Below are 55364 nucleotides of genomic sequence, written 5' to 3'. Positions count from 1 at the left end.
TCGACAATGGTACGCCGTGATAATTATGGCCATAAATTGTGCCAACCAAGCCAAAGGGAATGATTGCCATAACAACCATTGGTCTGGTCCAGCTCGCGAAGACCCAGGCAAGCACGAGATAGATGCCAGCCAGACAAAGTATGAGACCATTGCGCGCATCTTGCAGGAAACTGTCTTCTTGCTCTGACAGGCCAGCCAAACGCCATTCGACCTGATGTATGCTGGCAATCTCGGGCAATATTTCCTCTTGCAGCCGTTGCTCTATCTCGGCTGCGCGGGCTGGATCATCTTCGGATATATCGCCAGTGACCGAGACCACGCGAATGCCGTTTTCACGCCTTACAGTCGAAAAACCGCTGCGCCTGTCAACACTGACCAGATCTGCCAAGGGCACATATATTCCATCCGGAGACCGCATCATTGATCGTTCCAGAAAATCAGCGGTCAACTCACCTTCGGGTAGTTCGACACGAATAACTGCAGTTCTGGGGCCAGAAGGATAGGTCGCGGCCTCGACACCATTCAACCGATTGCGCAGTACACGCCCCAAAGTATCTATGGAAAACCCAAGAGATTGCCCCTGCGGAGTGAGCTCTAATATGACTTCTTCTTTGTCAAAGGGCAGGCTATCTTCGACCGCTGACACCTCTGGGTAAGGCAGCAATGCGTCCTTTAGGGCCTCTGAGGCTTCTTTTAGCGTTTCCGCATTCGATCCAAAAAATTGAACATCCAGTGCATCCCCACCTGGGCCTGAGCGCCAGCCGCGAAAGCTGACCGTCTCGGCCAGTGGGTGTTTTGCCACAAGGTCTTGCAGCTCGCCCACAAAGGCAAAGCTGGAATAGGGGCGCAGGTCGGCATCAATCAGTTCAATGGCAATGCCGCCAAGTTGATCAGGCGTGCGGCTATCAGCCCCGGCCACTCCACGTCCGCTGTTGCCGCCAACTTCGGCCATGACAAAGGCAAGCGGATTTACTCCGTCATATCTTGCCGCGTAATCCGCGCCTAAGGCTTCGGTGGCGCGTTGTAATTCTTGCATCATTTCTAGGCTGTCGGCCCGAGTCGCATCTGCGGACATAATAAAGTTACCGGTGACGGAACCTTGCTCGGGTGCGTTAAAGAAGCGCCATTTTACATCGCCTGTGATGAATAGGCTGGCCTGGGATGCCAAAAGCAAAACTGTGCCCGCCAACACCGGATACCGCGCCCAAACCACCAGCGCCATAATGCGGCGAAAAATTACGTCGCGAAACCAGCGGAAGCCACGGTTCACAACCCGGCTGGGCCAATCATACCAATGGTTTTTTGCGGTATGGGCCAAAGCGTGGCGCATGTGATTGGGCAGTATTAAGAAACATTCAACCAATGAGGCGATCAAAACCACGATGACCGTGAATGGTATGTCAATGATCAAGTCGCGAAACCGGCCGCTGATCGCCGTTAGACCAAAAAAGGCAATGACTGTAGTAAGGGTTGCTGAAAACACTGGCAGGGCCATGCGTTTTGCAGCGGTTTCAGCCGCGACCACTGGCGTTTCACCAAGGCGGCGCGCCCGCATATCGGCGTGTTCACCGACGACAATTGCATCATCAACCACGATACCCAATGTGATGATCAGCCCAAACAGTGAAATCATATTCAACGTCAGGCCCGCAGCATACATCAAAGCAATGGCTGCACACATCGCCACTGGAATACCGGCGGCCACCCAAAACGCAATGCGTGCATTCAAAAACAAGAATAGCAGCGCCAGCACAAGGCTTAGCCCCATCAACCCGTTGTCCAACAACAGATCAAGACGCCCACTGATCGCTTCGGCGCGGGTGCGGATCAGATTGATGCGCACCCCTTCGGGCAACGTTGCCTGCAAGTCTTGCGCAACGTCTTCGACGGTCTTTTGAATGCCAATTGCATCCCCTTTGGCCGAACGATCAATACGCACAGAAATTGCGGCGTTTTCACCAACATAATAGCTGCGATTTCTATTGGCGCTTTCAACGACAACCGTGGCGACATCGCCGACCGTCAACGCGGACCCATCTGGGTTTGACCGCAGTATAATACCGGCAACCTGATCTGCACTGCGCTTTGCAACCCCTGTGCGCACGCGGGTATTGGCACCGGCCACGTCACCCGCCGGATCTGCGGCCACTTCCTGGCCAATCGCAGCTGCAATTTGCGCCATGGTCACGTCATGTGTAATCAAATTGACCGAGGGCACTTCGACGATAGTACTGGGAGAGGCCACTCCGCGAAGCGTGGCACGGGTGACACCTTCGGCAAACAGGCGCACGACAAATTCATCGGCAAACCGCCCCAATTGTTCTGGGGCCAAAGGCCCCGTCAGAACCACATCTGTCACCCGATCTCGCCAAGCGCCACGTCTGACACGCGGATCATCAGCATCTTCGGGCAGCGTGGTCACCGCATCAATCGCGGTTTGCACTTCGTCAGTAGCGCGCGCCATATCCCAACCTGGCTCAAAGTCCATGGTGATCCGCGCCGATCCTTCAGACGAACTGGCTTCCGTCGACGCGACCCCTTCGACTGCCAAAAGAACCGGTTCAAGCACTTGGACAATCGCTGCGTCAACATCCTCGGCCCCTGCCCCATCCCAACCGACTGAGACGCTGACATTATCAACAATAACATCCGGAAAGAATTGTGCCCGCATTTGCGGTGCCGCTGACAATCCAGCCACGACAAGCACAACCAACAAAAGGTTTGCGGCTGTTCCATGCCGAGTAAAGTAGGATAAAAGTCCTTGCGTAGATGCCCCCATGCGCCGCGCCATTGCTTATCCCCCCATCCGCTGTTCAAGTCGCTGAACAACCCCAGCTGGAACCTTGGGCTGCGACAACTGGTTCAAAATGGTTTCTTTGCGCTCGGCGGGCATGCGTTGATTGTTTTGGACAAACGCCATAAGTTTGGCACGACGTTCTTCGGACAATTCCAACAGATCAGGCGTTGGTTCCGCAGGTTCGGTGGCGGTCAGATTGGTCTTATCCTTATCAGCCCCATCCAGAACAGGCTTCACGCGAATGCCCGCCCCCAACAATGGCGTCAATTGCGTCACAGCCAGCCGCCCGTTCAAGTCGCCTGCGCGCAACAAAACCTGATCTCCTTGGCGCCGCAATAAATCTACTGAAATGGCCTCTAGTCGATCCTGGTCACCAACCACCAGAACCCGCCCTTGGGGATCTAGTGCAGCAGAGGGCAAGCGCACCACGCCACGCAGCGGTTGTTCACGCACAGCAACGCTGACGAAATCGCCAGGCTTCAGGCCAGGCGCTTTCGTCAGCGTCGCAAAGACCAGCCGGCCGGTTTGGCCTTCGCCAACGGCGGCGCTATCGCGGCTGATCACACCGTCTGCAAGCAATGCTACACCAGTGGCGTTCAAGGCAACTTTCACCTCTGCCGGGCGCAGATTGCCTTGGGCGGTTAACAGTCGCGCGTATTGCGCCGTCGACACCCGAAATGCCACTTCTAGCGCGCTTGGATCAATCAATTGCGCCAGACGCTCGTTGGCGGAAACCAATCCGCCCTGAACCGCCGATACCTCAGCCAACGTGCCATCAAATTCGGCAATTATCTGAAGATCGTCCAAGTCACGCTTGGCTTCGGCCAATGCGATATTTGCACGGGCAACACGGGTATCCGCTTGGCCTATGCTGGCCTCGGCCTGGGCAAGCGACTGCCTGCGTGACAAGACCTGCTGCTGCGCCGTGGAAAGGTTCAATTCGGCGGTCTCGACCGATGCCGCGGTTCCAACACCCCGTTCAGCCAGATCTTTCTGCCGAACCAATGCGCGCTCTCTAAGGCCCACTTGGTCGTCAGCCGAGGTTTTTTCATCCTGAGCCAACACCAAAGCCTGCTCTGTTTCGCGTTTTTCATCCAATGCCGACTGCAACTCAGTTTCGGCACGGGCCAGCGCATCTTCCGCGTCAGAAGTGTCAATCTGCGCCAAAAGATCCCCCGCGCGGACTTGCCCGCCTTCGCGGAAATCGTCGCTGATATAGCGGAGTACACCTCCGGTCGAGCTGCGCAGATCAAGGGTGCGCTGGCTTTGGACTTCTCCAAACACCGCTATTTCGGGCGTGATTTCGGTCGGCGTCGCGGCCACAACATTGACCGTAAAAATTCTTTCGCGCTTTTGGGGAATACGTGGCTCTTTGTTGACACGTTCCTCCACAGCGCCTGAAACCAAGCCCATGGCAACCACCAATAACCCCGCAGTCACGGCAATCAAAAATAATCCAATCATGCTTTGCCTTAAAAAGCGCATACAATTTCCTCTGAGAGACCCGAAGCCTTGCCACTAACCTGTGCCGAATACGCGCAATTTCCAAGGGCGTGACACATTAAACGTATGGCATTCGCCATTCCGTCGCAAAAAATTGATCTTTTTTGGTCTATTAGTTTTTGGTGCGCTTTAGATGCTCGTCAAGGCGCGGCATTATTTCCACAAAGTTGCAGGGCATGTGTCGGTAGTCCAACTGATATCTTAAAATGTCATCCCAGGCGTCTTTGCAGGCCCCAGTGCTGCCGGGCAGAGCAAATAGATAAGTTCCCTGTGCAACTCCGCCAGTGGCGCGGCTCTGCACAGCAGAGGTGCCAATCTTTTGCATTGAAATGACCGTAAAAGCCGTCGCAAAGGCCTCGATCTCTTTTTCATAGACATCTCGGTGGGCTTCCACGGTGACGTCTCTGCCCGTCAGGCCAGTCCCACCGGTCGAGATAATGACATCGATGTTTTCATCTGCACACCATGTGCGCAATTGGCTGGAAATCTGGTCGCGCTCGTCCTGCAAAATCGTACGCGCTGCCAGAATATGCCCTGCCTTTTCAAGCCGCGCTACCAATGTGTCGCCACTTTTGTCTTGATCCAGACCACGGGTATCGCTGACCGTCAAAATAGCTATTTTCACTGCGATGAAGGGTCGGGATTCGTCTATCTTTGCCATTCTAAGATCTTTCTAATATTGCAAGTCGCGCAGCCAGCGAAGCAAAAATAGCTGCGGTTATATATCCAAGACCTTTGGCGTATTTTGGAGATCCAAGCAAAGCCTGGCCGATGCTACTGGCAAAGATACCGACGAGGCCATTGATCACAAATCCTCCTAACGCGATGATTCCGCCAAACATCCAAAATTGCAGCAAAACACTGCCACGCGTTGGGTCAACAAATTGCGGAACAAACGCCAGCACAAATAAGATCACTTTGGGGTTACTGAGGTTAACAATAAACCCCTGAACAAACGCTCGTTTGGCCGATAAGGCCTTTGTTTTATTGGCAACCACACTGCTCCGCAGAGCCGCATAGGCAAGCCACATCAAATAACCGACGCCAATCCAGCGGATCAGATCAAAGACCCACGGCAAGGTGGCTACCAGCGCCCCCAAACCAAGACCGCCAAGCGTCATATGTACCAGTGCCCCGGCTGATATACCCGCACTTGCGGCTACCGCTGGCTTGACGCCAGAGCGCAAGCCCTGCCCAAGGCAAAACATCATATCCGCACCCGGTGTCAAATTCAGCGCCAAAGCTGCAGGCACAAATGCGAGTAACAAATAAAGGTCCATTGCTTTTTCCTAGGTGATCGCTGCAAGGCGGGCCTTGATCTTGAGCAAATCCGACCAGGCTTCGCGCTTGGCGACTGGTGTGCGCAGTAAAGTCTCGGGATGCAGCATCGGCAACGTCGGCTTTCCGTAGGCTTCTGTCCAAACGCCCCTCAGACGGTTAATGCCCCGTTTTTCAAGCACGCTGTGGCAGGCACTATTGCCCATTAAAATAAGGATATCGGGATTAACCAATGCAACATGGCGCTGCACAAAGGGGCGCATCATGGCGATTTCATGGGCCGACGCATCACGACTTTGTGGTGGTCGCCAAGGTAAAATATTTGTCAGGTACACAGCTTTGTCAGGCTCTTGCGCATTGCGATCCAGACCAATGGCCGCCAACATGCGATCCAATAACCGACCGGCTTGGCCCACAAAGGGTGTGCCGCTGCGATCTTCTTCGCGATCTGGTGCCTCGCCAATAATCATCACCCGCCCGCAATCTTGCCCGTCCGCAAAAACCAAAGAGCGAGCGCCGCGCTTTAAACTGCAATGATCAAAATGCGCCGTTGCTGTTTTAAGGCTTTGTAAGTCGTTGGCCGCCGCAGCGGCCGTTTTTGCAATGGCAACGGGATCGATCTGTGGCTCTGGCACAGGCGCAGCAGTCGCTGGTTTGGTTGGTGCAGGTTTTTGCACAGCCTCATAGCGATTGACCGGCGAATCCAGAATGGCCTCGGTCGCGCCGAGTTCAATTTGCCATTCCAGCATGGCGCGTGCCGTTTGATAGTCGAGTGCCGATTCCATAGCAGCACCCTACCCTGTGGACCGCGTCGGGAAAACCAAACAAATCGCCTGATCTGATTTGCGCGTGCTGATGCCTCCGGCGGGGGTATTTTCGTCAAGCACAAGGCCAGAGGCGGCTTGCAGCAGGCTCAGCGGCTTTCTATAAGCAGCAAAGATCAGACAAGGAGCTTCGCAATGGCGTTTCGTCAAAAGCATCTTCTGGGTATCGAACATCTTCGACCCGAGGAAATAACATCAATCCTTGATCTGGCAGATCAATATGTCGATCTGAACCGACGCGATATGAAGCATTCAGAAGCGCTTTTGGGCCTGACACAAATCAATATGTTTTTTGAAAACTCCACCCGCACCCAGGCGAGTTTTGAGATTGCCGGCAAACGATTGGGCGCAGACGTTATGAATATGGCGATGCAGGCCAGCTCGATCAAAAAGGGCGAAACCCTGATTGACACGGCCCTGACGCTTAACGCGATGCATCCCGATCTTTTGGTGGTGCGTCACCCTCATTCCGGTGCCGTGGATCTTTTGGCTCAAAAGGTCAATTGCGCTGTGCTCAATGCCGGCGATGGCAAGCACGAGCACCCCACACAAGCATTGCTGGACGCCCTGACAATCCGCCGCGCCAAAGGCAGGTTGCATCGTCTGAATATCGCAATATGTGGTGACATCGCCCATAGCCGTGTGGCACGCTCTAACCTGATCTTGCTTGGAAAAATGGAAAACCGCGTGCGACTTGTGGGGCCTCCAACCCTGATGCCCAGCCAGATCAGCGAATTTGGTGTTGAGGTCTATGAAGACATGGCCGAGGGTCTGAAGGATGTGGATGTTGTGATGATGCTGCGCCTGCAACGCGAGCGCATGGATGGCGGATTTATTCCGTCAGAGCGCGAGTATTACCACCGATACGGGTTGGATGCGCAAAAGTTGAGCCATGCCAAGAACGACGCGATTGTCATGCACCCGGGGCCGATGAACCGGGGTGTGGAAATTGATGGCGATATTGCGGATGACATCAACCGATCAGTGATCCAGGAACAGGTCGAAATGGGTGTCGCGGTGCGTATGGCAGCCATGGACCTTTTGGCGCGCAACCAACGTGAATTGCGCAAAAACGCGCCTATAGAGGTTTGATATGGAAGATCCTAAAGACCCGAAAATGAGTGGCCGTGTGGCAACCATCGCGCTTTTGGTGATGTTTGCGATTGTCGGGCTGATGATTTGGGTCGGTGGATAACTCAGCATGGCGCAAGCAGACGATAGCATTGACCATCCCGAGGTTGATCTTTCGCCTGACGAACGCCTTGTTGCGACCTACCAGCCAAAACTTGGATTGTTCCTTCAGCGCACACTTTGGGTCGCGTTTTTGACCGCCATCGCTTTTTTGGGCATTCCTCAACTTGGGTTTGGGCTATTGCTGGCGCTGGTTGGAGGTCTGATTGCCGCTTTGTTTTATGCCTTTGTATTCGGCGATTTCGAAGAATGGCGGCAACGCCGGCGCGACCGTTGGATTTTGACAAATCAGCGCCTTTGGTTTCAAAACCCTGATGAAGACAGCGGGCAGGCATGGATCAACCTTACTGATGTTGTGCGGTGTCGCCGATGGATGTGGTGGGCACTGCGGCTAACCACGAAAGATGGGCGCGTGACCGTTCTGCGCTATGTTGGGCCCGTCAGGACCATTCAAGCGAAGCTTAAGTTGGCGGTTGCCGAGGCAAAAGGGGATCTAAATGTCTGACGATGTATTCCATGTCTCTGAATTGGAAACCGGGCGTATACGCCTGTTCACGGTCGAGATCACAGAGGCGGAACTTGACCGTATCCAAAACCCCCAGAGAGATATGCCCCCCACCGCGGCGGCGATAGCAACACTGGTTGGGTTGGACTGGATCGACGCAGGCTATGCAGAGATATTCAACATTGCCGATTTAGAAGGGCTCGGGCTTGCAAATTATCTGGTTCAGGGGGCCGGGGTTTCTGAAGCGACGATCTCTGAGCACCGCGCCCTGTTAGATCAGGTCCAGGACATCGTCTTGATTTTATATTCCCGAGCATTCGAACAACAGGAGGTGCATTTGACGCTGCACCCAGCGGTGCAACTCATAGAGATGTTTGAAGAAGAGACCCATAATGTGACTTTTGAACCTTTGCCTAACAAGTCCGCCACCGAGCCTGCAAATCTGGCTACGCCGCCAAGCAATGCGCATTTTTCCGTTGTCAAAGCTGTGCTGCTACTACCGGGCTTACTTATCGTGCTGGCGCTGTTGATTTGGGTGTTGTTTTTGTGAAGCAGAACATAGAATTGGTTGACCTTATGGCGTCAAAATTGCATGTCCCTTGCACGATGGTAGATCAGGCCATGGCCAAAAAAGGACCCGCAGCGCAATGAGTCTTCTTTTCACCAATGCCCGCCTGATTGATCCGGAAACCAAAACAGAATCTATGGGCAGCCTGATCGTCGAGAACGGCGTTATCATCGCCCAAGGCAGCGAGATTACCACCCATAAGGCTGATAAAGTTGTGGATTGTCAGGGCAAATGCCTTGCGCCAGGCATTGTCGATTTGGGTGTGAAAGTCTGCGAGCCGGGCGAGCGCCACAAAGAAAGCTATAAATCCGCGGGACGCGCGGCGGCGGCTGGCGGCGTCACAACAATTGTCACACGGCCGGACACCACCCCAACCATCGACAGCCCGGAAACGTTGGAATTTGCGACACGGCGGGCCAACGAAGCGGCCCCAGTAAACGTTGTGCCGATGGCAGCCCTTACAAAAGATCGCGCTGGCCGCGAGATGACTGAATTTGGCTTTTTGCTGGATGCTGGGGCCGTCGCCTTTACCGATTGTGATCACGTTGTCACGGACACCAAAGTCTATGCGCGCGCCTTGATCTATGCGCGCAGTTTGGGGGCCTTGGTTATTGCACATCCTCAGGAACCCGTATTGAGCAAGGGCGCGGCTACAACATCAGGCAAATTTGCCAGCCTGCGGGGGTTGCCTGCGGTTTCTCCCATGGCGGAACGCATGGGACTTGATCGTGATATCGCAATGGTCGAAATGACCGGTGTAAAATACCATGCCGACCAAATCACAACTACGCGCGCGTTGCCCGCGTTGGAGCGCGCAAAAGCGAACGGATTTGACGTCACCGCAGGCACCTCAATCCACCATTTGACGTTGAACGAATTGGACGTGGCAGATTACCGAACCTTCTTTAAGGTTAAACCCCCATTGCGCAGCGAAACCGATCGTCTGGCGATGGTCGAGGCCGTAAAGTCCGGCTTGATCGACATCATCAGCTCTATGCACACGCCCCAGGATGAAGAAAGCAAACGTCTGCCATTTGAGGAGGCTGCATCGGGTGCAGTGGCGCTTGAGACCTTGCTGCCTGCGGCGCTGCGTCTTTATCACGCCGAGCAACTGACATTAGCGGAATTGTTTCGCGCCATGGCGCTCAACCCAGCCACAAGACTTGGCTTGCCCAGCGGTCGCCTTTGCGAAGGTGCGCCTGCAGATCTTGTGCTGTTTGATCCAGACGCGCCCTTTGTGTTGGACCGTTTTAAACTGCACTCAAAATCTAAGAATACGCCGTTTGACGGCCAGCGTATGCAGGGTAAGGTGCTGGCAACTTATGTGGCCGGAGAGGCCGTCTACCGGAGAAACTGATGCCTGCACTGGAAACCGGGATTTTCGCGCTCATGATTTGGGGCCTGATTGGGTATTTATTTGGTTCTATTCCCTTTGGCATTGTCATCACCCGGGTATTTGGACTTGGCAATCTGCGCGAAATTGGCTCTGGCAATATTGGCACGACAAATGTGCTGCGCACCGGGTCAAAACCCGCCGCTGCTGCAACGCTATTGTTGGATGGTGGCAAAGGCGCAATTGCCGTTCTAATCGCCCGACTTCTGGCGGGCGAAGATGCCGCACAGGTGGCTGGCTTGCTGGCGTTTTTGGGTCACTGCTTTCCTATCTGGTTGAAATTCAAAGGCGGCAAGGGTGTTGCGACCTTCTTGGGGCTGATGCTCGCGCTGGCCTGGCCTGTTGGGATTGCGTGCTGCTTGACCTGGCTGCTCACAGCCTTGATCGGGCGCATCTCTTCGCTTTCGGCACTCGTTTCGGCCGCCTCCACGACTTTTTGGGTTGTACTGCTTGGGTTTGGTCAAGTTTTCCTGCTTGGCATCGCGGTGACACTTTTGGTGTTCTGGCGCCACAAAGAGAACGTTGCGCGGTTGCGAACAGGCACTGAACCCAAGATCGGGCAAAAATAGCGGCCTTTTCGCTATAGGCAGTCACAGCGCAAGTTAGATTAACCTTCGTCAAGTCACAGGCGTTCTGCGCTGCTGCACACTCAAATCTTGTTGTTTTGAATGTGAACAGCTGCGTCGCGATATTGCTTTTAGAGGGTCGCAATTACGGCCCTTCGCAAATTTGGTCTAACGGAAGTTTTTGCCGGTAGACCCAAACAAACTAAAAGGTAAAATCATGACTAAACTTAAATCCCTGTTTGGGGGCGCTTTGCTTGCCTCGACTTTCGTTGGCACAGCTTTTGCTGCTGGCGTAGAGCTTAACGCTTCCTCCACCGGACTTGCGCTTCAAGGCTATGACCCTGTCGCATATTTTACAGAAAACAAGGCAAGCCCAGGAAACTGGCAGATTACGTCGACCTATAACGAAGCCACCTATCGCTTTGCATCAGAAGAACATAAGGCAACATTTGAAGCCAACCCAGAGGCATATCTGCCCCAATATGGAGGTTATTGTGCCTTTGGAGCGGCGATGGGCTTCAAGTTTGACGGAGACCCAACGCTTTGGCGCGTTGTAGACGGGGAATTGTTCCTGAATATCTCGCAAGATATTCAGGAGCGCTGGAACACGGACATCCCCGGCTTTATCGAGAAAGCGGATAACAACTGGGGTGACATCGAGAATGTTTCGCCCGACGAGTTGTTAAACTAAAAAGGAAGGCGCAGAAATGCGCCGCCCAATTTGAAACTTATTCAGCTCAATAGCTGTAGTCGCCATAAATTCGCGTCAAATCACCGTTCCAGTCCCCGTGATAGTGCTCAAGCAACTCATCAGCGGGTGTTTTTCCGGTTTCGAGGCTCTCTTTCAAAGCGTTCAAAAAGTGGGTCTCATCCGGCACCAAACCGCCAGCACCTGGCATCGCTCGGCTCTTCAAACCCGCCTCAGAGATTGCAACAACTTGACCTGCAAGCTCGTGCATGTCGATCTTGCCAACCTGCCCCTGCAAACCTTTTTCAGACGCTGCAACGCGCAGGGCTTCACGGGTGTCAGCATCCCAGTCTTTCACAAGATCCCAGGCCGCATCCAAAGACGATTGGTCATACATCAATCCAACCCAAAAGGCCGGCAAAGCGCAAAGGCGGCGCCATGGGCCTCCGTCTGCGCCGCGCATTTCCATGAATTTCTTGATGCGCGCTTCGGGGAAAGCGGTGGTCAAATGGTCCGCCCAATCGCTTAGTGTTGGCGTTTCCCCTGGTAGCGCCGGAAGTTTTCCAACCAGGAAATCGCGGAAACTTTGTCCCAATGCATCAATGTACTTGCCGTCGCGATAGACAAAATACATGGGCACGTCCAAGGCGTATTCGGCCCAACGTTCAAACCCGAATCCGTCTTCGAAAACAAAAGGCAACATGCCTGTGCGGGCATTGTCCAAATCCCGCCATACGCGCGAGCGCCAAGATTTGTGACCATTTGGCTTGCCATCAAAGAACGGAGAGTTTGCAAACAAAGCTGTCGCCACTGGCTGCAAGGCCAAAGCAACGCGCAGTTTTTGCACCATGTCTGCTTCCGATCCGAAATCCAGGTTCACTTGAACTGTGCAGGTCCGGTACATCATGGATTTACCCATGGTGCCGACGCGATCCATGTAATCGGTCATCAGCTTGTAACGCCCTTTAGGCATTACGGGCATTTCTTCGTGGCTCCAGATCGGGGCGGCCCCCAAACCAATAAATTTCACGCCTATTTTGTCAGCGATGTCTTTCACATCTTTGAGATGGGCGTTTACCTCATCACAGGTCTCATGGATCGACACCAGCGGAGCACCAGAAAGCTCTAGCTGCCCACCCGGTTCCAACGAAACATTTGCACCATCTTTTTCCAGACCAATTAGCTTTCCAGCTTCTTGAACGGGGGCCCAACCGTGGCCATCACGCAGGCCTTCCAACACAGCTTGGATCGAGCGCTCGCCAGCATAGGGCAATGGTTTTAGTGAATCTTTACAAAAGCCGAATTTTTCATGCTCGGTTCCGATGCGCCAGTCTTCGCGGGGCTTGCAGCCATCCGCCAAGTATTCGGCCAGTTGTTCGTGACGTTCAATCGGTCCGCCGCCGGACTGAGGGATGGACATTCGCTTTGCTCCGATCCTATTGGGCTATCGCTTGATTTGCTTTGGTGTAACGAATTGGGGGCAGTGTCAATGCAAGGTGAGCGCCTCTTTGGCCCATATCACGACAGGTTGAGCACTGCGTCCATTTAGGCTGCTGACCAAATGATCTGTGCGTATGCCCGGTAAACTGGCAAAGGCATCAAACAGAGCCTCTGCGCCTTCGGCATTCACAGGGATGGCAATATCAGCTTGCCCGATTTGATGTAAAACCCAGACCGGAGGCACCGAAACCTGATCCAATGTCAGCAACGTCAAGTCACTCATGGAAACGATACCGCCTGAAATCGGTCCATAGTAACTCACCTCGCCTTCATCAACGGTCACAATGCCAGGGCCGCCACGCTCTGACATAAAGCGTCCGCGCTGCAAACCTGTGTACATTAAAATACCACCACCGATCGCAACCGCGACCCCAATCCAGCGCAATATGCCCGACCCAGACACCCAGTAAAGACCAAGCAAAAGCACGACCAGCCCGATCAGGACCTCTCGCCATTTCAGAAAAAATATTCGCGCCTCTGGGCGGATAAAGCTCATTTGATCTCTCCAATGACCCGGCGCGCTTTCAGCAAAGCAACCTGATAAAACCTAATGTGTTGAAAGCCTATTTTTTCATAAGCCTTCGCCGCGGCCGCGCTGGCGGCAAAAAGAATTGCCCGCTTAACGCCTTCGTTTCTTAGTTCATTGAGATGGGAAAGGATCAGGCGTCCCGCAAGCCCGCGATTGCGATTTTTATGCGGCACAAATACTCCGCCGATCCGCGCCTTGCGTATCATTGCCAATCGCCCAGCGCTTGCTGCCACAATGTCATTGCAGCGACCGATGCTGTATCGGCCCGCAAAATGCGCGGACCAAGCGAGACAACATGTGTTTGCGCATGCGCATGCAGCCGCGTTCGCTCAGCGTCAGAAAACCCTCCTTCTGGACCAATCAGGATCGCCCATTTTTCGCCAGCAACGGTGCCCAATCGTTTGGCAGAGCCAACCTCGGCTTCGTCGCAAAACATCAACTGGCGATCCTTTGGCCAATCCGCCAACAATCGATCAAGTTTTTGCAGGTCCGTCACCTCTGGCACATAAGTTCCGCCGCATTGTTCTGCTGCTTCAACAGCATGGGCTTGCAAACGATCTTGGCGAATGCGTTCCGAATTGGTGAAGTGAGTGGTTACCGGCAGAATGCGCGCTGCGCCCATTTCGGCGGCTTTTTCAACAATGAAATCTGTGCGCGCCTTTTTTATGGGGGCAAAGATCAACCAAAGATCCGGTGGCATTTGCAACGGTTTGGTTTGTTTAACACATGCAAGGATGCCTGCACGTTTTCCGGCCTTAACGACCTCGGCCCGCCACTCTCCTTCTGTTCCGTTAAAAACAAGGATCTGGTCGCCGAGTGCCAAACGCATCACCCCAAAAAGATAATGTGCTTGGTCACGATCCAATGGAATGGATTGCCCTGCCCCCAAGGGGTGCTCTACATACAGTCTGACTTTAGCTTCTTTCATAAGGTTCTACATATGGCCGACACGCCTCTAACGCCAGAGCCCCATGGACAGGTTTCCGACGCGGTCCGCGGCAATTGGGTCGACACTTGGGCCCCAGCCCCGTCGCGTCCCTACCTGCGGCTGTCCCGGGCAGATCGCCCCATCGGAACTTGGTTGCTTTTTTTGCCCTGCATGATGGGATTGATGTTGTCGATGCTAAACGACAATATCGTCACTTGGCATGACGCATGGACCGTGGCCGGCTGTGCGGCAGGTGCCTTTTTGATGCGCGGTGCCGGGTGCACTTGGAATGACATCACCGACCGGGACTATGATGCCCAAGTGGCGCGCACGCAGTCCCGGCCCATTCCCTCTGGTCAGGTAAGTGTCAAAGCAGCCGTTTTCTGGATGGGGCTGCAAGCATTGTTGAGTCTGTTCATATTGCTGAGTTTCTACCCAAACGCCGTTTTCCTGGGAGTCGTGGCACTGGTCCCCGTGTTGATCTACCCTTTTGCAAAGCGTTTTACGTGGTGGCCACAATTTTTCTTGGGCATTGCGTTTAACTGGGGGGCATTGCTTGCTTGGACCGCTCACAGCAATCAACTGCAGTGGCCAGCTGTGGTGCTGTACCTGTCTGGCATCACATGGACCTTATTTTACGATACCATCTATGCCCATCAAGACACAGAAGATGACGCGCTAATTGGCGTGAAATCAACAGCACGCTTGTTTGCCGAAAACACGCATCGTTGGCTGATGTGGTTTTTGATACTGACCGTATCCCTGATGGGCGTTGCCGTGGTTGGTGCCACGATTGACCGCAGCCCTCTGTCTTTGGTGATAGCTTTGGGCGGCCCATGGGCAATGGGCTGGCATCTTTTTTGGCAATTGCGCAGCCTTAACACCGAGGATCAAGATGTTTTGCTGCGACTTTTCCGTTCAAACCGCCAAGCGGGCCTGATTCCTTTGCTGTTTTTCGCCTGTGCGCTGTTCGTTTGATTGATCCAAGCGGCCGCATTGCGTATCAGACACCCTAATCAGACCTAAAAAGACGAACAAAATGCGCTTGCCTTTGACCTTGACTGTTTCTGCAACCTTTGGCCTCGCCGCCATTTTCAGCCTTGCTGCAGCCAGCTTAACAGCCACCGTGATCGAAGACAGCTCGCAATCAGCTGTACAGGCGGCACTCGACAAACAGGGGCTGACCTGGTCCGAAACCCACGCTGAAGGTCTCAACGTCTTTATTGCAGGCACGGCCCCATCGGAAGCCCAGCGCTTTATTGCCATGTCAACGGCGGCGGGCGTGGTTGATGCGGCGCGGGTCATCGACAATATGAATGTTACGGCCACAGCTGATTTGGCCCCACCGAAGTTTTCAATCGAAATCCTGCGCAACGAAAGTGGAATCAGCCTGATTGGCTTGATCCCAGAGGCAAGTGACCGCCGCGCGGTCCTAACCAAGCTGCGTCGCATTGCTGGCAGCCAGGAACAACTGGCGGATTTCATGGAAACCGCCGCTTATGTCACGCCCAAGAACTGGCCGCAGGCGATGAATTTCGCCCTGGCGGCGCTCGAAGATCTTCCGCGGTCCAAAATTTCGATCACCGCCGGTGAAATCACGATTACCGCGATGACCGACAGCCCGAAAGAACGCTTCGATCTCGAGCAACAGCTGCGCGACGATAAACCTGATTCTGTGGCCCTCTCACTCAATATCTTTGCGCCACGCCCCGTGATCACGCCCTTTACGCTGCGCGCCACATTGAACGACGGAAACCTGCGTTTTGATGCGTGCTCGGCAGATACCGAGGCGGCACAAGTCCGCATCCTTCAAGCCGCAGAACAAGCCGGGCTCACATCCCGCAAAGACTGCACAATCGGCCTGGGTGTTCCGTCGCCCAAATGGGCAGATGCATCGGTTATCGCATTGAACGCACTTACAAACCTGGGTGGTGGAACGGTCACCATCACAGATGCAGATATTTCTCTGGTTGCCGCAGAAGGCATCGATGCTGCCCTTTTTGACAAAACCGTTGCGCAAGCAGAAAAATCCCTGCCCGAAGTATTTGCTCTGCATGCTGTGTTGCCGGTGGTCCAGACTGATGGGGAAGTTGATTTGCCCGAATTCATCGCGACGCTCAGCCCCGAAGGGTTGATGCAAATGCGCGGGAAACTGGGTAGTGACCTCAGCTCGAACACGGTCGCAAGTTATGCCAAGGCTCGCTTTGGCAGCGATAACATCTACGATTCTATTCGTGTAACTGAAACGATGCCAAATGGTTGGCCCAACCGGGTCATGACTGGGCTCGATGCGCTCTCAACCCTACATCATGGGGCTGTCACCGTCACAGCAGATCAAATTCGGGTTTCGGGCAAATCTGGCCACCAAGATGTCGGCGCGAGAATTAGTCAGTTGCTCAGCAAACGTCTTGGAGAAACCCAGCAATTTTCTTTAGACGTCGCCTATGACGAACGGCTTGACCCGCTTGCAAATATTCCAACACCAGAGGACTGCGTTGCCCGCATTCAAGCCGCACAATCCGAGGTAAAAATCAGTTTTGAACCTGGTTCTGGCACTCTGGATGCTGCGGCAATGCCTATCATCGGTGCTATCGCAGAGATTTTGGACACTTGCGGTGAACTGCCTTTGGAAATTCAAGGCCATACCGATAGCCAGGGGCGCGAATCCATGAATTTGGCGCTAAGCCAGAATCGAGCGCAATCTGTTTTGGCGGCTCTGAGAGACCGTCGTATCCTGACCAGCGCCTTCACAGCCCAAGGATATGGCGAAGCAAATCCGATTGCCGACAATAAGACCGAAGCTGGGCGCGAGGCCAATCGGCGGATCGAATTTGTTTTGATTCAACCTGAAGCTGAAATCCTTGAAAATTCCGAGGTTTCAGACCAAGAAGGCCTTGAAAACAAGGCTGATAAGGTGAATGAAGACGCCGCAGATACCTCATCTGCAGCGCAGGAGTAAACAAGCATGTCCAGAATCGAATTCATTGTCGCGACCGCGATTATTCTGTTCATCGCCTTCTGCATGGGCTGGTTCGCCAATTGGCTGGTGCACCGCTTTACCCGCGTGGCGCAGGCCGATGTCGATCAATTGGAGCGTATGGGCCAAGAGCTGCACGAGGCCGAGGAAACCCGCGACCAAGCCATAACCTATTTGCAGCAACGCGAAGCCGAGCTTTCAAATCAGCTTAGCCAAACCGAGGCAGAACTTGCTGCGGCGATGGAAGGCCTGCGAGATGCGCGCTATGAGGCGGAAGAGCTGCGGACGCATGTGTCCCGCATGCAGCAGCAAACCTAAGCCGCTACCAGCGCTTGAGCGCCTCTTCGTCGATCTCTTTGGCTGCAACCCAATCCGCGCCATCTACGGTGAATTCCTGTTTCCAGAACGGCGCGCGTGATTTGAGATAATCCATTAGGTATTCAGCGGCCTCAAACGCGTGTACGCGGTGTTTGGACGCCGTCGCAACCATCATGATCATCTCTCCTGGCCGCATCTCGCCATATCGATGGATCACCAACACATCGCCAAGGTCCCAGCGCGTACAGGCCTCTTGCGCTATCGCAGTTAACGCCTTTTCTGTCATGCCCGGATAATGCTCGATCAGCATTTTTTCAAGCGTGCCCGCCGCGTTGTTGCGCACCACACCGGTAAAGGTCACAATGGCGCCCATATTGCTTTGGCTGGCGGCAAACCCAGTGGTTTCCGCGCCAAGGTCAAATGGGCTTTCCTGAACAACAATCCGCATTCTAGCCACCTGTCATGGGTGGAAAAAACGCAACCTCACGCACGCCTTCAAGCGACGCGTCAAATTCGGTTAGCTCCTGATCAACGGCGACGCGCAGAGCAGACAAATCGGAAAAGGCCAGTGCATAGCGCTCTTCCCGCGCCCGCAACTCGTCTACCAATTCAACGACGGTGCCGGCCTGCGTTTCAACGTGTTCCTTTGGCAGGCCGATCCGCTCACGCACCCAAGCAAAATATACAACGTCCATCAGTCTAATCCTTCAAGTGCGGTGCGGCTTTAACAAAATAGTCAAGACCGGTCACAAAGGTCAAAAGCGCAGCAATCCAAAGTAAAACCAGCCCCAGATTTCCGGACCAGATCATGCCCTTGAACATAAAGCGCAATCCCAACTCATCTGGAATGTCACCAGATAGTATTTGCCCAACCATTTCCGCGTCCATGCCCCAAGACCACATGCCCAGGTAATGTTCAAAAATACCCTGCGAAAAGAGCACCGCAATCGCGACCATTTGGGTCGCAGTCTTCCATTTCGCCAGTTTCGTAACTTTCAGCGTGCCCGCAGTGTCACCCAGAAACTCGCGCAATCCTGAAACAAAAACCTCGCGGAACAAGATCACCGTCGTTGGCAGCACCAACCACGGGGACATAGAGGAATAGCCAACAATCACCATCAAAGCGATCACCACCATCGCCTTGTCAGCAATCGGGTCCAGCATTGTGCCAAGCTTGGTAACCTGCCCCCAAGCACGGGCAAGATAGCCATCCAGAAAATCGGTTAGCGAGGCGATGATAAACAATGCCATCGCTATGCCATCCGCATAAGGGCGACTAAAATACAAAAACATAACTGCTATTAGGGGCGCAGCCATAAGGCGCAGGGCGGTCAAGATATTTGGGAATGTCCATGTCATGGCCCATTCCTAACCGGGATAGGCCCGGTGGAAAAGCAAAGTTTCTTAAAACCTGCAAGACTTGTGCCATGCCAGAAATATCCGTAACTCCGGCAGACGTATTTGCCGAGTGGGACACGCAGTGAACTTCAATAGATGGATGGGTATCAGCAGCGTGATTATCGCGGCCATGCTTTGGGGAACAACGGGCACTGTCCAGGCTTTACTTCCCGAAAGCCGTGAACCACTTGCGGTTGGTGCTATGCGGCTTTTGGTTGGCGCAATCGCTTTACTTGCCATGGCATTGGCCCACCAGCCAAGCCGACGAGCCTTAGTGCGACTTCCTTGGGTCTCTGTGTTTTTTGCCGGGTCGAGCATCGCTTGCTACAATTTGCTTTTTTTCTGGGCGGTCTCAGAGGCTGGCGTCGGAATCGGCACAGCAGTCACCATTGGCAGCGCCCCGTTTTGGGCAACGGCCTACGAAGCTCTGAGTCGTACGGCCCTTCCGACCCGAAAGCGGCTTGGAGGCCAGATCATTTCGATTATTGGTGTGGCATTTTTAGGACTTGCGGCAGCGGACGACGGCAAAGGCAGCTTGGGTTTGGTTTTGGCCCTTGGGGCAGGTGCAAGCTATGCATCTTATTCATTGATAACCAGTAAAATAGGCCACAAAGCCCCATCAACCGCAATTGCTGCGGGCACCTTCAGTTGCGCTGCGCTCTTGACCTTGCCCGTACTGGCCGTTGTGCCCATCGCCTGGGTGATAGCGCCTGGCGTTTGGCTTGCGATAGGGTTTCTTGGAATTGTCGCAACCGGCCTTGCGTATGCCTTTTACACTTGGGGCCTGACGCGAGTCGCTGCCTCAAGTGCTGTGACGCTGGCCTTGGCTGAACCTGTCACCGCTTGGCTGCTCGCAACGGTGATCATCAAAGACCCCGTGACACTGACCAGCGCAACCGGGGTGGGCCTGATACTTGTGGGCCTGATCATCGTTGCACGCCACCCAAGTCGAAAACTTAGAGCCGAACTCAACAAAGATCTGTAAAAATGGGCCCGGGCATGGGTGTGCCCGGACCAGCTACGAAGTCAGTCATCCCCGAATTTCGGTTACAAATCTCGATGCTCAGCCAGCCTGGGGTGAAACAAAGTGTCAGGATGCGTTTGATCCATTGTTTCGGTTGGCCTCTACATCTCAAATGCAATGCTTCGTTAGTGTGATGTACCATTCGCACGTTTGTGGCACCCCGGCCCAACTAGGCGTATGACAACCAAATGCGGATAGGCCCCTATCCCATTGGATAGGGTTTTTCGACCTCTAGCCGCCTTCTTGGAAAAAATCGTAGATGGTTTGCGCCAAAGCATCAGACACGCCGTCAACGGCCTTTAGGTCTGCAAGGTTGGCGCGACTGACTGCTTTGGCGCTGCCAAAATGCGCCAGCAAAGCCCGCTTACGTCTGGCCCCTACCCCTGGCACATCATCGAGCGGCGTAGCTCCAACTGCTTTCGCCCGCTTAGCGCGGTGGGTGCCGATCGCAAAGCGGTGTGCTTCGTCACGCAATCGTTGAATAAAATACAACACCGGATCATTGCGCTGTAAGGCAAATACACGTTGCCCAACGCGGTGGAATTCTTCTTTTCCGTGGTCTCGGTCGACACCTTTAGCAACGCCAACCATGGGAATATCGGTAACACCCCAGGCGCGCATTATCTCGGCCACAGCCGAAACCTGCCCAGCCCCCCCGTCGATCAGCAACAGATCAGGCCACTGACCATTTTCCCGTTTGGGATCTTCTTTTATCAAACGTTTGAAGCGCCGATTTAGCACCTCTTTCATCATGCCAAAGTCATCGCCGGGCGTCAGATCGTCGCCTTTAATGTTAAACTTCCGATAGGCATTTTTCATAAACCCGTCAGGCCCAGAGACGATCATGCCACCGACGGCATTGGTGCCTTGAATATGCGAGTTATCATAGACCTCGATACGTTGTGGTGGAGTGTCCATACCAAACGCTTCGGCAATGCCTTTCAACAATTTAGCCTGCGTCGCACTTTCACTCATTTTGCGCGCCAAAGATTCACGGGCATTTCGTGCAGCACCCGATACAAGCTCTGCTTTTTCACCGCGTTTTGGTACAATGATTTCGACTTTACGCCCGGCCTTTTCGGCCAGTGCAGCGGCCATCAACTCATCATTTTCAATTGGATGCGACAGGATCAACTGCCGAGGAGGCTCTTTGCCGTCGTAAAATTGGCCAATAAAGGCCTCGAGAACCTCCGCGGTTTCGATCTCGTTGCCAACCCGAGGATAATAGTCGCGGTTGCCCCAGTTCTGATTGGCTCGAATAAAGAACACCTGCACGCAGGCCTGCCCCTTATCCAAATGCAACGCGATCACATCTGCCTCAGAAACCCCCCGCGGGTTGATCCCCTGTGCTGTCTGAAGCTGGGTCAACGCCCGAATACGGTCCCGCAACACGGCCGCCTTTTCAAACTGCATGTTCTCGCTCGCGGACTGCATTTCTGTGGCCAGTTTCTCTTGGATGTCCGTCGACTTACCGGTCAGATAGCGCTCTGCATCCGCTACAGCCGCCGCGTAATCCGCTTCGCTGATCTTACCAACACATGGGGCCGTACATCGCTTGATTTGATATTGCAGGCAGGGGCGTGTGCGGCTTTCAAACATCGCATTTGAACAATCACGCAGCAAGAATACGCGCTGCAATTGCTGCAGGGTCCGATTGACCGCCCCTGCGCTTGCAAAGGGGCCATAATAATTGCCTTTTTCCTTTTTTGCGCCACGATGTTTTTTGATCTGGGCAAAGGCATGTTCTTGGCTCACGAGGATATTTGGAAAACTCTTGTCATCGCGCAACAGAACATTGTATTTCGGCTTTAGCTGCTTGATCAGGTTTTGTTCAAGCAACAGCGCTTCTGTTTCGGTTTTTGTTGTCAGAAACATCATGGCGCTTGTTTCGCTGATCATACGGGCAATACGCCCTGTGTGACCGCTGGGCCGAGCATAGTTTGAAACGCGGGCCCGCAGGTTGCGCGCTTTGCCCACATATAGCACCCGGGCCTGCGCATCGAGCATACGGTATACGCCCGGCGAGCCATCCAACGTCTTTAAATACCCTTGAATACAGGCGTGACCCGTGACGCTGGGCTCAGATGTGGTCTCATTTTCAGTCATGCTCGAACGAACTCTGATTCTTAAGGGTCAGCTGCAACCTATACGCCCTCTATACAAGAGAAAACATGTCCACGACTTCTGTGGATAACTCTGCTGATAACTTTCCGTGATCGCAAGAATTCCCTTATTTTTAACCGGTTTCTAGGCTGTGCTTAAAAAATAGGCATATTTATAAACCATTGTTTTGAAACGATATTTTTTTGACTACCGGGCAAAACACTGAAAACATTAGAGATTTTGTAACGCTTTTGTAATAATAGCGTCATCAGTGCACAACTTGTCTTAGATCAGGCAGTTTTGTTTACTTTTCTCACAGGCCATGCTTGATACGCCGAAGAACCTGACAGCCAATCTGGCAACGCCAAACTGGCTACTAAGCCACCAAATCCGCCCCAAAACACGTCTCAATCACAGCAGAACGACAACGATATAAACGCCATATAGCGCGGTCAAAAGCACGCCCCAACGACGGGTAATATCGGCTCTGAACCAGACAAAAGGCAATATCAGCAGGCTTGCGCCAGCCATAACCCACAGATCAAAACGCAAAAACGATGGATCTACAGGAATGGGCCCAACAAGGCTGGCGATGCCGGTGATCGCCAAAAGGTTAAACATATTGGACCCGATGACGTTGCCCAGCGCCACATCCGCTTGACGGCGCAGAGCGGCCATCACTGTGGTTGCCAATTCTGGCAGGCTTGTGCCCAATGCAATCAAGGTCAGACCAATAACGGTTTCGCGTACATGGAACTGGCGAGCAATGTCTACGGCACTGTCCACCAGCAAATCTGCTCCCAACGGCAAACCGATTAGCCCCAACACCAAAAACATGCCGATCTTCCACCAGGGCATATCAGGGTCAGCCCCTTCAAGATCATCCGGTTCGTCAACCGCGCCTGCGGCTGCAGCAGCTTTGCAACCACGTCGATGGTTGCGCGCCATTAGAAACGCATCTCCCAGAACAAAGGCCAGCGCTGTCAGCAAAATCAATCCACTGATCCAGTTGAAAACGCCACAAAACGCCAATGCAATAAACAGGGCAGTTGCCCCCAGCATAAACACATAGTTCTTACGGGTGTCACACACGCTGGTGTGCAGACGCGACATGATCGCAGGCAAGCCAAGTACCAACAATATATTTGCGGTATTAGAGCCAACCACGTTGCCTAACGCCAGACCAGGCGCATTGTCTTCGATCGCGCTGATCGCAATTAACAATTCCGGCGCGGATGTCCCGAAGGCCACAATCGTCAGGCTGACGATCAAAGCAGGAATGCCGACACGCAGACTTAGGTTCACGGCGCCGCGCACCAAAGCGTCCCCAGCCAGAAGCAGAATGATCAAACCCAAGCCGGCTGTTAGCCATACGAGCATTGTGCTTAGCCCTTTTTGTTGCGGCAGGCACAGGGCCCTTTGCCGATCTTAAACCGCCCACAAGAAGGACATTTACGCGCGTCCAATTGCTTTTTGCCCGGGTAAGTTATCTTACCGAACATGGCCAGCACCGCGATGCCTACCAGAAACAAAAGGACAATCTTCGTAATCACATCAAAGCCCGAACCGCGCATATTCTGCGCGTTCCTCTATCCCGGAAAGGGCATCCTGTGCAAGCTGCGCGCCAAACCTTTGCAAAATCGAGCGCTTGGCGCCGTAGATGCGGAACCGCACATCCTCGCCGAAACGTTCCTTAAGCACTGGCACAATATGGCCAACCCCATCAGCCAGGCCTTGCGCGACCGCCTTACTACCAATCCAAATCTCTCCAGTGAACAAATCCGGGTCTTCTGACAATTTACCCGCCCGGCGCTGCTTCACATGATCGATAAAATTTTCATGGATTTGGCCAAGGATGCCCGTCAAACGGGCCACATCTTCTTCTTTTTCCGGACGGAAAGGATCCATCATCGATTTGGACTTTCCTGCGGTGTGCACCCGCCGTTCGATCCCGTGTTTTCCAAGAAACTCATGGGCGCCAAAGCCGGCAGAAATCACGCCGATTGACCCAACAACAGAGGATTCATCGACAAATATATCGTCAGCAGCCGCCGCCAGCCAATAGCCTCCAGAGGCGGCCACATCTTCAACAAATGCAACAACCGGTATATCTTTTTCTTCAGCCAAACGTCGAATGCGCGCGCCAATCAAAGAGCTTTGCACGGGCGAACCGCCCGGCGAGTTGATGATCAGCGCCACCGCGGCGGGTTTGCCTTTTTTGAAAGCTTTTTCAATCAAGGGAGCTAGAGTCTGATCGTTTAGCTGGCCACGACCGCCTGCAGCAATCACACCAGACAAGCGCAAAACCGATACGGACGGCGCTTTCTTTGTAAAGGGGATCCAACGTTTCATAACAGGCATATAACCTGCCCAGCACCGCAAACAAGAAGCTCTGGCTCACATTTTCTTCAACGATGCAATTGCGCCATGTTGACTGGGTCGCAGGGGGCTGTCGCCCCCGCGCCGCAAAATAAATTTTGCGCCCCCCCACAGGTATTTTGGTCAAGAACAATAATAGGGCAATTGTCCTTTAAAGACCGCAGAGCTTCTTAGCTGCGGATGCGCCAGCCAGTCTTGAAGATCCACCAAACCCCAGCCAAGCAAAGCCCTGTGAACCCGGCAATGGCCAGCAAGCTCAACCCGATCGGAACATCCACCAGCCCAAAGAAAGCCCAACGGAAGCCCGAAATCAGATAGACCACCGGATTGAACAATGTGACCGTTTGCCAAAATGGAGGCAACATAGAGATCGAATAAAACGAGCCGCCCAAAAAGACCAAGGGGGTCACGATCAACAATGGCACGAGCTGAAGTTGTTCAAAATTCTTGGCCCAGATCCCAATGATAAACCCAAAGAGCGAAAAGCTAATGCAAGTGAGCATCATAAAGGCCAGCATGGCGATTGGATGTTGAATGCTAAGATCCACAAACAAACCTGCGGTGGCAAGTATGACCACGCCGATAAACAAAGCCTTTGTGGCTGCGGCTCCCGCATAGCCCACAACAATTTCAAGGAAATTCACCGGGGCGGAGAGCAATTCATAAAACGTACCAATGAATTTTGGAAAATAGATCCCAAACGAGGCATTCGAAATCGCCTGAGTGATGATTGAAAGCATGATCAATCCGGGCACAATGAACGCGCCATAACTGACCCCATCAACTTCCTGAATGCGGCTGCCGATGGCGGCACCAAACACCACAAAATACAGCGACGTCGAAATCACCGGTGAAATAAAGCTTTGCGCCAGGGTGCGGAAAAACCGCGCCATTTCGAAAACATAGATGGCTTTGATTGCGGTCCAGTTCATGACTGCCCCTCCTTCACCAATCCAACAAAGATGTCTTCAAGGCTGCTCTGTTCTGTCTGTAAATCCCGCAGCACCAGCCCTGCCCCAGCCATATCAGCCAACAGCGCGGTGATGCCGGTGCGCTCGGCGCGCGTGTCATAGGTATAGACAACCGATGTACCGTCTTCTGCCAATGCAAGATCATGATTGTTCAGCGCCTTTGGCAGCTCTTCTACAGCCTCTTGCAACTCTACGCGCAATTGCTTTTGACCCAGCCGCTCCATCAGGGCGGCTTTTTCTTCGATTAACAACAGCTCGCCCTTGTTGATCACACCAACCCTGTCCGCGATGGCTTCGGCTTCTTCGATGTAATGCGTGGTCAAAATGATGGTCACCCCATCCTGTTTGAGCCCCGCCACGATTTCCCACATATCTTTGCGCAGTTCCACATCAACGCCCGCAGTGGGCTCGTCCAGAAACAACACACGGGGTTCATGGCTTAGCGCTTTGGCGATCAAAACTCGTCGTTTCATGCCACCGGACAATTCCATGATGCGGCTTTTGCGTTTATCCCACAAAGAAAGTTGGCGCAGGATTTTTTCGATTAACCCATCATCACGCTTTTTGCCAAACAGCCCGCGTGAAAACCGCACTGTGTTCATAACGGTCTCGAAAGGCTCTAGATTTACCTCTTGAGGCACCAGGCCAATCAAATTGCGGGCCGCACGAAATTCGTTCGTCACACAATGGCCACCAACGTGGATCGAGCCGCTCGTCGCTGTTGAAATGCCACAAACCGTTGAGATCAATGTCGTTTTTCCCGCGCCATTTGGTCCAAGCAAAGCAAGGATCTCACCTTGCTTGATGGCCAGAGTGACGCCTTTTAGAGCCTCAAACCCACCTTCATAGACCTTTTTCAGGTCCTGTATGTCGACAATAGAATTCATAGAAATCCCCTTTGTCGCTGTTGTACTTGAGCTTTTGCGTCAAACCAATGCGCGGAAATGCATAATCTACATGCGCAAATCTGCACGAAAGAGACAGGAGCGGTGCACGGATCACAAAAATCGGGAATTCGTGCGAAATTGCGTCGCTTTCCGCTTGACGCTTTTGATGGGCTAAACTAAACCCCGGCGCACCGTGGCGCGGTAGCTCAGTTGGTTAGAGCGATCGACTCATAATCGATAGGTCGGGAGTTCAAGTCTCCCCCACGCCACCATTTTCTTCCCCTAGATAGCCAAGCTACAGGCCAGCCGCCACCGTGCAGAGCCTTTGCCCATTGTTGTGAGCAAAGCCCGCTTTCGGCTGAATAGGCGGTTGTGAATGCGAAAAACTGAGAAGGTCATGTGTTACAATGACCTTCTCGCGACGGAGTCGGGCTTCCCTGGCAACTGTAAAAAAGAACTCGATACGCTACAAAAGTGACCTCGAGGTGATAGAATCACCCTGAAAGTTCACCGCTTTACCAACCAACAGCGTCAAACTGTTTTTACGACGGAAGTATTTGTAAAGTTATACAAATTTCGCGAAACACATCAAAACTCGCGCGACCAACGTTGTGTGTTTCTCGTGAAGGACGCGCAAATTTAGAAACTTCTCTCCTTTTGGTTGCTTGACCCGACGTCAAGCAGAGACCTAAAAGATCTGAGTTTATGGATACGCGAACCTCGAGCAGAATCATGGCAAATGGGCCCCAGACGACAACATGAAATTTAGACCAAAGATCTGGCTGGCAAAAATGAACAAGCGGCTTGGCCGTGTTCTGGGTTCAGACCTTCTCAAAATAACATCCAGAGACATCGCTTTGACCAAAGCATTGCGGCGTGAGGCCTTTTTGGCCCTACGCCAGATCAACATTCTCATTGTCGTGATGTTCCCGTCCTTGCTACTCGCCATTATGGAACCTCTAGCGCTTGCCAGCATTCCGTTTATTGTGCGTTTTTTGGGGACTTTGGCATATACCGCAGCCATGATCGTATTCAGCAACAATGTCTCGACTTTTATTTGCGCCAAATTGGCCCCTTTTGGCGTGGCTTTACTGTTTGATGCAATGATTGGCCTGTTCTTGGGCAATGTTATCTTTTCAGCAATTATTCTGCAGGTCATCCCAGATGTATATGTTGCGGAATTTGGCGCGCTTCGGACCTATCTGACAGCAGTATCGGCATTAACGATTCTCTCTTGGGCTGCTGCTTATGTGTATCTTTCCACAGTAGAAGAGAAATTCTTGGCCGTGATAAACGCCGCGGGTTACGATCTTAGCGTCATTCCTAAATTCCGAGCCGAACAATACGATCAATTGCAGCCGCTTTTACCCCATGCCATTCGCGGAGACATTCGGATCATAGAAGCGCAGGATAAATACATTCAGATTTCAACCAAATTGGGGGCGCATACTTTGCCGCTCGCCTTGACCTCGGCCATTGAACGCATGGACCCTAGCAAGGGCATGCGGGTGCATCGTTCGCTTTGGCTGAGTTGGACCGAGATGGACCGACTGGTTTATGAAAACGGCAACCCGCGCGTGATTGCCACCGATGGCGCGATTTGGCCAGTCAGCCGTGCGCATGCCCCGCAGTTGAAACGGGCGTTGGTCGACCGAGCCGCTGCAAATACGGAAACGTCAACCTGAAGCCCGAACCGTATCAATCATCAACTGCACATTTTCTGGATCTGCATCAGGTGTAATACCATGCCCCAGATTGAAGATATGCGGCCCAGCCGATAACGCTTTGACGATGCGCTGGGTTTCAGTCACCAAGGCGTCACCACCGGTTACCATATGGGACGAGGCCAGATTGCCTTGAACGCAGCTGTCAGCTTGGATATTGGCGGCGGCCCATTCGGCGGTGACGCTGTCATCAAAGGCAACACAATCCGCACCGGTTGCCTCTGCGAAACCAATGTATCTTTCGCCGGCACCCCTTGGGAAAGCAATGATCGGTGTCTCTGGATAGCGCGACTTTAGCGCGGCAATAATGCGTTTGGTGGGTTCCAAGGCATATCGGTCAAAATCTGCGCCTTTCAACGAACCGGCCCAGCTGTCAAACAGCTTGATGACTTCGGCGCCTGCTTCAATCTGCTGCGAAAGATATTCAATTGTGCCGTCTACAAGCAGATCAATAACCTGCTGAAAAAGCGCCGGGTTTTCGTCTTTTAGTTCGTGGGCTGGCCCCTGATCAGGGGTGCCACGGCCAGCAATCATATAGGTGGCCACCGTCCAGGGGGCACCCGCAAATCCGATCAACGTGGTTTCTTGTGGCAGCTCGCGCCGCAGAATTTTTACGGTTTCATAAATCGGTGCGAGTTTTTCATGTACGGCGTCAGCTGGTTTGAGCCTGTCAAAATCCGCCTGAGCGTTGATGGTCGACAGACGTGGACCTTCGCCAGTGACAAACCATAGATCCGCGCCAAGCGCCTGAGGCAGCAGCAAAATATCAGCAAAAAGGATAGAGGCATCAAAGCCGTAGCGCCGGATCGGCTGCAACGTCACTTCGGCGGCCAATTCCGAGTTATAACAAAGCTTTAGAAAGTCACCGGCCTGCGCCCGAGTGGCGCGGTACTCTGGCAGATAGCGGCCCGCTTGGCGCATCATCCAGATCGGAGGGGTTGGCAGCGTCTCGCCTGCGAGCGCCCGAAGGATGGTTTTTTGCTGTGCCATGGTCCACCTCATTAAATAAGTCTTCAGCTAGGTCTAGCGCCAGCGGCAAGATGTCAAGGCCAACAGCGTTCTAATGCGCTTGTCAGGACAATCTGGCGCGATTAGACCCCTTGTATGACACGTAATTTGCCCTCCCCCGACTCGCCGCTGAAAATTGGCACCCGTGGTTCTCCTTTGGCTTTGGCCCAGGCTTATGAAACCCGTGATCGTCTTATGGCGGCTTTTGGGTTGCCCGAAGCGGCGTTTCTGATCGAAGTGATCCACACGACGGGGGATGACCGGCAGATGATCAATGCGGATCGCCCGCTCAAGGAAATCGGCAACAAAGGCCTGTTCACCAAAGAGATCGAAGAGGCGATGCTGCGCGGCGATATCGACATTGCAGTGCATTCCACCAAAGACATGCCGACCGAGCAGCCCGAGGGTTTGGTTCTAGAGACTTTCCTGCCCCGCGAAGATGTGCGGGATGCGTTTATCTCAGCCAAATACAACAGCCTGTCTGACTTGCCACAAGGGGCCACTGTGGGCACATCATCGCTGCGCCGCAAGGCCCAATTGATGACAAAACGCCCGGATCTGCAGGTGGTTGAATTTCGAGGTAACGTACAGACACGCTTGAAAAAACTTGAAGATGGCGTCGCGGATTGCTCGTTTTTGGCCATGGCTGGCCTGACCCGTTTGGGCATGGCAGACAAGGCGGCTTCGGCGATTGAACCTGACGATATGTTGCCTGCTGTGGCACAGGGCACCATTGGCATTGAGTGCCGGTCTGACGATGAGATGGCTCGGCAAATGCTAGCTGCGATTCATCACGCGGAATCAGGCACAAGAGTGGTGTGTGAACGGGCCTTTTTGCGGGCTTTGGATGGGTCTTGTGAAACACCGATTGCAGCCCTGTCAGAAATCAAAGGCACGCAGGTTCATTTACGCGGCGAAATCCTGAAAACCGATGGCTCGCAGCGCTTGCAGACCGAAGGTATTGCCCCCTTGGATCAGGCTGAAAAACTGGGGCGAGAACTGGGGGAAGCCTTGCTGGCTGAGGCAGGTGACGGCTTTTTTGACCACCGCTAGAGGTTTCGCGGCGAAACGGTTGCCGCGTGATCGAACGGGCGTTTAATTTTAGGTTATTTGTACAATTTGTACGTTTCAGCGCCTGAATTGTACGATTCGATAGCAGCCTTTTCCGGTTGAACGCGGCAACTAATGACGCGCCGCGTGGCGCTGTCTCAGGCGGGTTTTGCCGGCGTTTCGGGTCCGGTTATCTGCTGCGCAATTTCTGCAAGCGTCTGAAGAAACCATTGCCCCATCGCATGGCCAAAGTGTCGTTTGTGCCAAATAGCGTCCAGGCGCATGTGGTCTTTGGGGGCCACTATCGGACACGGCAGTTTGATCAGATCTGGATGTAGCGCCAATTTGTCGGCTACGGGTTCGGGTGCAGTCATGACTGTGTCCGTTTGCAGCAATACTTCGCTGGCGGCCAAAAACCCTGTAACCGTCAAACACACCTGACGCGCAAGCCCCATTTTAGCCAGTTCAGTATCTACAAAGCCGCGCATATCACCCTTGGGACTCAGCAGTAGGTGACGTGCCTGGGCAAAGTTTTTGACAGACATGGTTTGCGTTGCCAAGGAATGTGACCTGCGCATGACGCAGGCATAGTTGGCGACCATCAGTGTTTGCTTTCCAAATCGGTCGGGCGGGTGGCCAAACGAAGCAATGGCGATATCAACCTCGCCGTTGTCCAGATAGTCAATAGATCGGCCAAACGACGGGATCAGGCGCAGGCGAATGCCCGGCGCGTTTTTGTCCAGAAATGCCATAAGGCGGGGCAGCATCAGCGTTTCAAAGAAATCCACCATGGCGATCGAGATCACATCCTGTGCGGTCCGCGGATCAAAGGGCGCATCATCCAGCACCGTGCTGAGTTCGGTCAGGATTGCATGGATCGGGCCTGCAATGTCACGGGCCCGCCGGGTGGGCAGCAGTGCTTTGGGCCCGCGCACAAAAAGTTCGTCACCAATGACGTGCCGAAAGCGGGAAAGCGCATTGGACACCGCTGGTTGTGACAATCCGATTTTGTGACCAGCTTGAGTGATGTTGCGTTCTGCATAGATGGCATCAAAGACCACCAGTAAATTCAGATCTAGGCGGCGGAGGTTCATAAACATTCACCATGTGAATAATGAGCATACTAAATATCAATTTTACACATAGCATTTCCAGCTGCAATACGTGCCGCAGAAAAGGAGAGCTGTAATGCAGGATTTCACAAATTTCGTGGTGGCCATAACAGGTGGCAATTCGGGTATCGGTCTGGAAACGGCCATTGCATTCAAAGCCAAAGGGGCCAAGGTGGCGATCTTTGGCCGTGATCAAGCAACCCTTGATCACGCGGCGCAAGCCCATGGGTTTGTCACCCACAAGGGTGACGTGATCAATCGCGCGCAGCTTGAAGCGTTTTTTTTACAGGTCAAAACAGAGTTGGGCGCAGTTGATGCGGTTTTTGCCAACGCCGGGATCGCAGAGTTTTTGCCCTTTGAGGCTGCCCCGTCTGATCATTATGACCGGGTGTTTGATGTGAACGTCAAAGGGGTCATTAACACGGTGCAGGCAGCCCTGCCCGTTTTGAACACGCCTGCCTCAATTGTGCTGACCACCTCTGTTGCCAATCGGATGGGTGAACCCAATACATCGGTTTATTCCGCCAGCAAAGCAGCGGTGCGGTCCTTGGCCAAAACCTTGTCCACCGAATTGCTGCCTCGGGGTGTGCGAGTGAATTGCATCAGCCCTGGCCCAACCGACACACCGATTTTTTCCAAGATGGGACTAGAGGGGGCTGCGCTGGATGGCACGAAGGATTTCATTGCGACGCGTATTCCGGCAGGCCGCATGGGGCAGTCCGCAGATGTTGCGCAGGCGGTGTTGTATCTGGCGTCTAAAGAAGCGGGATTTGTGGCGGGCACAGAGATTGTTGTGGATGGCGGGTTTTCAAATAGCGCTGTGCTGCCAAGCTAGCGATCTGCACACTAGCCATCGCGCTCTTGGTCAAGATAGGCGCGGATGTTTTCCAGCATGGGCAGGATTTCTGAAACGCTTTCGCTGGGAATGACCTGTTCAAATTTGGCCACGTCAGGACCCAGCCCTGCAATTGCAGCGTCGCGGAACTGGCGGCCTGCCTCGGTGAGCATCACACATTTGGAACGGCTGTCGGTCGGATTGGGTTCAAAAGACACCAAGCCGGCCTTGCGCAGACCCGCCAATGTGTGGGTCATCGAGGTTTTGGGCACCTGAAGGGCGCGGGCGATGGCCAACGGCGTGCGCCCATCACCCAGCCGCACCAAATGGTTGAGCACCGAGAAATGCGAGACCAGAAACCCATCTGGCAGACGTCTTTCAAACAATCTGCCAGACAATTGCGCAATGATCATGATCTCGTTGATCAAGCGAAAGATCGTGGTGGTGTTTTCGTCAGGTTTGGACAATTTTCTCTTCCAGGGGCCAGCGGGGGCTGGGGGATACGGTGGGGCCATAGCCAATACGGGCAAACATCTGAACTGTTCCGCCCTCCGGCGCAAGCTGGTCATGGATCTTGGCATAGAGTTTGGCCATTTCCGGATACTCTTGCAACGGCTGACTGAGGGGCTGAATTCCCAAACCTAGGCTGGTGGCGGCCAGATTGACTCGGACCCAGTCAGCCCCGGCTTTGATTTGATCGCGCCGGGTGTTGTCTGATGTGACCAACCAGAGGTGCCCCATGGCAGTGTCGGTATTGGCATAGACCGCATCCATCCCGGCCTGATAGGCGGCAGAGCTGGTATCAAGCGCGCTGTCACGGTCAAACAGGCCGGTCAGGCGCAGGGTTTCAAACAGCGGGCCGGTGAAATCGATGCCGTCGGGGTTGGCGTCCACTTCTCGATGGCCGATTCGGAACAGATCGACGCTTTCTTGATAGGTTTGCGGGGTTTCGATCTCGATGCGCAGGGCCTCGTGTGAAAGTTGGCGCAGATCGGCAATATCCTGCGGCAGGATGCTGCCGCCAAAGGTGGTGCCAGCGGTGACGGCCGCGCCAAGGCTTGCGAGCGATTGAGCCGGGACGCTGCGGCTGGTGTCAAAGGGTTCTTTCAGCGAGCGGCGATGCAGAACATGGGCAAACAGGGGGTCAGCTATCTTGTCGGCGTCCGGGGTGAAACGCGCATGGGCCACAGGGCGTTGGTCAAGCTGCGTCGCATCTTCGCCTTCGGGGAATATGGTAAGTTCCACGCGGTAGCCATCTTCGGCTGCGGCCATGCGCATGACTTCGAGAAAACATCCCAACCCAATGGTGATTTGCCGGTTGAACGGGTCGGTGTGCGGCAAAAGCCTGTCGGTGTCCACATAGACCGTCACCATGTTTTCAACTGACAGATCAACCTTCCATGGCTGACGATTGTGGGGGTTTGGTGCCAGAAGGGCAAAAGACAGGGCCTTGCGGCGCGGCTCTGAATAGGTGCCCGCTGCGGCCCATGGCAAGGCAGCGGTCTGCGGCAGACGGGTGACAGAATATCCGGTGCTGGCTGCGGCTGCGACAACAACGCCGCCTCCGATTAGGGCAATGGCTTTACGGCGTGACAGGGTCATGGGGTTCTCCATATAGTACGATATCGCATTACTTAGTGCGATATCGTACTAAAAGCAAGCCCCGCAAGGAATCGACGTAAATTCCTAAGCGGTGGCCCTGTTTGGGCGCGTCCGCTTGTCCCTGTGCGGTGGTCTTTTTTGGCAGGCTTACGGGCTTGGTGGGATCAGAGTTTGAAGGGCAGGCTTTGTGGGGGCGAGGTTGCAATTTTTGACGAGCACTGGTTCTCCCCGTCCAATTATTTTTTTGACCGACGTTCAGCCATCATGGCTTCCCAGTCACGAATTGCCGTTTCGCGACGCACTGGGTACTTCTGCCCCTCGATATGAAGCGATTGCACATTGTCTGTCCTAAAGTGACGGAAATCCTCGCGGGTTTCACACCACGAGACGATGAGCCGCGCGTGATCGAAATAAGCGATGAACAACGGCCAGATGATCCGGCGAGACTCTGCGCCCTTGGTATCCAAGTAGTGAAGCGACAATTTCAAGCGATCGCGGATGGCCTGCCGTAATATAGCGCCGTCAAAGGATTCCTCGGGGGATGGCCGGGAGGAAACGGTTCTAAAGCTGTTGTCCAATATGATCGGTCGCAGCTCTTCGGGCACCGCTTCAGACAGTTTTGCAATCAAATCCCGCGCGCCCCGTGCAAGCGACGGATCCCCATGCCTTGCCACCCAAGACGCCCCTAGCGCGGCCGCGTCCAACTCGTCTGGTGTCAGCATTAACGGCGGCATGTCATAGCCATCATCAAGAACGTAGCCTGTGCCCGCTTCGCCTGTAATCGGAACGCGCTGTGCGACCAATTCTGCCATATCGCGATAAAGCGTGCGCAGCGAAACTTCGAGTTCGTCAGCCAGCATACGGCCAGTGACAGGGGCCTTTGCCCCACGAAGGACCTGAATGATCTGAAAAAGGCGTTCGGTTTTGCGCATTTCTTGACCCTATCGACACACTGCTGACACCATGCTGTCAGCAGTGCCCACTTATGTAAGAAAAATCAAACAAGGAATCGGTGCTTGTGCCGAATTATGAAGGATAGAAATGTGCTAAACTGCTCTCGCTCAATCGAACTTGATGCCACACCCGAGGAAGTTTGGGCCGTCATTGGCCGCTACATGCAGGCAGAGCAGTACTGCCCTTTGGTGGTGTCAGTAGAGGCTTTGACCACTGGCGAAGATGGTGTCGGATCCAAGCGGCGTAATTTCTTTGAAAATGGGACATCCATCACGGAGAAAGTGATTGAATGGACACCTAACCGTGGCCAGTTGATCGAATGTTCGGAATTCGGGTCTATTCCGTTTCGACGTTTGATTGCGCAGATCGACATCGTTCCCAGTCACGGCAAACGGACGACTTTGAAGTGGGCTTTGGATTTTCAGGTGAAATTTGGACCGCTTGGGTGGTTGTTGGGCCAGCTGGTGATGAAAAGGGCCTTTGGTAAAATTGTTATGGGGAACCTAGATGCCATAGCGGAGCGCATTGCCGAGAACCGAACACGCACCGATGACCCGGTTGGCTTGGATGCGGCGGTATAAGCCCAAGCTTGCTGATCTGCCCTAAATGGAAGGCAGGCCACGAAAGCCGCTCAACCAAAATTGCCCCCTATCCTAGACCCACTTCGCCATGGGGGGCAGGCTCATCAAAACCGCATTGGCGTCGTGGCCGGTTTCCAGGCCAAATTTGGTGCCGCGATCATAGACCAGATTATATTCAGCATAGAGGCCACGGTGCACCAGTTGGGCGTCTTTTTCCACGCTGCCAAAATCATCGGTTCGGCGTTTTTCCACCAGGGGGACAAAGGCGGGCAAAAAAGCCTGTCCGATGTCCTGGATAAAGGCAAAGTCAGATGCCCAGTCGCCGGAATTGTGATCATCCAGAAAGATGCCGCCAACCCCGCGGGCGCGGTTGCGGTGCGGAATATAGAAATAGTCGTCGGCCCATGCTTTGAGACGCGGGTAATGCGCGGTGCCGTGGCGGTCGCAATGGGTTTTCTGTACATCATGGAAATGCGCGGTGTCTGCGTCATATTCCAGACAGGGGTTCAAATCCGAGCCACCGCCGAACCACCAGGCATGCGGGGTCCAGAACATGCGGGTGTTCATATGTACGGCCGGGCAATGGGGGTTTTGCATATGCGCCACTAAAGAAATGCCCGAGGCCCAGAACCGTGGATCTTCTTTCATGCCGGGCAGGCCTTTGCGCGCAGCCATGGCGTTTTGCGCGCGCTCTCCGAGCGTGCCATAGACTGTCGAGATATTGACGCCGACTTTTTCAAACACGCGCCCGCCGCGCATCACCGACATTAGGCCACCACCTGCATCAGAGCCATCCTCTGAGGTGCGGCTGGTTTCGGTGACTTCAAAGCGCCCCGCCGGCTGATCGGAAAACGGCCCTTTGGCATGGGTGTCTTCGAGGGTTTCAAAGGCTGCGACGATCTGGTTGCGCAACTCGCGAAACCAAGCGCTGGCCTGGGCTTTTTCAGACGCCATTTGACTGGTCATTAGGTCACCTAACTTTGGAGCGTTGGATATGAGAGGGTGGGCTAGTGGGCTGGCGAGGTCACCGGGTCGATCAAGGTGCGGCCCCCATCGACGGTCACCACCTGCCCGGTCATAAAGCCCGAAGCATCAGACGACAGATAGCGCACGGTGTCGGCCAATTCACGCGGCGGGGCGATGCGGCCCAGTGGCGTGTGGCTTTCGATGTCTTCGCGATAGCTGGGAAATTCTTTGAGGGTGTTTTTCAGACTGGCGCTCATGACCGAGCCAAAGGCCACGGCATTGACGCGAATGCGGTGCGGGGCCAAGGCGGTGGCCAGACCGCGTGTCATCTGATCAAGCGCGGCGGTTGCCATCGAATAGCCCATCAATTCAGGGTTTGTGCGACAGGCTGAAATCGAGGACATGTTGACGATGGCCCCGGCAGAGCCTTCGTCGCCATCTTCGTCGGCTTGTTTGATCATGCGCTTTGCCACCGCTTGGGAGAGGCGCATCGGGGTGAGCAGGTTTTGATCCAGCATGGTGGAAATGCTGTCGTCTTTGATGTCCAGCGGATCGGTGCGCAGCATTTGGCGGCTGGCGTTCACCAAAATATCCACCCGGTCAAAAGCATCTATGGTGGCCGACAGCAGGTTGGCGATGGTCAGGCGTTCGCGCAGATCGCCCGAGAACACCCGTACATTGCCATCTTCGGGGAAATTGCCAGCCTCTTTGCGCAATTGCTTGTCGTCCATGTCCACCATCATGACATTGGCGCCTTGATCGGCAAACTCCAAGGCAATCGCAAGGCCGATGCCGTTGGCGGCCCCGGTTACAATGGCGGTCTTTCCAGAGATAGAAAATGACATAGGCTTCCCTGTGCTTTCCGTTGTGGCATTCCGGTGATTCTAGGCACGTTACGCGGAATCAGCGTCGTGGGCGAGATGGGCGTTCTGCTCGCAGGACTTTGAAGCGATTGTCGCCGGCCATTTCGGTGACTTTGGCAAACAGTCCTTCAAGCGTGGTTTCATAGGGCAAATGCCGGTTGGCCACGAGCCACAAATGGCCCGCAGGGGCCAACATGGCGGCAGCGGCGGCAATGAACTTGCGACCAAGTTCCGGTTCGGCGGCACGGCCTGTGTGAAAGGGGGGGTTCATCACAACCGTGTCCATTTTGGCGCGCGGGGCCCAAAGCGTTGCATCCGCCCAATGAAATTCGGCGCGCGGGTCGGTGATATTTTGTTTGGCACAGTCAAGCGCGGCTTTTTCGGCTTCGATCAAATAGAGGGTTTCCACACCATCGCGCTGTAAGATCGACTGGGACAGATAGCCCCAGCCAGCGCCCAGATCTGCAACGTTTTTACCAAGCTTAACCGGTAGGGCCGCTGCCAATGCGGCGGAGGCCGGGTCGATGCCATCTGCCGAAAACACGCCGGGGGCGGTGACAAAACCTTCGCCAATATCTTTGGGGCCGGGGCTGACCCAATCGGCATAATCGCCGCCTTGAAACCAGAACAATTTGCCATGGGCCTTAGAGATCTTGCCCTGAATGTCAGAGCGTTTCTTGCACTCTTTCAAAAAGGATTCTGCGCCATCGGTCTTCTGACCATCCACAATAACCAAGCCACCAAAACTGGCCGCCTGGGCAATCAGCGCGCGGGCTTGCACTTTGGCACGGGTGAGAAACACCACAGAGGCGGAAAATTCGCCACTGGAAAGTTCGCCATTGGCCTCGGTGACGCAATCATAGCCTGCCTGGGCAAAGGCATCATGATCTGGCTTGAACGATTGAATGATCACGCAGCGGTCTTTGGGCAATGCGGACAGATCCGCACCCTGTGTCGGAGCAAAAACGGCAATCCGGCCTTCGGACGGCAGCGCAATCTGACCGCCATCAACGGCCAGCGACAAACGAGGATTTAACATGTGGTTCCTTTGATCCAAACCTGCTGGCTCAGATCACTCCTTTTCCATCGTGCATTGCAGTGGATGTTGGTGACGGCGCGCAAAGTCCATGACTTGCGTCACTTTGGTTTCAGCGATCTCATGGCTGAATACGCCCACAACGGCAACGCCCTTTTTGTGCACGGTCAACATGATTTCAAACGACTGACTGTGGGTCATGCCAAAGAAACGTTCGAGGATATGCACCACAAATTCCATCGGTGTGTAGTCATCGTTTAACAACAACACCTTATACAACGGCGGGCGTTTGGTGCGCGCGCGGGTTTTGACCGCAACGTCAGCATCGCCATCGTCGTCGTGTTTGTCAGACATATGAAATGGAACCATGGTCATGTTAATAATTCATATCCGGTCTCAAGGGTTGGGGCTGTATATAGCCACTTCCGCCATATAGAAAAGGGTCAGACCTGTTTTTGGACCCCAAGATGCACACAAAACTCACAACAATTGCGTTTGATGCCGATGATACGCTTTGGCACAACGAAAGATTTTTTCGCATCACCCAAGAACGATTCGCCGATCTTTTGTCTGATTTTACCGAAAAAACCCATTTGGAACAGCGTTTGCTTGCCGCCGAGCGCCGCAATTTGGGGCATTATGGGTTTGGCGTGAAAGGCTTTGTGCTGTCGATGATCGAGACCGCCATCGAAGTCACAGAAGAGAAAGTGCCCGCCGCGGTGATCGCCGAATTGATGCAGGCCGGGCGCGAGATGCTTGCGCATCCAATTGATCTTTTGCCCCATGCGCGCCGGGCTGTGGAATGCTGTGCAGAGACCCACCGCGTTTTGTTGATCACCAAGGGCGACCTGTTGGATCAAGAGCGCAAACTGGCGCAATCGGGTCTGGGAGAGCTGTTTGACGCGGTTGAGATTGTGTCTGACAAAACCGTGGAGGCCTATGGTCAGATATTTGCGCGCCATGGCGAGGGCAGTTCCCGTGGCATGATGATTGGCAATTCCATGCGATCTGATGTGGTGCCGATGGTAGAGGCGGGCGGCTGGGGGGTCTTTGTGCCGCATGGGCTGGAATGGGAGCTGGAGAAAGCCCCGGCACCCAAGGCCTCGGCGCGCTTTCATCAGCTAGAATCCCTGCAGAGATTACCGGAGTTGGTGCAAACAATCATGGATTGAGGCTGCCCCAATTTCGCCACAATTGCCGGTTTAGCGCTGCGTTAACCCAAGACCGCTAAATATAGAATTACGCGGCTTGAAAGATCCCGAAACTAATTGATTCAAAGGGTTTATTCAAAAAACACGCTGTGCTAGCTTAATTTTAATAAAGTCAGCCAAAAATTGGCGGCAGAGGCAAATTAGAGGCAAGAGATCGTGAAGGATCGGCAAAAAAGGCCGGCCCTAATGGGGCTGTACATCCTAACAACACTCTTTTTAATGTTCGCAAGCGCGATGTCGGCGGTGGCTGCCCCTTATGCAGCTATGGTGGTTGATGCGCGCTCGGGCAAAGTGTTGCATTCGCGCAATGCAGATACCCGTCTGCATCCTGCATCCCTGACAAAAATGATGACTCTGTACATCGCCTTTGAAGCGGTGAAAAACGGCGAGTTGACCATGGACACCAAGGTGCGGATTTCCAGCAAAGCCGCATCAGAGCCACCGTCAAAGCTGGGTCTTAAGGCTGGCCAACGTATCGCGCTGCGCTATTTGGTGCGCGCCGCTGCGGTTAAATCCGCCAATGACGCGGCCACAGCTATTGGCGAGGCGATTGCCGGATCCGAGGCGGCCTTTGCCCGCCGCATGACCCGCACAGCCAAGGCGCTTGGCATGTCCAACACCACTTTTCGCAATGCCCATGGCCTGACCGAAAGCGGCCATATGTCCACCGCGCGGGACATGACCACACTGGGCCGGCATGTGCTGTATGACTATCCGCAATATTACAATCTGTTTTCGCGCAAATCGACCCATGCGGGCCTGCGCGAAGTGGCCAATACCAACCGTCGCTTTCTAGGCAATTACCGCGGCGCTGACGGCATCAAGACCGGCTATACCCGCGCTGCGGGCTTCAATCTGGTGGCCTCTGCTGAACGCGGCAATGAACGCATTATTGCCACGGTGTTTGGCGGGCGCTCGACCGCATCCCGTAACGCCAAAGTGGCTGAACTGTTGGATTTGGGTTTCCGCCGCGCGCCGTCACGTGTGGCGCTGCGCAAGCCTTCGGTGCCGACCTATCAAGGCAATCAGGGCACTGGCAAAGCCGCAAAGCCGGTTGCCAAGACCATCCGCGTGGCCACTGCGGTGACCAAAAGTCTGCACCCGCACTATCGTCCGGGTTCCTTGCAAGTGGCGGCGGCCCCCGTGGCCCCAAAACCCAAAGCCACCGCTGGCGGGGTTGCGATTGCCGGGGCCAAGGTGATCGACAAAGATATCGAGACCGCGCTGCGACAAGCCCAGTCTAATACTGCTTCGTTGTTTCCGTCTTCGGTAAAAACGCCCGCTAAAAAAGTGATCATCGAAGATCCTGAACCACAAGTTGTCACCCGCCTGTCAACGTCAGGCGGACGACATTGGGGCATCAATGTGGGGCGTTATCCCAGCCGCTATAGTGCGGAAAAGATGTTGCTAAAGACCGCATTGGCGGAAATGACCACCTTGGATGGCAGCCTGCGCAAAGTGGTGAAATCTAAACGCGGTTTTGACGCCAACTTTATGGGAATGACCCGCGAAACGGCTGATTTGGCCTGTCGCCGCCTGCAATCGCGGCAGGTTTCTTGCTTTATGATTGGGCCTAGCTAAGGCCTGATCTTGGCCCGAGCACTCGCCTAGCGTAGACAGGGCATATGACTGATACACCCTTTGCCGCCCCAACCCCGACTTTATTGCCCATCCATCAAAGTGATGCGCGTTTTCCGGTGCGCCGGATTTATTGCGTGGGCCGCAACTATGCAGAACACGCCCGCGAAATGGGCCACGATCCAAATCGCGAGCCGCCGTTCTTTTTCACCAAACCCGGGGACGCGGCGACGGTTTCTGGCCGTAGCCTGCCCTTTCCACCACAAACACAAAACCTGCACCACGAGGCCGAATTGGTGGTGGCGATTGGTGGCTGTGGCACCGATATCAGCCCGGCAGAGGCCGAGGGTCTGATCTGGGGTTACGGGGCGGGCAATGACCTGACGCGGCGCGATATCCAAGCCAAGGCCAAAGAGATGCGCCGCCCTTGGGACATGGCCAAGGGGTTTGATCATTCTGCCATCATCGGTGCGTTGCATGCCAAAGACAGCCTAGGCGATATGACCCACGGGGCCATCAGGGCCACGGTGAATGGCGACATTCGCCAAAGCGCAGATCTGTCAGAAATGATCTGGCCGGTTGACGCGGTGGTGGCTTATCTGAGCAGGTTGGTCACCCTGCAACCCGGCGATTTGGTCATGACAGGCACCCCCGCGGGTGTGGGCCAGATAAAGCCCGGAGACACATGCGCGGTGGAGATTGAAGGGCTGTCGCCCGCTGTGGTCAGCTTTCGCTAGGCTTTGAGGGGTCAGCCGGTTTGGGATGGTCATCCCATTCACCGCTGAGGATGCGCTGCGCATCGCCCTCGGGATCGTCATATTGCTGGCTGCGCAGGGTATAGAGAAACCCCAGTAAACCCAGCCCGCCAAGGATCAGCGAAATGGGAATGAGATAGCTGAGAATGGTCATTTTGATCTCCCGAGGCGCAGTGCGTTGAGCGACACGGTAATCGAACTGCTGGACATGGCCAAGGCGGCAATCAATGGCGTGGCCAGACCAGCGATGGCCAGTGGCACAGCCACGATGTTGTAAAGCGTTGCGATGCGGAAGTTTTGCCGGATACGGCTGGTGGCTTTACCAGCGACGCCAACGGCCTGCGCGATGGGTTCCAAATCGCCGCCCAATAGCACGATATCAGAGGCCACGCGGGCAGCATCCAAGGCAGAGGCTGGGGAAATCGATACATGCGCAGAGGTGAGCGCGGCGGTGTCGTTCAGCCCGTCGCCCACCATAAGAACCTTGTGGCCTTGGTCGGCCAGCTTTTGGATCGCCTGGGCTTTGTCAGCGGGCAGAACCTCGGCCTGCCAGCGTGCGATGCCCAAACGGTCTGCCACTTGTTGCACCGCCCCAGCGCTGTCGCCAGAAAGCAAGATCACGTCTTTGCCGGCGTCCTGCAAGGCGCGCACCGCCTGATCAGCGCCGTCGCGCAGTTGGTCCACACAGAGAAAGGCCTGCGCGGGTTGGTCGCCAATTTGCACAAACACCGCGCTTTGGGTCAGTTCCTGCGCCCCAAGCCAGCTGGCGCGGCCCAAACGCACCTGTTGGTCTTGCCAGAGACCCTGAATGCCAAAACCCGGCACTTCGTTGATGTCTGATACTTTAGCTGGTGTGGTTTGATGATCATTGGCGGCTTGCAGGACCGCCTTGGCCAAAGGATGACCAGAGCCCATGGCCAGCGCCATGGCCACACGGGCGGTTTCTGAGGATATGCTGTCAAAGTTGCTGACCTGCGGCGTGCCTTTGGTCAGGGTGCCGGTTTTGTCAAACACCACGGTGTCGACCTGGGCCAGACGTTCAAGGGCTGTGGCGTGTTTCACCAGCATGCCCATGCGAAACAGGCGACCAGAGGCCGCAGTGGTGACCGCAGGCACGGCCAACCCGAGCGCGCAGGGGCAGGTGATGATCAGAACAGCGGCGGCGATGTTGATGGCGGTGCGCATGTCATAGGTGGCAAAATACCATCCCACAAAAGCCAAAGCCGACAGGATATGCACGCCCGGCGCATAAAGCTTGGCGGCTTGGTCAGCCAAAGAAGTGTAGCGTGAGCGGCCCGATTCCGCGATGGCCACCAGATCCGCCATTTGATGCAGGCTGGTGTCTTGGCCCACGGCGCTTGCGCGAATGATCAAGGGGCCGGTCAGATTGACCTCGCCTGCACTGACCATCTGGCCGGTCTCGGCAAAGACCGGCACGGTTTCCCCCGTGAGCAGCGATCTGTCGAGCTCAGACTGGCCTTGGATGATTTCGCCATCCACCGGCATGCGTCCGCCGGGCAGGACCCGCAACAGATCTCCGACGCAAAGCTCGCGCACGGCGACAGTTTCTTCGCCCTCTTCCAGCAGTCGCACCGCACGTGGCACTTCCAGCGCAGCGAGTTCTTCGGCGGCAGACCGGGCCACAGCGCGGGTGCGATGATCAAGGTAGCGGCCCGCCAATAAGAAAAATACCAGAGTCAGCGCCGCGTCAAAATAGGCATGTTCGCCAGACAGCGAGACTTCCCAGAGCGACGTGACAACCGCCAGCAGAATGGCCAGAACAATCGGCACATCCATGTTGAGTTGACGATGTTTGAGCGCCCGCCATGCATTGCTAAAAAAAGGCTGGCCTGAAAAGGCGATGGTGGGCAGCGCAATGGCGGCTGAAATCCAGTGAAACAGGTCACGAGTGGCGTCTTCGGCACCGGCCCAGACCGAAACCGAAAGCAGCATTACATTCATGCTGGCAAAGCCGGCGACGGCCAAACGCATCAGCAAATTGCGACCCGCGCGATCCGCATCGGTCGCGCTGAGGCTGCCAAGGTCGAGTTCATGCGCTTCATAGCCCACCTCGGCCAATACCGGGATCAGATCTGCGGCGGTCACGTTGGGCTCGGCCTCGATGGTGACGCGCTTTAGGGTCAGGTTGACCCGTGCGGATTGTACGCCCTCGTAAGCGTTCAGAACACGTTCCACGGTTGAAATGCAAAGCGCGCAATGGATGGTCGGCAGGCTTAGGGCCAGCTGCACATCTTTCTGCGCTTGGATCTCTGCGGCCAAGGCCGCGGCTGCCGGACCCGCATCGCAAGCCGGACAAGCAGAGACACCGGGGCGCATCACGGCGGTCATGCTCAGCCCTCGACCCGCAGAATAACGCGCTGCACAAAGGCAGTGCCGTCTTTGGCCACCGCATTCATGCGGATATTCCAGTTGCCTTCGCCCAGATTGGCCTGGGCCACATAGGCTTGACCGTCAAAGGCAAACTCTGGTGTCATGTCATCTTTGACATGGGTGGCGCGCCCCAGCACGGCTTCCAGATCTTGCACCTGCACCGCTGTACCAGTGGCGTCCACGATCTTTAGCACCACTTGCCCGTCAGAGGCTTTGGCAGACACCTGCCAGCCAAGCGCCTGCTGGGCGTCCCGGCGCAGGTCAAATTCCTGACTGGCCACATAAGAGTTTTTCACTTCGAGACCCGGAAAGGTTTTGACCGCCGAATAGGCCAGCACCAGATTGACCGAAATGATGACGCTGAAAGCACCGCCAAAGATCAGCGCCATGTGACGACCGGTGAATTTCTTTTCTTCAGCCATCACTGACCCTTTCCTGTAAAGACGGTGTCTTTGTGTACGCGTTCGTCATTCTGCGTGTCTTTGACCCAGACGCGTAGATCGCTGAGGCTGTTGTTGGCAAGCGCGGTGCCTTTTGGGGCCACCACATAGACACGTTGCAAAAGCATACTGTCTGCGGGCACTTCGACCTGGGTTGATGGCAAGCCTTCGAGGGTGATCTGGGGCGCACCTTCGGCCTTGACGGTGACCTCAAACAAACGCGCTTCGCCGTGTTTGTTGCGCAGCCGCACTTCGTAGGTGTTGCGAATAGAGCCGTCAGACAGGGTGACAAAAGTTGGGTTGCGCACGGGGGCCACGGTCACGTCAATCTCGCTGCGCAGGAACAGCGCCACCACCAGCATGACACCAACAAGCGCCCAAAGCCCGGTGTACAAAAGGGTGCGCAGACGCAGAACATGTTTCCAGTTAGAGCGTGGCGGCCGCCCTGCCCGTTCGGCTGGCTCGTCGCTGAGCGCCATATAGTCGATCAAACCACGCGGTTTGCCGATCTTGTCCATCACCTCGTCGCAAGCATCAATGCACAAAGCACAAGTGATGCATTCAAGCTGCTGGCCATCACGAATATCGATGCCCATGGGGCAAACATTCACACAGGCCATACAATCGATGCAGTCGCCTTGAGGTGCTTGGGCAGTTTGCTTTTTCAGTTTGCCACGCGGTTCGCCACGCCAGTCGCGATAGGCGACGGTCAATGTGTCTTCGTCCATCATGGCGGCCTGAATGCGCGGCCAAGGGCAGGCATAGATACAGATCTGTTCGCGGGCATAGCCGCCAAAGAAAAAGGTGGTGAAGGTCAGCAGGGCCATCGTGGTATAGGCCACCATATGCGCCTGACCGGTTAGCAGATCCATCAACAGGGTTGGCGCATCCGCAAAGTAAAACACCCAAGCCCCACCGGTCGCCAGACCAATCAAAAGCCAGAGGATGGTTTTGGTGACACGCAGGCGCAGCTTGCGGAAATTCCATTTCTTTTGGCGATGCAGGCGCAGGCGCGCGTTTCGGTCGCCTTCGACCCAGCGTTCCACCAGAATAAACAGGTCGGTCCAGACGGTCTGTGGGCAGGCATAGCCGCACCAGACACGCCCCAGAGCCGAGGTGAACAGAAACAAGCCCAATCCGGCCATGATCAGCAGTCCGGCGACAAAATAGAACTCATGCGGCCAGATCTCGATCCAGAAGAAAAAGAACCGGCGGTTTGCCATATCCACCAAAACCGCCTGATCCGGCAGGCTGGGGCCGCGGTCCCAGCGGATCCATGGCACGAGGTAATAAATGCCGAGGGTCACCGCCATGATGACCCATTTTAACGACCGAAAGGTCCCGGACACGCGCTTGGGGAAAATCGGTTCACGGGCAGCATAGAGGCTGGGAGGGGTTTCAGAGGCAGTCACAGAATCGTTCACCTTGCTGGAAATCTTACCGACTTGTCGCAAAACTGACGTGGTCGAACTTTGACATGTATCAAATTCTGAGTCTGAAACACATGTTTATGATTAAGGGATTTAGAACCGGGATCAGATGGGGGATGATAAAGGTGCCAGCCTCCTCGGAAACGCGCGAACAGGACGGGAGACTGGCACCTTTGCCCAGCGGCGAACCACTAAGCAACCCTCCAGACACTTGGCAATCTGCCGAAGTCTGTCTGTCTCCTGAGGATGTATTGCAGTTTAAAGCCCTTAAAACATTGACGCAGATCAAACAGCCCTGAAGAATTTCGTGTTTTTTGCCAAAATGCTCAGAGGCACCTGCACTTGTTTGGGCATGGCCCACGTGTCACACAGGACATGGCCCCTTATCCCTGCCCCCAAAGGACATTCCATGGCGTTTTTTGCTTCTGTGTTGATTTTTCTGATTGCCGCCCTGCACCTTTATATCCTGTGGTTTGAGATGTTTGCCTGGGAACAACGTGGGCCAAAAATCTTTAAGCAGTTCCCAGCCGATCTGTTTCCAAAAACCAAGACCATGGCTGCCAATCAGGGGCTGTATAACGGCTTTCTGGCGGCCGGGCTTATCTGGTCGCGGCTGATCCTAGATGCGCAATGGGCGCATAACATCGCGATGTTCTTTCTGATCTGCGTGTTTATAGCAGGTGTATATGGGGCCAAGACCGCCAGCCCGCGCATTCTGTTTGTGCAATCGGTGCCAGCCGCCGTGGCGATTGTCTTATTGTTGCTGAGCTAGGCAGGCCAGCAGATCAGACCGGAGGAGCTCTCATGAGTGTGAAACGTATCGTCGCCAATATCGCCACCAAAGAGGTGGCAGAGGTGCAGGCCTTTTATCGCAGTTTGTTTGATTTGGATGTGGCCATGGATTTTGGTTGGATCAGCACTTTGACCAGCGGCACAGAGGCTGCGGTGCAAATCAGCATTGCCAGTCAAGGCGGATCGGGGACCCAGGTGCCGGATCTGTCCATCGAGGTAGAGGATGTTGACGCGGTGTATGCGCGTGCCAAAAGTCTGGGCCATGCCATCGATTATGCGCTGACCGATGAGCCTTGGGGGGTGCGTCGGTTTTATCTGCGGGACCCGTCAGGCAAGCTTTTGAACATACTCGCGCATTTGGACTGATGCGCTAAACCCAAAAAGGCGCGGCCTGAACCGCGCCTTTCGTATTGCTTTAGAACGGTTTATTCGCCGCCACCAAGTTGGTGCACATAGGTTGCCACCGCGTTGATTTGCGCTTCGGTCAGACGTTCATCCCAGTTGGGCATCACACCAAAGCGGCTGCTATAAACGGTTTCACGAATGCTGTCGAAGTCGCCACCAAACAACCAGATCGCATCTGCGAGGTTGGGCGCGCCTTGATCGCGGTCGCCGAGCCCGGTGTCGCCATGGCAGCTGGCGCAGTTTTCCTCAAACACCATCGCGCCGTCGGCCACCAAAGACGCATCCATCGGCGTGCCGCTAAGCGACATCACATAGTTGGTGACTTGGTCTATCTGCGCGTCTTCCAGCAATTCATCTTTGCCAAAGGCCGGCATTTCAGAATAACGGGCGTCTAGGTTGTCTTCGTTGCGGATCCCAACGCGAATGGATTCATGGATAGACGAGATATCGCCCCCCCAGAGCCAGTCGTTGTCCAGCAGGTTTGGATAGCCTTTGGCCCCGGCTGCACCGGACCCGTGACACTGGGCGCACCAGGTTTTGAACACCGCTGCCCCCGCAGAAATGGCATAGCCATTCAGCTCTGCATCGCCGGGAATAGTGGTCAGATCAGCGGAGGCCAAGCGTGTGTTGATCGCCTCGTTGCGGGCGTTGACCGCGGCAATATCAGCCGCTACTTCGCCACGTGTCGAGAAACCAAGCACGCCTGTTGTTGCGGATTTGATACCGGGCCAAGCGGGATAGGCAATCGCATAGCCGATGCCCCAGATGATGGTCAGGTAAAAGCACCACAGCCACCAGCGCGGCATTGGGTTGTCATATTCTCGGATACCGTCCCAGATATGGCCTGTGGTGGGCGGTTCTTGTTTTTCAACGGGTTTCTTACTCATTCCCGTGTCTCCTTATCCATGGCGGCGGTTGCCGCTGCCGGCGCGTCTTCGTTGCGAAAGGGAATGCTGGCTGTGTCACGGTATTCCTGGCGCGACCCCGGGCGAAACACCCAAAGAATAACCAGAGTGAAAAACCCGAATAGGAACAACAGCATCCAACTGTCTGCGAATTCTCGTAAGAGCGAATAGGTTTCCATAATGCGCCCCCTTTACCGGCTTGCGTCAGGTGTGAAGGTCGAGAAATCAACCAGCGTGCCCAACATTTGAAGATAAGCTACCAAAGCATCCATTTCGGTGGTTTCACCGTGCCCGTCAAAATTGCGCACGCTGATGTCATCGCCATAGCGCTCCAGCAGCCCGTCGTAATCCCGATCAGGGTCGGCTTGTGCCATGAAGTCCGCCTGGGCGTTTTCGATCATCTCGTCGGTATAAGGCACGCCGACAAAGGCATTGGCTTTCAGCAGATCACCCATGTATTTGCCGTCGATCCGACGATTTTCCAGGAAGCCATATTTTGGCATCACGGATTCTGGCACAACCGATTGCGGGTCAATCAGGTGATCCACATGCCAGTCGTCAGAGTAACGTCCGCCCACACGCGCCAGATCTGGCCCGGTGCGTTTTGAGCCCCATTGGTGCGGGTGGTCATATTTGGATTCAGCCGCCAGGGAATAGTGGCCATAGCGTTCGACTTCGTCGCGCATTGGGCGGATCATCTGGCTGTGACAGGTATAGCAGCCTTCGCGGATATAGATGTCACGTCCTGCCAATTCCAGCGGCGTGTAGGGGCGCATGCCCTCTACATCCTCGATGGTGTTTTCCAGCCAGAACAGTGGGGCAATCTGTACGATCCCCCCAATGCTGACCACCAGCAAGCTGAGCACCAAAAGAAGCGTCGCGTTGGTTTCGATGAACTTGTGTTTATCTAAAATAGCCATCTCTCAGACCCTCCTTATTCTGCTGGCACTGCGACGCCAAGGCTGGCCTCGCGTGCTGGTGCTTTGCGCACGGTAAGCCACAGGTTGACGCACATGATGATCGCACCGGCCAGGAACATAAGCCCGCCCAAACCACGCACCACATACATCGGGAATTTCGCAGCAACCGTGTCAGCAAAGCTGTTCACCAAGAAGCCGTTGGCATCCACTTCACGCCACATCAGGCCTTCCATAATGCCGGTCACCCACATGGAGGACGCGTACAAAACGATGCCGATGGTCGCGAGCCAGAAGTGCCAGGACACCATGCTGAGCGAGTACAGACGTTCGCGTTTCCACAGGACAGGCACCAGATAGTAGAGCGCGCCGAATGTGATCAGCCCGTTCCAGCCCAAAGCGCCAGAATGCACGTGGCCAATGGTCCAGTCGGTATAGTGGCTAAGCGCGTTCACAGAGCGGATCGACATCATTGGACCTTCGAATGTGGACATGCCGTAGAAGGCCAGCGAGGTCACCATCATGCGGATCACCGGATCGGTGCGCAGCTTGTCCCAAGCCCCTTGCAGGGTCATCAAACCGTTGATCATGCCGCCCCAGCTGGGCATCCACAGAACAATCGAGAACACCATGCCCAGGGTTGTCGCCCAGTCAGGCAGTGCGGTGTAATGCAAGTGGTGCGGGCCCGCCCAGATATATAGGAAGATCAGCGCCCAGAAGTGAATGATAGACAGCTTGTAGCTAAAGACCGGACGGCCCGCTTGCTTTGGCACAAAGTAGTACATCATGCCTAAGAAGCCCGCGGTCAGGAAGAAGCCAACGGCGTTGTGGCCATACCACCATTGCACCATGGCATCTTGCACACCGGACCAGACAATCACCGATTTAGAGCCGAAGATTGAAACCGGGATGGTCAGGTTGTTGACCAGGTGCAGCATGGCGACGGTGACGATGAAGCCCAGGAAGAACCAGTTCGCCACATAAATGTGTTTTTCGCGCCGCTTGATCAGCGTGCCAAGGAACACCAACAGATAGCAGACCCAAACAATGGTCAGCCACAGATCAACATGCCATTCTGGCTCGGCGTATTCTTTGGACTGCGTGCCGCCAAACAAATAGCCGGTGGCCGCCAGAACGATGAACAGCTGGTAGCCCCAAAACACGAACCAAGCCAGATTGCCGCCCCAAAGGCGCGCCGCACATGTGCGCTGCACGATAAAGAAGGAGGTTGCGATCAACGCGTTGCCACCAAAGGCAAAAATCACTGCACTTGTGTGCAGTGGGCGCAGGCGCCCAAAGTTCGCCAGGCCTTCGGCCCATTCGAAGTTAAGGACCGGAAAGGCCAATTGAAAGGCGATGAAAACCCCGACAAGAAAGCCAACAACGCCCCAAAAGGCTGTCGCAATCACGCCTGCGCGTACCACATCGTCCATATATTCATTTTGAGGTGCGACCGATTTCTCTTCGTCGACCCCCCGCAGGACCCACAGAAACAGGCCCCCCGATACCAGCGTGATAATCAGCGCATGAACCAGATAGGCCAGGTCCCGCGCGTAATTGGCTGCAATCATCGCGCAAAGCGTGATGATCCCCAGCACGATCAGCTTAACAGTGTTGATCATTTTGCGTCCCTTCGTCTCGCCGGGCGCTAAATGATGCACCGCGGGCAAATGTTTGACTTATGGCTTTTTGCGTCGGCACCGCGTCAACTTCCTTGATCTGTGTCAAGGAAACCGCAGATGGATTGCCCTCAGACTGCAATTAAAAGCCATGCACCTTAGGGTGAATTGCAGCGAAGGAGCATTGCCATGCCTTACAAGTCGATTTTTACGGTTCTAACCGACGAAAAATTTGCCAAAACAACGCTAGAACACGCGGCCGCCTTCGCGCGCGCGCAAGATGCGCATCTTGACGCACTTTGCCTGGGTCTGGATCGCAGCCAAACCGGATATTACTATGCCGGGGCCACCGCTTTGGTCATGGAGCAATCCCTGAACCTGGCCCGCGAAGAATCGCGCAAGCTGGAAAAGGCGGCAGAAGATTTCTTAGACAACACTGAAGTGCGCTGGGGTGTGGAAGCTGGCGTGACCCAAATGGCAGATCTGACCCGCCATGTGGCTGCCCGCGCCCGGTTTTCTGATCTGGTGGTGATGCTGAAGCCTTATGGCGAGGATCGCGATGTGGAAATGGTGGCCTCGGTCGAAGCAGCCCTGTTTGAGGCACAAACCCCGGTTCTGGTGGTGCCAAAAAACGCCGAAGCGCCCGGCAAGCCGCATACAATCACCATCGCGTGGAATGAAAGCAACGAGGCCCTGCGCGCCACCCGCGCTGCGTTGCCGATGTTGCGTGATGCCAATCTGGTGCGGGTTGTGGTGATTGATCCCCCGACCCATGGTCCAAACCGGTCTGATCCCGGCGGGTTGCTCTCGCAGTTTCTGGCCCGTCATGGCGTGCGCGTCGAAGTCGACGTGATTTCCAAAACCCTGCCACGCGTTTCAGATGTTTTGCTGCGCCATACAACCGACACCAATAGCGACATGATTGTCATGGGGGCCTATGGCCACTCTCGGTTCCGTGAATCCATTCTGGGCGGGGCGACACGCAACATGTTGGAACGGGCAACGGTTCCTGTCCTGATGGCTCACTAATACGGCCTCGGACCTTTCAGCGACAGCATGGAACTCCCCCATGCTGTCGTTGTCTTTCAAAATTTTCTAGGTGAAGGCAGATAGGCGACGTGGCTGTTACGCCAGCATGCCGCCATCCGAATCATCGCCAGCTTCTTCCATCAGCCGTTCCAGATCGGGCACGGTCACATGGCGTTTGCCTTCCAAAACAATCACCCCATCGCGTTTCAAAGCTGAGATCTGGCGGCTGACGGTTTCAAGCGTCAGGCCCAAGTAGTCAGCCATGGCTTCGCGGGTCAGCGGCAGATCAAACACCATCGGACCATGGGCAGGCGCAAGTTTCAGCGTCGCGTCACGGCGGGCAATGATCGCAAGCAACGAGGCAATGCGTTCACGGGCTTTTTTGCGGCCCAAAACCAGCATCCACTCGCGGGCGGCATCAAGTTCATCAAGCGTCATTTCAAGCAGACGCTGCGCGATGTGCGGCGTGCGTACCATCATGGTTTCAAAGGGTTTTTTACGGAAACAGCACATGACCAGATCCGTGGTTGCCACCACATCATAGGGGGCCTCGCGGCGTCCTGGACGCCCCACAAAATCGCTGGGCAACAACAGCCCGACCATCTGGGTGCGGCCATCTTCCATGGTCTGAGTCAGGGTCGCAATACCGGTGACAACCGAGCCGACAAAATCCATTTGATCACCGGACCAAAGCACAGTTTGCCCGGCCTCAAAGCTGCGATAATACTTGATTTCCTCAAGCTGCTTCAACTCGTCCACGTCACAGCGAGCACATACCGCGCGATGGCGAATTTGGCAGTCCCCACAATCCTGTGGGCTTCCCTTTGATGTCTGTAAAGTCATATTACGCTCGCGCTTGATCTGAATCAAAGTATGCAATCATTTGGTCTCATAATGCTAGCCCATGAGCAACAAAACCCAATTCGAAAAACTGGGACTGTTTGACGCGAAAGTTCCGCGTTACACAAGCTACCCGACAGCCCCTCAATTCAGTGCCGAGCTTGGCGCATCCCAGTTTTTGGGCTGGATCGCGCAAATCCCTGAAAACTCAAAGATTTCCTTGTATGTACATGTGCCGTTCTGTCGTCGTCTGTGCTGGTTTTGTGCCTGTCGCACACAGGGCACGACAACCCTGTCACCCGTAGCATCTTATGTGGAAACACTAAAGCAGGAATTGGCGCTATTGGCGGCGAATTTACCGGCAGGTGTAACCCTGTCGCGCCTGCATTGGGGCGGTGGCACGCCGACCCTGCTTGACCCGGCGATGATGGACGATTTGTGTGGTGCGATTTTTGACGTTGCGCCGATGGCAGATGACGGTGAGTTTTCCGTTGAAATCGATCCAAATGAAATCAGCGAAGACCGGCTAGAAGTGCTGGCCAGACATGGCATGAACCGCGCCTCGATCGGGGTTCAGGATTTTAATCCGAAGATTCAAAAGACCATTGGCCGGGATCAAAGCTATGAGATCACCCGCGACGCAGTGGATATGATCCGAGCGCAGGGTGTGAAAAGCCTGAATGCTGACATCCTGTACGGGCTGCCGCATCAAACCAATGCGGGCATTTCAGAAAGTGTGCAGAAACTGCTGTCGCTGTCCCCAGATCGTGTGGCGTTGTATGGCTATGCGCATGTGCCGTGGATGGCCAAGCGCCAACAGCTGATACCGGCGGACGCCCTGCCGTCGGCCACCGAACGGCTAGACCTGTTTGAAACCGCAGAGACCCTATTTTTGGCCGACGGCTATGATGGCATTGGCATTGATCACTTTGCGCTGCCAACCGATGGGCTTTCAGCGGCACAGAAATCCGGCACGATGCGGCGGAATTTCCAAGGCTATACTGACGACCAAGCCGAGGTGTTGATTGGCGTTGGTGCCTCGTCGATTTCGCGCTTCCCGCAGGGCTATGCGCAGAATGCGCCATCAACTTCGGCCCATGTCAGCGCCATTCGGGACGGAACGTTTTCAACCGTGCGCGGCCATGTGTTCCAAGGCCAGGACAAGCTGAATGCGCGTTTGATCGAGGCAGTGATGTGCGATTTTGCGGTTGATTCCAATGAAATCAGCCAGGTCTTTGGCGTGTCACACGCTGCGTTGAAATCAGATTTTGATCGGGTGAATGCCCGCTTTGAAGGCCTGTTACAGGTGGATGACAACGGGCTGTTTATTCCCAAAGATGCGCGGCCCCTGACACGTTTGATCGCCCAGGCGTTTGACGCCTATGACCAGGGCAAGGCCAAGCACAGCTCTGCTGTTTGATCAGGATGGCGGCCTAGGTTGGGGCCGCCGCCAACAGCTCTCGGGTATAGTCGGTTTGGGGGTTTTCAAACACCGATGAAGCCTCACCGGCTTCGACGATATCGCCTTGTTTCATAACCATAATCTTATGGCTCATGGCGCGCACAACCAGCAAATCATGGCTGATAAACAGATAGGCCAGCCCGTATTTTTTTTGCAGATCCCGCAACAGATCAACGATTTGCACCTGCACCGTCATGTCCAGCGCAGAGGTCGGTTCATCCAGCACAACCAGTTTCGGGCGCAGGATCATCGCACGTGCAATGGCGATGCGCTGGCGTTGCCCGCCGGAAAACTCATGCGGATAGCGATGCATCAGGGCCGGGTCCAGGCCGACCTCGTCCATGACTTCGGCCACCAACGTTCTGGTGTCGCGCCCATCCGGATTGCCGTGCACACCCAAACCTTCGGCGATGATCTGTTCGCAGGTCATGCGGGGCGAAAGGCTGCCAAAGGGGTCTTGGAATACGATCTGCATATCCTTGCGCAGGCTGCGCAATTCACTGGTTTTCAGCCCCCGCAGATCCCGCCCCAAGAATCGCAAACCGCCCTCAGAACCGATCAAACGCATCATCGCAAGGCCCAGCGTTGTTTTGCCAGAGCCACTTTCGCCCACCACGCCCAAGGTCTCGCCTGCGCGCACAGTCAAAGTGGCGGCATTCACCGCTTTGACATGGCCTACCGTGCGTTTCAACAGGCCGCGCTGGATCGGAAACCAGATCTTTAGCGCATCCGTTTCGGCCACAACCGGGGCATCTTTTGCCACCGGTTCCGGGGCCCCAACAGCGCGGGCATTCAACAGTTTTTGCGTATAGGCATGTTGCGGATTGGCAAAGATTTCGGCCACTGGGCCGGCCTCGACAATGTCACCGTCTTTCATGACACAGACTTTGTCGGCAATACGCCGCACAATGCCCAGATCATGGGTGATGAACAAAAGCCCCATGCCTTCGGTCTTTTTAAGATCCGCCAGCAGTTCAAGGATCTGCGCCTGAATGGTCACATCCAGCGCTGTGGTGGGTTCGTCAGCAATCAGAATGTCCGGTTTGTTGGCCAACGCCATGGCGATCATCACCCGTTGACGCTGTCCACCGCTCAGTTGATGCGGATAGGCCCCAAGGCGACTTTCCGGATCATGAATGCCCACCTTGTGCAGCAGTTCGAGAATGCGGCTGCGGGCCTGAGCCCCAACGATGCTTTGATGCAGGGCCAGCGATTCCCCCAGCTGACGTTCCAACGTGTGCAGCGGGTTCAGAGAGGTCATCGGCTCTTGGAAGATAAAGCTGATATCATTGCCGCGCACTTTGCGCAGCAATTTTTCGTCTGCCCCAACCATTTCCTGCCCATCATAGGTGACCGATCCGGACACCCGCGCGCTGCTGCCCAAAAGCGAAACGGTCGAAAGCGCCGTGACTGATTTGCCAGAGCCAGACTCGCCCACCAAAGCAACGGTTTCGCCACGATCCACCTGAAAGGAAACTCCATTCACAGCCGTCATCAGCTGGCCATCTTGCTGGAAAGCAACGCTGAGGTTG

The 55364-nt window shown here is 54.7% G+C and carries 57 protein-coding genes and 1 tRNA gene (2 of these 58 only partly in view); 22 read left to right on the top strand and 36 right to left on the bottom strand.

Annotated elements, in window-relative coordinates; genetic code table 11:
• The 5 genes from ABXG94_RS13990 to ABXG94_RS13970 all read right to left on the bottom strand — a co-directional run.
• Nucleotides 1–2791, bottom strand: the 5' portion of a protein-coding gene (locus tag ABXG94_RS13990; protein WP_353535188.1) for an efflux RND transporter permease subunit. 599 nt of this gene lie to the left of the window's left edge; 2791 of the gene's 3390 nt are visible here — the first part of the coding sequence; it begins with the start codon at nt 2789–2791; its stop codon lies beyond the left edge, outside the window.
• A 3-nt stretch (nt 2792–2794) separates the two neighbouring features.
• Complete coding sequence (locus tag ABXG94_RS13985) at nt 2795–4261, bottom strand: efflux RND transporter periplasmic adaptor subunit (RefSeq protein ID WP_502901710.1); 1467 nt, start codon at nt 4259–4261, stop codon at nt 2795–2797.
• Between the two features lie 151 nt (nt 4262–4412).
• Nucleotides 4413–4961: a molybdenum cofactor biosynthesis protein B gene (gene moaB, locus ABXG94_RS13980; protein ID WP_353535186.1), complete on the bottom strand. Its 549-nt coding sequence runs from the start codon at nt 4959–4961 to the stop codon at nt 4413–4415.
• A gap of 1 nt (nt 4962) precedes the next feature.
• Entirely contained in the window at nt 4963–5580 is a 618-nt protein-coding gene (locus ABXG94_RS13975; protein WP_353535184.1) for a LysE family translocator, read from the bottom strand.
• Nucleotides 5581–5589: 9 nt separating this feature from the next.
• Entirely contained in the window at nt 5590–6363 is a 774-nt protein-coding gene (locus ABXG94_RS13970; protein ID WP_353535182.1) for a uracil-DNA glycosylase, read from the bottom strand.
• Between the two features lie 174 nt (nt 6364–6537).
• On the opposite strand from ABXG94_RS13970, the gene ABXG94_RS13965 reads away from it, so the two are divergent.
• From ABXG94_RS13965 to ABXG94_RS13940, 6 genes are all read left to right on the top strand, one after another.
• Nucleotides 6538–7494 (top strand): aspartate carbamoyltransferase catalytic subunit, encoded by a 957-nt coding sequence (locus ABXG94_RS13965; protein ID WP_353535179.1) that lies wholly within the window; start codon nt 6538–6540, stop codon nt 7492–7494.
• A gap of 109 nt (nt 7495–7603) precedes the next feature.
• Nucleotides 7604–8098: a hypothetical protein gene (locus ABXG94_RS13960; protein ID WP_353535177.1), complete on the top strand. Its 495-nt coding sequence runs from the start codon at nt 7604–7606 to the stop codon at nt 8096–8098.
• A complete protein-coding gene (locus ABXG94_RS13955) occupies nt 8091–8648 on the top strand; it encodes a hypothetical protein (protein WP_353535175.1) in 558 nt (185 codons plus the stop codon). Before ABXG94_RS13960 ends, ABXG94_RS13955 begins: the two co-directional genes overlap by 8 nt.
• 97 nt (nt 8649–8745) lie before the next feature.
• A complete protein-coding gene (gene pyrC / locus ABXG94_RS13950; RefSeq protein WP_353535173.1) occupies nt 8746–10023 on the top strand; it encodes a dihydroorotase in 1278 nt (425 codons plus the stop codon).
• Nucleotides 10023–10628 carry a glycerol-3-phosphate 1-O-acyltransferase PlsY gene (plsY, locus tag ABXG94_RS13945; protein ID WP_353535171.1) on the top strand — a complete coding sequence of 202 codons (606 nt, stop codon included), beginning with the start codon at nt 10023–10025 and terminating at the stop codon, nt 10626–10628. Before pyrC ends, plsY begins: the two co-directional genes overlap by 1 nt.
• A gap of 214 nt (nt 10629–10842) precedes the next feature.
• Nucleotides 10843–11316: a YHS domain-containing (seleno)protein gene (locus tag ABXG94_RS13940; protein WP_353535169.1), complete on the top strand. Its 474-nt coding sequence runs from the start codon at nt 10843–10845 to the stop codon at nt 11314–11316.
• Nucleotides 11317–11362: 46 nt separating this feature from the next.
• On the opposite strand, the gene ABXG94_RS13935 is transcribed toward ABXG94_RS13940, so the two are convergent.
• The 4 genes from ABXG94_RS13935 to ABXG94_RS13920 form a co-directional block, all read right to left on the bottom strand.
• Entirely contained in the window at nt 11363–12733 is a 1371-nt protein-coding gene (locus ABXG94_RS13935; protein ID WP_353535166.1) for a glutamate--cysteine ligase, read from the bottom strand.
• A 66-nt stretch (nt 12734–12799) separates the two neighbouring features.
• The gene (locus tag ABXG94_RS13930) at nt 12800–13309 is read right to left on the bottom strand and encodes a hypothetical protein (RefSeq protein WP_353535164.1); all 510 of its coding nucleotides are present in this window, start codon (nt 13307–13309) and stop codon (nt 12800–12802) included.
• Entirely contained in the window at nt 13306–13548 is a 243-nt protein-coding gene (locus ABXG94_RS13925; protein ID WP_353535161.1) for a GNAT family N-acetyltransferase, read from the bottom strand. Before ABXG94_RS13925 ends, ABXG94_RS13930 begins: the two co-directional genes overlap by 4 nt.
• Nucleotides 13545–14270 (bottom strand): 16S rRNA (uracil(1498)-N(3))-methyltransferase, encoded by a 726-nt coding sequence (locus ABXG94_RS13920; protein WP_353535159.1) that lies wholly within the window; start codon nt 14268–14270, stop codon nt 13545–13547. Before ABXG94_RS13920 ends, ABXG94_RS13925 begins: the two co-directional genes overlap by 4 nt.
• A 12-nt stretch (nt 14271–14282) precedes the next feature.
• On the opposite strand from ABXG94_RS13920, the gene ubiA reads away from it, so the two are divergent.
• The 3 genes from ubiA to ABXG94_RS13905 all read left to right on the top strand — a co-directional run bounded on the left by ubiA (nt 14283) and on the right by ABXG94_RS13905 (nt 17565).
• Nucleotides 14283–15248 (top strand): 4-hydroxybenzoate octaprenyltransferase, encoded by a 966-nt coding sequence (gene ubiA, locus ABXG94_RS13915; RefSeq protein ID WP_353535158.1) that lies wholly within the window; start codon nt 14283–14285, stop codon nt 15246–15248.
• Nucleotides 15249–15309: 61 nt separating this feature from the next.
• Nucleotides 15310–17229 carry an OmpA family protein gene (locus ABXG94_RS13910; protein ID WP_353535156.1) on the top strand — a complete coding sequence of 640 codons (1920 nt, stop codon included), beginning with the start codon at nt 15310–15312 and terminating at the stop codon, nt 17227–17229.
• Nucleotides 17230–17235: 6 nt separating this feature from the next.
• Nucleotides 17236–17565: a hypothetical protein gene (locus tag ABXG94_RS13905; RefSeq protein WP_353535154.1), complete on the top strand. Its 330-nt coding sequence runs from the start codon at nt 17236–17238 to the stop codon at nt 17563–17565.
• Between the two features lie 4 nt (nt 17566–17569).
• Here ABXG94_RS13905 and ABXG94_RS13900 read toward each other — a convergent pair whose 3' ends face one another.
• Genes ABXG94_RS13900 through pgsA form a run of 3 tightly spaced genes read right to left on the bottom strand, consistent with a single transcriptional unit; the run spans nt 17570 to nt 18924 of the window.
• Nucleotides 17570–18013, bottom strand: coding sequence for a molybdenum cofactor biosynthesis protein MoaE (locus ABXG94_RS13900; RefSeq protein ID WP_353535152.1), 444 nt, complete (start codon nt 18011–18013; stop codon nt 17570–17572).
• Between the two features lies 1 nt (nt 18014).
• The gene (moaD, locus tag ABXG94_RS13895) at nt 18015–18260 is read right to left on the bottom strand and encodes a molybdopterin converting factor subunit 1 (RefSeq protein ID WP_353535150.1); all 246 of its coding nucleotides are present in this window, start codon (nt 18258–18260) and stop codon (nt 18015–18017) included.
• A gap of 4 nt (nt 18261–18264) precedes the next feature.
• Nucleotides 18265–18924: a CDP-diacylglycerol--glycerol-3-phosphate 3-phosphatidyltransferase gene (gene pgsA, locus ABXG94_RS13890; protein ID WP_353535147.1), complete on the bottom strand. Its 660-nt coding sequence runs from the start codon at nt 18922–18924 to the stop codon at nt 18265–18267.
• Nucleotides 18925–19045: 121 nt separating this feature from the next.
• Here pgsA and ABXG94_RS13885 point away from each other — a divergent pair, with 121 nt between their 5' ends.
• Nucleotides 19046–19948 (top strand): DMT family transporter, encoded by a 903-nt coding sequence (locus ABXG94_RS13885; RefSeq protein WP_353535145.1) that lies wholly within the window; start codon nt 19046–19048, stop codon nt 19946–19948.
• Nucleotides 19949–20218: 270 nt separating this feature from the next.
• Here the strand turns inward: ABXG94_RS13885 and uvrC are convergent, their stop codons facing one another.
• The 5 genes from uvrC to ABXG94_RS13860 all read right to left on the bottom strand — a co-directional run bounded on the left by uvrC (nt 20219) and on the right by ABXG94_RS13860 (nt 26327).
• On the bottom strand, nt 20219–22093 hold the full coding sequence (uvrC, locus tag ABXG94_RS13880; RefSeq protein ID WP_353535142.1) for an excinuclease ABC subunit UvrC: 1875 nt from the start codon (nt 22091–22093) through the stop codon (nt 20219–20221).
• A gap of 408 nt (nt 22094–22501) precedes the next feature.
• Nucleotides 22502–23470, bottom strand: coding sequence for a calcium/sodium antiporter (locus ABXG94_RS13875; protein ID WP_353535140.1), 969 nt, complete (start codon nt 23468–23470; stop codon nt 22502–22504).
• Between the two features lie 174 nt (nt 23471–23644).
• On the bottom strand, nt 23645–24442 hold the full coding sequence (locus tag ABXG94_RS13870; RefSeq protein ID WP_353535461.1) for a S49 family peptidase: 798 nt from the start codon (nt 24440–24442) through the stop codon (nt 23645–23647).
• Between the two features lie 197 nt (nt 24443–24639).
• Complete coding sequence (locus ABXG94_RS13865) at nt 24640–25401, bottom strand: ABC transporter permease (RefSeq protein WP_353535137.1); 762 nt, start codon at nt 25399–25401, stop codon at nt 24640–24642.
• The gene (locus ABXG94_RS13860; RefSeq protein WP_353535134.1) at nt 25398–26327 is read right to left on the bottom strand and encodes an ABC transporter ATP-binding protein; all 930 of its coding nucleotides are present in this window, start codon (nt 26325–26327) and stop codon (nt 25398–25400) included. The genes ABXG94_RS13865 and ABXG94_RS13860 overlap by 4 nt, the downstream gene beginning before the upstream one ends.
• A gap of 195 nt (nt 26328–26522) precedes the next feature.
• Here ABXG94_RS13860 and ABXG94_RS13855 point away from each other — a divergent pair.
• Both ABXG94_RS13855 and ABXG94_RS13850 read left to right on the top strand, forming a co-directional pair.
• Nucleotides 26523–26599, top strand: a tRNA-Met gene (locus tag ABXG94_RS13855).
• Nucleotides 26600–27085: 486 nt separating this feature from the next.
• Nucleotides 27086–28012, top strand: coding sequence for a LytTR family DNA-binding domain-containing protein (locus ABXG94_RS13850; RefSeq protein WP_353535132.1), 927 nt, complete (start codon nt 27086–27088; stop codon nt 28010–28012).
• On the opposite strand, the gene hemE is transcribed toward ABXG94_RS13850, so the two are convergent.
• On the bottom strand, nt 28004–29041 hold the full coding sequence (gene hemE, locus ABXG94_RS13845) for a uroporphyrinogen decarboxylase (RefSeq protein WP_353535130.1): 1038 nt from the start codon (nt 29039–29041) through the stop codon (nt 28004–28006). The genes ABXG94_RS13850 and hemE overlap by 9 nt on opposite strands.
• Before the next feature lie 114 nt (nt 29042–29155).
• Here hemE and hemC point away from each other — a divergent pair, with 114 nt between their 5' ends.
• Nucleotides 29156–30112, top strand: a complete 957-nt coding sequence (hemC, locus tag ABXG94_RS13840; RefSeq protein ID WP_353535129.1) for a hydroxymethylbilane synthase — start codon at nt 29156–29158, stop codon at nt 30110–30112.
• Between the two features lie 155 nt (nt 30113–30267).
• On the opposite strand, the gene ABXG94_RS13835 is transcribed toward hemC, so the two are convergent.
• The gene (locus tag ABXG94_RS13835; RefSeq protein ID WP_353535127.1) at nt 30268–31203 is read right to left on the bottom strand and encodes a LysR family transcriptional regulator; all 936 of its coding nucleotides are present in this window, start codon (nt 31201–31203) and stop codon (nt 30268–30270) included.
• A 94-nt stretch (nt 31204–31297) separates the two neighbouring features.
• Between ABXG94_RS13835 and ABXG94_RS13830 the strand changes: the two genes are divergently transcribed.
• Complete coding sequence (locus ABXG94_RS13830; RefSeq protein ID WP_353535124.1) at nt 31298–32056, top strand: SDR family oxidoreductase; 759 nt, start codon at nt 31298–31300, stop codon at nt 32054–32056.
• Nucleotides 32057–32067: 11 nt separating this feature from the next.
• Here ABXG94_RS13830 and ABXG94_RS13825 read toward each other — a convergent pair whose 3' ends face one another.
• From ABXG94_RS13825 to ABXG94_RS13815, 3 genes are all read right to left on the bottom strand, one after another.
• Nucleotides 32068–32523: a MarR family winged helix-turn-helix transcriptional regulator gene (locus ABXG94_RS13825; RefSeq protein ID WP_353535121.1), complete on the bottom strand. Its 456-nt coding sequence runs from the start codon at nt 32521–32523 to the stop codon at nt 32068–32070.
• Nucleotides 32510–33658: an Acg family FMN-binding oxidoreductase gene (locus tag ABXG94_RS13820; RefSeq protein WP_353535119.1), complete on the bottom strand. Its 1149-nt coding sequence runs from the start codon at nt 33656–33658 to the stop codon at nt 32510–32512. Before ABXG94_RS13820 ends, ABXG94_RS13825 begins: the two co-directional genes overlap by 14 nt.
• Before the next feature lie 236 nt (nt 33659–33894).
• Nucleotides 33895–34590 (bottom strand): helix-turn-helix transcriptional regulator, encoded by a 696-nt coding sequence (locus ABXG94_RS13815; protein ID WP_353535116.1) that lies wholly within the window; start codon nt 34588–34590, stop codon nt 33895–33897.
• Nucleotides 34591–34701: 111 nt separating this feature from the next.
• On the opposite strand from ABXG94_RS13815, the gene ABXG94_RS13810 reads away from it, so the two are divergent.
• On the top strand, nt 34702–35193 hold the full coding sequence (locus ABXG94_RS13810) for an SRPBCC family protein (protein WP_353535114.1): 492 nt from the start codon (nt 34702–34704) through the stop codon (nt 35191–35193).
• A gap of 72 nt (nt 35194–35265) precedes the next feature.
• Here ABXG94_RS13810 and hemF read toward each other — a convergent pair whose 3' ends face one another.
• The 4 genes from hemF to clpS are packed head-to-tail and all read right to left on the bottom strand — an operon-like array spanning nt 35266 to nt 38433.
• Nucleotides 35266–36159, bottom strand: a complete 894-nt coding sequence (gene hemF, locus ABXG94_RS13805) for an oxygen-dependent coproporphyrinogen oxidase (RefSeq protein ID WP_353535112.1) — start codon at nt 36157–36159, stop codon at nt 35266–35268.
• Between the two features lie 41 nt (nt 36160–36200).
• Complete coding sequence (locus ABXG94_RS13800) at nt 36201–37004, bottom strand: SDR family NAD(P)-dependent oxidoreductase (RefSeq protein WP_353535110.1); 804 nt, start codon at nt 37002–37004, stop codon at nt 36201–36203.
• Between the two features lie 58 nt (nt 37005–37062).
• Nucleotides 37063–38061, bottom strand: coding sequence for a class I SAM-dependent methyltransferase (locus tag ABXG94_RS13795; RefSeq protein WP_353535108.1), 999 nt, complete (start codon nt 38059–38061; stop codon nt 37063–37065).
• A 33-nt stretch (nt 38062–38094) separates the two neighbouring features.
• The gene (gene clpS, locus ABXG94_RS13790) at nt 38095–38433 is read right to left on the bottom strand and encodes an ATP-dependent Clp protease adapter ClpS (RefSeq protein WP_502901708.1); all 339 of its coding nucleotides are present in this window, start codon (nt 38431–38433) and stop codon (nt 38095–38097) included.
• Nucleotides 38434–38525: 92 nt separating this feature from the next.
• Here clpS and ABXG94_RS13785 point away from each other — a divergent pair, with 92 nt between their 5' ends.
• The 3 genes from ABXG94_RS13785 (at nt 38526) to ABXG94_RS13775 (ending at nt 41584) form a co-directional block, all read left to right on the top strand.
• A complete protein-coding gene (locus ABXG94_RS13785) occupies nt 38526–39230 on the top strand; it encodes an HAD family hydrolase (protein ID WP_353535106.1) in 705 nt (234 codons plus the stop codon).
• Nucleotides 39231–39455: 225 nt separating this feature from the next.
• Nucleotides 39456–40850, top strand: coding sequence for a D-alanyl-D-alanine carboxypeptidase family protein (locus ABXG94_RS13780; protein ID WP_353535105.1), 1395 nt, complete (start codon nt 39456–39458; stop codon nt 40848–40850).
• 44 nt (nt 40851–40894) lie between these two features.
• The gene (locus ABXG94_RS13775; RefSeq protein WP_353535104.1) at nt 40895–41584 is read left to right on the top strand and encodes a fumarylacetoacetate hydrolase family protein; all 690 of its coding nucleotides are present in this window, start codon (nt 40895–40897) and stop codon (nt 41582–41584) included.
• Here ABXG94_RS13775 and ccoS read toward each other — a convergent pair.
• Genes ccoS through ccoG form a run of 4 tightly spaced genes read right to left on the bottom strand, consistent with a single transcriptional unit; the run spans nt 41571 to nt 45845 of the window.
• Nucleotides 41571–41756 (bottom strand): cbb3-type cytochrome oxidase assembly protein CcoS, encoded by a 186-nt coding sequence (ccoS, locus tag ABXG94_RS13770; RefSeq protein WP_353535102.1) that lies wholly within the window; start codon nt 41754–41756, stop codon nt 41571–41573. The two genes, ABXG94_RS13775 and ccoS, sit on opposite strands and share 14 nt — an antisense overlap.
• A complete protein-coding gene (locus ABXG94_RS13765; protein WP_353535100.1) occupies nt 41753–43951 on the bottom strand; it encodes a heavy metal translocating P-type ATPase in 2199 nt (732 codons plus the stop codon). The genes ccoS and ABXG94_RS13765 overlap by 4 nt, the downstream gene beginning before the upstream one ends.
• A gap of 2 nt (nt 43952–43953) precedes the next feature.
• Nucleotides 43954–44415 carry a FixH family protein gene (locus ABXG94_RS13760; RefSeq protein WP_353535099.1) on the bottom strand — a complete coding sequence of 154 codons (462 nt, stop codon included), beginning with the start codon at nt 44413–44415 and terminating at the stop codon, nt 43954–43956.
• On the bottom strand, nt 44415–45845 hold the full coding sequence (ccoG, locus tag ABXG94_RS13755; RefSeq protein WP_353535096.1) for a cytochrome c oxidase accessory protein CcoG: 1431 nt from the start codon (nt 45843–45845) through the stop codon (nt 44415–44417). The genes ABXG94_RS13760 and ccoG overlap by 1 nt, the downstream gene beginning before the upstream one ends.
• A 427-nt stretch (nt 45846–46272) precedes the next feature.
• On the opposite strand from ccoG, the gene ABXG94_RS13750 reads away from it, so the two are divergent.
• Nucleotides 46273–46635, top strand: a complete 363-nt coding sequence (locus ABXG94_RS13750; RefSeq protein ID WP_353535094.1) for a DUF1304 domain-containing protein — start codon at nt 46273–46275, stop codon at nt 46633–46635.
• A 32-nt stretch (nt 46636–46667) separates the two neighbouring features.
• The gene (locus tag ABXG94_RS13745) at nt 46668–47021 is read left to right on the top strand and encodes a VOC family protein (RefSeq protein WP_353535092.1); all 354 of its coding nucleotides are present in this window, start codon (nt 46668–46670) and stop codon (nt 47019–47021) included.
• A 59-nt stretch (nt 47022–47080) separates the two neighbouring features.
• On the opposite strand, the gene ccoP is transcribed toward ABXG94_RS13745, so the two are convergent.
• Genes ccoP through ccoN form a run of 4 tightly spaced genes read right to left on the bottom strand, consistent with a single transcriptional unit; the run spans nt 47081 to nt 50504 of the window.
• On the bottom strand, nt 47081–47947 hold the full coding sequence (gene ccoP, locus ABXG94_RS13740; protein WP_353535090.1) for a cytochrome-c oxidase, cbb3-type subunit III: 867 nt from the start codon (nt 47945–47947) through the stop codon (nt 47081–47083).
• Nucleotides 47944–48144 (bottom strand): cbb3-type cytochrome c oxidase subunit 3, encoded by a 201-nt coding sequence (locus tag ABXG94_RS13735; RefSeq protein WP_353535088.1) that lies wholly within the window; start codon nt 48142–48144, stop codon nt 47944–47946. Before ABXG94_RS13735 ends, ccoP begins: the two co-directional genes overlap by 4 nt.
• 12 nt (nt 48145–48156) lie before the next feature.
• Nucleotides 48157–48885: a cytochrome-c oxidase, cbb3-type subunit II gene (gene ccoO, locus ABXG94_RS13730; protein ID WP_353535085.1), complete on the bottom strand. Its 729-nt coding sequence runs from the start codon at nt 48883–48885 to the stop codon at nt 48157–48159.
• 14 nt (nt 48886–48899) lie between these two features.
• Nucleotides 48900–50504, bottom strand: a complete 1605-nt coding sequence (gene ccoN / locus ABXG94_RS13725; RefSeq protein ID WP_353535083.1) for a cytochrome-c oxidase, cbb3-type subunit I — start codon at nt 50502–50504, stop codon at nt 48900–48902.
• Nucleotides 50505–50690: 186 nt separating this feature from the next.
• Here ccoN and ABXG94_RS13720 point away from each other — a divergent pair, with 186 nt between their 5' ends.
• Nucleotides 50691–51530 carry a universal stress protein gene (locus tag ABXG94_RS13720; RefSeq protein ID WP_353535080.1) on the top strand — a complete coding sequence of 280 codons (840 nt, stop codon included), beginning with the start codon at nt 50691–50693 and terminating at the stop codon, nt 51528–51530.
• 96 nt (nt 51531–51626) lie between these two features.
• Here the strand turns inward: ABXG94_RS13720 and fnrL are convergent, their stop codons facing one another.
• The gene (gene fnrL / locus ABXG94_RS13715) at nt 51627–52373 is read right to left on the bottom strand and encodes a transcriptional regulator FnrL (RefSeq protein WP_353535077.1); all 747 of its coding nucleotides are present in this window, start codon (nt 52371–52373) and stop codon (nt 51627–51629) included.
• 61 nt (nt 52374–52434) lie between these two features.
• On the opposite strand from fnrL, the gene hemN reads away from it, so the two are divergent.
• Nucleotides 52435–53790 (top strand): oxygen-independent coproporphyrinogen III oxidase, encoded by a 1356-nt coding sequence (gene hemN / locus ABXG94_RS13710; protein ID WP_353535074.1) that lies wholly within the window; start codon nt 52435–52437, stop codon nt 53788–53790.
• A 13-nt stretch (nt 53791–53803) separates the two neighbouring features.
• Here hemN and ABXG94_RS13705 read toward each other — a convergent pair whose 3' ends face one another.
• A protein-coding gene (locus tag ABXG94_RS13705) for an ABC transporter ATP-binding protein (protein WP_353535071.1) crosses the window boundary here: on the bottom strand, nt 53804–55364 show its 3' portion. Its footprint extends 20 nt past the window's final position; 1561 of the gene's 1581 nt are visible here — the last part of the coding sequence; its start codon lies off the right edge, out of view — the gene reads right to left on this strand; it ends in the stop codon at nt 53804–53806.

The organism is Cognatishimia sp. WU-CL00825 (assembly GCF_040364665.1).
Classification (GTDB): Bacteria; Pseudomonadota; Alphaproteobacteria; order Rhodobacterales; family Rhodobacteraceae; genus Cognatishimia.
The sequence above is the reverse complement of the archived record's forward strand: the minus strand, read 5'-3'. Positions and strand labels throughout refer to the sequence as shown.

What these genes read in the sequence shown, in the direction of transcription:
- ubiA (WP_353535158.1), top strand. Translation starts at nt 14,283, where the DNA reads ATGGCCGACACGCCTCTAACGCCAGAGCCCCATGGACAGGTTTCCGAC.
- ABXG94_RS13800 (WP_353535110.1), bottom strand. Translation starts at nt 37,004, where the DNA reads ATGTCATTTTCTATCTCTGGAAAGACCGCCATTGTAACCGGGGCCGCC.
- hemC (WP_353535129.1), top strand. Translation starts at nt 29,156, where the DNA reads ATGACACGTAATTTGCCCTCCCCCGACTCGCCGCTGAAAATTGGCACC.
- ABXG94_RS13720 (WP_353535080.1), top strand. Translation starts at nt 50,691, where the DNA reads ATGCCTTACAAGTCGATTTTTACGGTTCTAACCGACGAAAAATTTGCC.
- ABXG94_RS13905 (WP_353535154.1), top strand. Translation starts at nt 17,236, where the DNA reads ATGTCCAGAATCGAATTCATTGTCGCGACCGCGATTATTCTGTTCATC.
- ABXG94_RS13795 (WP_353535108.1), bottom strand. Translation starts at nt 38,061, where the DNA reads ATGTTAAATCCTCGTTTGTCGCTGGCCGTTGATGGCGGTCAGATTGCG.
- pgsA (WP_353535147.1), bottom strand. Translation starts at nt 18,924, where the DNA reads ATGACATGGACATTCCCAAATATCTTGACCGCCCTGCGCCTTATGGCT.
- ABXG94_RS13975 (WP_353535184.1), bottom strand. Translation starts at nt 5,580, where the DNA reads ATGGACCTTTATTTGTTACTCGCATTTGTGCCTGCAGCTTTGGCGCTG.
- ABXG94_RS13850 (WP_353535132.1), top strand. Translation starts at nt 27,086, where the DNA reads ATGAAATTTAGACCAAAGATCTGGCTGGCAAAAATGAACAAGCGGCTT.
- ccoP (WP_353535090.1), bottom strand. Translation starts at nt 47,947, where the DNA reads ATGAGTAAGAAACCCGTTGAAAAACAAGAACCGCCCACCACAGGCCAT.
- ABXG94_RS13985 (WP_502901710.1), bottom strand. Translation starts at nt 4,261, where the DNA reads ATGATTGGATTATTTTTGATTGCCGTGACTGCGGGGTTATTGGTGGTT.
- ABXG94_RS13830 (WP_353535124.1), top strand. Translation starts at nt 31,298, where the DNA reads ATGCAGGATTTCACAAATTTCGTGGTGGCCATAACAGGTGGCAATTCG.
- ABXG94_RS13955 (WP_353535175.1), top strand. Translation starts at nt 8,091, where the DNA reads ATGTCTGACGATGTATTCCATGTCTCTGAATTGGAAACCGGGCGTATA.
- ABXG94_RS13835 (WP_353535127.1), bottom strand. Translation starts at nt 31,203, where the DNA reads ATGAACCTCCGCCGCCTAGATCTGAATTTACTGGTGGTCTTTGATGCC.
- ABXG94_RS13820 (WP_353535119.1), bottom strand. Translation starts at nt 33,658, where the DNA reads ATGACCCTGTCACGCCGTAAAGCCATTGCCCTAATCGGAGGCGGCGTT.
- plsY (WP_353535171.1), top strand. Translation starts at nt 10,023, where the DNA reads ATGCCTGCACTGGAAACCGGGATTTTCGCGCTCATGATTTGGGGCCTG.
- ABXG94_RS13745 (WP_353535092.1), top strand. Translation starts at nt 46,668, where the DNA reads ATGAGTGTGAAACGTATCGTCGCCAATATCGCCACCAAAGAGGTGGCA.
- ABXG94_RS13910 (WP_353535156.1), top strand. Translation starts at nt 15,310, where the DNA reads ATGCGCTTGCCTTTGACCTTGACTGTTTCTGCAACCTTTGGCCTCGCC.
- ABXG94_RS13875 (WP_353535140.1), bottom strand. Translation starts at nt 23,470, where the DNA reads ATGCTCGTATGGCTAACAGCCGGCTTGGGTTTGATCATTCTGCTTCTG.
- ABXG94_RS13780 (WP_353535105.1), top strand. Translation starts at nt 39,456, where the DNA reads ATGGGGCTGTACATCCTAACAACACTCTTTTTAATGTTCGCAAGCGCG.
- clpS (WP_502901708.1), bottom strand. Translation starts at nt 38,433, where the DNA reads ATGACCATGGTTCCATTTCATATGTCTGACAAACACGACGACGATGGC.
- uvrC (WP_353535142.1), bottom strand. Translation starts at nt 22,093, where the DNA reads ATGACTGAAAATGAGACCACATCTGAGCCCAGCGTCACGGGTCACGCC.
- ABXG94_RS13735 (WP_353535088.1), bottom strand. Translation starts at nt 48,144, where the DNA reads ATGGAAACCTATTCGCTCTTACGAGAATTCGCAGACAGTTGGATGCTG.
- ABXG94_RS13960 (WP_353535177.1), top strand. Translation starts at nt 7,604, where the DNA reads ATGGCGCAAGCAGACGATAGCATTGACCATCCCGAGGTTGATCTTTCG.
- ccoS (WP_353535102.1), bottom strand. Translation starts at nt 41,756, where the DNA reads ATGACCATTCTCAGCTATCTCATTCCCATTTCGCTGATCCTTGGCGGG.
- ABXG94_RS13965 (WP_353535179.1), top strand. Translation starts at nt 6,538, where the DNA reads ATGGCGTTTCGTCAAAAGCATCTTCTGGGTATCGAACATCTTCGACCC.
- ABXG94_RS13865 (WP_353535137.1), bottom strand. Translation starts at nt 25,401, where the DNA reads ATGAACTGGACCGCAATCAAAGCCATCTATGTTTTCGAAATGGCGCGG.
- moaB (WP_353535186.1), bottom strand. Translation starts at nt 4,961, where the DNA reads ATGGCAAAGATAGACGAATCCCGACCCTTCATCGCAGTGAAAATAGCT.
- hemE (WP_353535130.1), bottom strand. Translation starts at nt 29,041, where the DNA reads ATGGCACAGCAAAAAACCATCCTTCGGGCGCTCGCAGGCGAGACGCTG.
- ccoN (WP_353535083.1), bottom strand. Translation starts at nt 50,504, where the DNA reads ATGATCAACACTGTTAAGCTGATCGTGCTGGGGATCATCACGCTTTGC.
- ABXG94_RS13930 (WP_353535164.1), bottom strand. Translation starts at nt 13,309, where the DNA reads ATGAGCTTTATCCGCCCAGAGGCGCGAATATTTTTTCTGAAATGGCGA.
- hemF (WP_353535112.1), bottom strand. Translation starts at nt 36,159, where the DNA reads ATGACCAGTCAAATGGCGTCTGAAAAAGCCCAGGCCAGCGCTTGGTTT.
- ABXG94_RS13925 (WP_353535161.1), bottom strand. Translation starts at nt 13,548, where the DNA reads ATGATACGCAAGGCGCGGATCGGCGGAGTATTTGTGCCGCATAAAAAT.
- ABXG94_RS13920 (WP_353535159.1), bottom strand. Translation starts at nt 14,270, where the DNA reads ATGAAAGAAGCTAAAGTCAGACTGTATGTAGAGCACCCCTTGGGGGCA.
- ABXG94_RS13870 (WP_353535461.1), bottom strand. Translation starts at nt 24,442, where the DNA reads ATGAAACGTTGGATCCCCTTTACAAAGAAAGCGCCGTCCGTATCGGTT.
- ABXG94_RS13815 (WP_353535116.1), bottom strand. Translation starts at nt 34,590, where the DNA reads ATGCGCAAAACCGAACGCCTTTTTCAGATCATTCAGGTCCTTCGTGGG.
- ABXG94_RS13775 (WP_353535104.1), top strand. Translation starts at nt 40,895, where the DNA reads ATGACTGATACACCCTTTGCCGCCCCAACCCCGACTTTATTGCCCATC.
- ABXG94_RS13750 (WP_353535094.1), top strand. Translation starts at nt 46,273, where the DNA reads ATGGCGTTTTTTGCTTCTGTGTTGATTTTTCTGATTGCCGCCCTGCAC.
- ABXG94_RS13860 (WP_353535134.1), bottom strand. Translation starts at nt 26,327, where the DNA reads ATGAATTCTATTGTCGACATACAGGACCTGAAAAAGGTCTATGAAGGT.
- ccoO (WP_353535085.1), bottom strand. Translation starts at nt 48,885, where the DNA reads ATGGCTATTTTAGATAAACACAAGTTCATCGAAACCAACGCGACGCTT.
- ABXG94_RS13900 (WP_353535152.1), bottom strand. Translation starts at nt 18,013, where the DNA reads ATGCGGATTGTTGTTCAGGAAAGCCCATTTGACCTTGGCGCGGAAACC.
- ABXG94_RS13760 (WP_353535099.1), bottom strand. Translation starts at nt 44,415, where the DNA reads ATGGCTGAAGAAAAGAAATTCACCGGTCGTCACATGGCGCTGATCTTT.
- pyrC (WP_353535173.1), top strand. Translation starts at nt 8,746, where the DNA reads ATGAGTCTTCTTTTCACCAATGCCCGCCTGATTGATCCGGAAACCAAA.
- hemN (WP_353535074.1), top strand. Translation starts at nt 52,435, where the DNA reads ATGAGCAACAAAACCCAATTCGAAAAACTGGGACTGTTTGACGCGAAA.
- ABXG94_RS13935 (WP_353535166.1), bottom strand. Translation starts at nt 12,733, where the DNA reads ATGTCCATCCCTCAGTCCGGCGGCGGACCGATTGAACGTCACGAACAA.
- fnrL (WP_353535077.1), bottom strand. Translation starts at nt 52,373, where the DNA reads ATGACTTTACAGACATCAAAGGGAAGCCCACAGGATTGTGGGGACTGC.
- ABXG94_RS13940 (WP_353535169.1), top strand. Translation starts at nt 10,843, where the DNA reads ATGACTAAACTTAAATCCCTGTTTGGGGGCGCTTTGCTTGCCTCGACT.
- ABXG94_RS13785 (WP_353535106.1), top strand. Translation starts at nt 38,526, where the DNA reads ATGCACACAAAACTCACAACAATTGCGTTTGATGCCGATGATACGCTT.
- ABXG94_RS13970 (WP_353535182.1), bottom strand. Translation starts at nt 6,363, where the DNA reads ATGGAATCGGCACTCGACTATCAAACGGCACGCGCCATGCTGGAATGG.
- ABXG94_RS13765 (WP_353535100.1), bottom strand. Translation starts at nt 43,951, where the DNA reads ATGACCGCCGTGATGCGCCCCGGTGTCTCTGCTTGTCCGGCTTGCGAT.
- moaD (WP_353535150.1), bottom strand. Translation starts at nt 18,260, where the DNA reads ATGGACGTTGTATATTTTGCTTGGGTGCGTGAGCGGATCGGCCTGCCA.